This window comes from Spiroplasma endosymbiont of Polydrusus pterygomalis (assembly GCF_964030635.1).
Lineage (GTDB): Bacteria > Bacillota_I > Bacilli_A > Mycoplasmatales > Mycoplasmataceae > Spiroplasma.
This window is the reverse complement of sequence record NZ_OZ034909.1, coordinates 1,268,771-1,326,441: the sequence shown is the minus strand read 5'-3', so window position 1 is coordinate 1,326,441 and position 57,671 is coordinate 1,268,771. Positions and strand designations below refer to the sequence as shown.

At 24.4% G+C, this 57,671-nt stretch carries 59 protein-coding genes and 4 pseudogenes (1 of these 63 cut by a window edge); 32 read left to right on the top strand and 31 right to left on the bottom strand.

Translation table 4 applies throughout. From position 1 onward, the window contains the following. Positions 1-89 precede the first annotated feature (89 nt). On the bottom strand, positions 90-1,088 hold the full coding sequence (locus ACQH23_RS08500) for a hypothetical protein (RefSeq protein ID WP_425378001.1): 999 nt from the start codon (positions 1,086-1,088) through the stop codon (positions 90-92). Between the two features lie 663 nt (positions 1,089-1,751). Here ACQH23_RS08500 and ACQH23_RS08495 point away from each other — a divergent pair. After that, entirely contained in the window at positions 1,752-1,988 is a 237-nt protein-coding gene (locus ACQH23_RS08495) for a hypothetical protein (protein WP_425378000.1), read from the top strand. A gap of 440 nt (positions 1,989-2,428) precedes the next feature. Next, entirely contained in the window at positions 2,429-2,668 is a 240-nt protein-coding gene (locus ACQH23_RS08490) for a hypothetical protein (protein WP_425377999.1), read from the top strand. Positions 2,669-2,942: 274 nt separating this feature from the next. Here ACQH23_RS08490 and trmFO read toward each other — a convergent pair whose 3' ends face one another. Next, positions 2,943-3,707 carry a methylenetetrahydrofolate--tRNA-(uracil(54)-C(5))-methyltransferase (FADH(2)-oxidizing) TrmFO gene (gene trmFO / locus ACQH23_RS08485; protein WP_425377998.1) on the bottom strand — a complete coding sequence of 255 codons (765 nt, stop codon included), beginning with the start codon at positions 3,705-3,707 and terminating at the stop codon, positions 2,943-2,945. Continuing rightward, a complete protein-coding gene (locus tag ACQH23_RS08480; RefSeq protein ID WP_425377997.1) occupies positions 3,688-6,351 on the bottom strand; it encodes a valine--tRNA ligase in 2,664 nt (887 codons plus the stop codon). Before ACQH23_RS08480 ends, trmFO begins: the two co-directional genes overlap by 20 nt. A 1,393-nt stretch (positions 6,352-7,744) precedes the next feature. Between ACQH23_RS08480 and ACQH23_RS08475 the strand changes: the two genes are divergently transcribed. From ACQH23_RS08475 to ACQH23_RS08445, 7 genes are all read left to right on the top strand, one after another. Further along, positions 7,745-8,029 (top strand): hypothetical protein, encoded by a 285-nt coding sequence (locus ACQH23_RS08475; protein ID WP_425377996.1) that lies wholly within the window; start codon positions 7,745-7,747, stop codon positions 8,027-8,029. A 9-nt stretch (positions 8,030-8,038) separates the two neighbouring features. Beyond that, positions 8,039-8,206 carry a hypothetical protein gene (locus ACQH23_RS08470; RefSeq protein WP_425377995.1) on the top strand — a complete coding sequence of 56 codons (168 nt, stop codon included), beginning with the start codon at positions 8,039-8,041 and terminating at the stop codon, positions 8,204-8,206. A 13-nt stretch (positions 8,207-8,219) separates the two neighbouring features. Next, positions 8,220-8,510 (top strand): hypothetical protein, encoded by a 291-nt coding sequence (locus ACQH23_RS08465; RefSeq protein ID WP_425377994.1) that lies wholly within the window; start codon positions 8,220-8,222, stop codon positions 8,508-8,510. Further along, entirely contained in the window at positions 8,503-8,649 is a 147-nt protein-coding gene (locus ACQH23_RS08460) for a hypothetical protein (RefSeq protein ID WP_425377993.1), read from the top strand. The genes ACQH23_RS08465 and ACQH23_RS08460 overlap by 8 nt, the downstream gene beginning before the upstream one ends. 590 nt (positions 8,650-9,239) lie before the next feature. Continuing rightward, on the top strand, positions 9,240-9,428 hold the full coding sequence (locus ACQH23_RS08455) for a hypothetical protein (RefSeq protein ID WP_425377992.1): 189 nt from the start codon (positions 9,240-9,242) through the stop codon (positions 9,426-9,428). A 137-nt stretch (positions 9,429-9,565) separates the two neighbouring features. After that, positions 9,566-10,300, top strand: coding sequence for a recombinase RecT (locus tag ACQH23_RS08450; RefSeq protein WP_425377991.1), 735 nt, complete (start codon positions 9,566-9,568; stop codon positions 10,298-10,300). Further along, the gene (locus ACQH23_RS08445; protein WP_425377990.1) at positions 10,282-10,572 is read left to right on the top strand and encodes a hypothetical protein; all 291 of its coding nucleotides are present in this window, start codon (positions 10,282-10,284) and stop codon (positions 10,570-10,572) included. Before ACQH23_RS08450 ends, ACQH23_RS08445 begins: the two co-directional genes overlap by 19 nt. 71 nt (positions 10,573-10,643) lie before the next feature. Here the strand turns inward: ACQH23_RS08445 and ACQH23_RS08440 are convergent, their stop codons facing one another. The 3 genes from ACQH23_RS08440 to ACQH23_RS08430 form a co-directional block, all read right to left on the bottom strand. Next, a complete protein-coding gene (locus tag ACQH23_RS08440) occupies positions 10,644-11,240 on the bottom strand; it encodes a DDE-type integrase/transposase/recombinase (protein WP_425377989.1) in 597 nt (198 codons plus the stop codon). A 260-nt stretch (positions 11,241-11,500) separates the two neighbouring features. After that, positions 11,501-11,764, bottom strand: a complete 264-nt coding sequence (locus ACQH23_RS08435) for a transposase family protein (protein ID WP_425377767.1) — start codon at positions 11,762-11,764, stop codon at positions 11,501-11,503. Positions 11,765-11,812: 48 nt separating this feature from the next. After that, positions 11,813-12,076, bottom strand: a complete 264-nt coding sequence (locus ACQH23_RS08430; protein WP_425377988.1) for a helix-turn-helix domain-containing protein — start codon at positions 12,074-12,076, stop codon at positions 11,813-11,815. Positions 12,077-12,133: 57 nt separating this feature from the next. On the opposite strand from ACQH23_RS08430, the gene ACQH23_RS08425 reads away from it, so the two are divergent. Both ACQH23_RS08425 and ACQH23_RS08420 read left to right on the top strand, forming a co-directional pair. Continuing rightward, positions 12,134-12,703, top strand: a complete 570-nt coding sequence (locus ACQH23_RS08425; protein WP_425377987.1) for a DDE-type integrase/transposase/recombinase — start codon at positions 12,134-12,136, stop codon at positions 12,701-12,703. 54 nt (positions 12,704-12,757) lie between these two features. Further along, positions 12,758-13,453: an IS30 family transposase gene (locus ACQH23_RS08420; RefSeq protein ID WP_425379332.1), complete on the top strand. Its 696-nt coding sequence runs from the start codon at positions 12,758-12,760 to the stop codon at positions 13,451-13,453. 129 nt (positions 13,454-13,582) lie between these two features. On the opposite strand, the pseudogene ACQH23_RS08415 reads toward ACQH23_RS08420, so the two are convergent. The 3 genes and pseudogenes from ACQH23_RS08415 to lepA all read right to left on the bottom strand — a co-directional run. Then, positions 13,583-13,645: pseudogene (locus ACQH23_RS08415) on the bottom strand (hypothetical protein); the annotation flags it as partial. A gap of 173 nt (positions 13,646-13,818) precedes the next feature. Beyond that, positions 13,819-14,082 (bottom strand): transposase family protein, encoded by a 264-nt coding sequence (locus tag ACQH23_RS08410; protein ID WP_425377986.1) that lies wholly within the window; start codon positions 14,080-14,082, stop codon positions 13,819-13,821. 234 nt (positions 14,083-14,316) lie between these two features. Beyond that, complete coding sequence (gene lepA, locus ACQH23_RS08405) at positions 14,317-16,119, bottom strand: translation elongation factor 4 (RefSeq protein WP_425377985.1); 1,803 nt, start codon at positions 16,117-16,119, stop codon at positions 14,317-14,319. 542 nt (positions 16,120-16,661) lie between these two features. Here lepA and ACQH23_RS08400 point away from each other — a divergent pair. Next, positions 16,662-17,510 carry an IS3 family transposase gene (locus ACQH23_RS08400; RefSeq protein WP_425377984.1) on the top strand — a complete coding sequence of 283 codons (849 nt, stop codon included), beginning with the start codon at positions 16,662-16,664 and terminating at the stop codon, positions 17,508-17,510. Between the two features lie 369 nt (positions 17,511-17,879). On the opposite strand, the gene ACQH23_RS08395 is transcribed toward ACQH23_RS08400, so the two are convergent. Then, on the bottom strand, positions 17,880-18,386 hold the full coding sequence (locus ACQH23_RS08395) for a hypothetical protein (RefSeq protein WP_425377983.1): 507 nt from the start codon (positions 18,384-18,386) through the stop codon (positions 17,880-17,882). 83 nt (positions 18,387-18,469) lie between these two features. Here ACQH23_RS08395 and ACQH23_RS08390 point away from each other — a divergent pair, with 83 nt between their 5' ends. Then, positions 18,470-19,072 (top strand): FMN-dependent NADH-azoreductase, encoded by a 603-nt coding sequence (locus tag ACQH23_RS08390; protein ID WP_425377982.1) that lies wholly within the window; start codon positions 18,470-18,472, stop codon positions 19,070-19,072. Positions 19,073-19,397: 325 nt separating this feature from the next. Here ACQH23_RS08390 and ACQH23_RS08385 read toward each other — a convergent pair. The 4 genes and pseudogenes from ACQH23_RS08385 to ACQH23_RS08370 all read right to left on the bottom strand — a co-directional run. Further along, positions 19,398-20,204 (bottom strand): annotated as a pseudogene (locus tag ACQH23_RS08385) (IS30 family transposase); the annotation flags it as partial. Between the two features lie 39 nt (positions 20,205-20,243). Next, entirely contained in the window at positions 20,244-20,927 is a 684-nt protein-coding gene (locus tag ACQH23_RS08380) for a DDE-type integrase/transposase/recombinase (protein ID WP_425377981.1), read from the bottom strand. Positions 20,928-21,100: 173 nt separating this feature from the next. Next, positions 21,101-21,364, bottom strand: a complete 264-nt coding sequence (locus ACQH23_RS08375) for a transposase family protein (RefSeq protein WP_425377767.1) — start codon at positions 21,362-21,364, stop codon at positions 21,101-21,103. Positions 21,365-21,434: 70 nt separating this feature from the next. Next, positions 21,435-21,614: pseudogene (locus tag ACQH23_RS08370) on the bottom strand (helix-turn-helix domain-containing protein); the annotation flags it as partial. Positions 21,615-22,002: 388 nt separating this feature from the next. On the opposite strand from ACQH23_RS08370, the gene ACQH23_RS08365 reads away from it, so the two are divergent. From ACQH23_RS08365 to ACQH23_RS08335, 7 genes are all read left to right on the top strand, one after another. Then, a complete protein-coding gene (locus ACQH23_RS08365; RefSeq protein ID WP_425377980.1) occupies positions 22,003-22,401 on the top strand; it encodes a hypothetical protein in 399 nt (132 codons plus the stop codon). After that, positions 22,394-23,854: a PBSX family phage terminase large subunit gene (locus tag ACQH23_RS08360; protein ID WP_425377979.1), complete on the top strand. Its 1,461-nt coding sequence runs from the start codon at positions 22,394-22,396 to the stop codon at positions 23,852-23,854. The genes ACQH23_RS08365 and ACQH23_RS08360 overlap by 8 nt, the downstream gene beginning before the upstream one ends. Beyond that, on the top strand, positions 23,827-23,958 hold the full coding sequence (locus tag ACQH23_RS08355) for a hypothetical protein (protein WP_425377978.1): 132 nt from the start codon (positions 23,827-23,829) through the stop codon (positions 23,956-23,958). The genes ACQH23_RS08360 and ACQH23_RS08355 overlap by 28 nt, the downstream gene beginning before the upstream one ends. A gap of 165 nt (positions 23,959-24,123) precedes the next feature. After that, positions 24,124-25,029, top strand: a complete 906-nt coding sequence (locus tag ACQH23_RS08350) for a hypothetical protein (RefSeq protein WP_425377977.1) — start codon at positions 24,124-24,126, stop codon at positions 25,027-25,029. A gap of 147 nt (positions 25,030-25,176) precedes the next feature. Next, positions 25,177-25,515, top strand: a complete 339-nt coding sequence (locus tag ACQH23_RS08345; protein WP_425377976.1) for a hypothetical protein — start codon at positions 25,177-25,179, stop codon at positions 25,513-25,515. 3 nt (positions 25,516-25,518) lie between these two features. Then, positions 25,519-25,836, top strand: coding sequence for a hypothetical protein (locus tag ACQH23_RS08340; protein WP_425377975.1), 318 nt, complete (start codon positions 25,519-25,521; stop codon positions 25,834-25,836). 117 nt (positions 25,837-25,953) lie between these two features. Beyond that, positions 25,954-28,707 carry a hypothetical protein gene (locus ACQH23_RS08335; protein WP_425377974.1) on the top strand — a complete coding sequence of 918 codons (2,754 nt, stop codon included), beginning with the start codon at positions 25,954-25,956 and terminating at the stop codon, positions 28,705-28,707. Between the two features lie 20 nt (positions 28,708-28,727). Here the strand turns inward: ACQH23_RS08335 and ACQH23_RS08330 are convergent, their stop codons facing one another. Together ACQH23_RS08330 and ACQH23_RS08325 are read right to left on the bottom strand one after the other, a co-directional pair. Further along, entirely contained in the window at positions 28,728-29,084 is a 357-nt protein-coding gene (locus ACQH23_RS08330) for a lipoprotein (protein WP_425377973.1), read from the bottom strand. Positions 29,085-29,107: 23 nt separating this feature from the next. Beyond that, entirely contained in the window at positions 29,108-30,046 is a 939-nt protein-coding gene (locus ACQH23_RS08325; RefSeq protein WP_425377972.1) for a hypothetical protein, read from the bottom strand. A gap of 314 nt (positions 30,047-30,360) precedes the next feature. Between ACQH23_RS08325 and ACQH23_RS08320 the strand changes: the two genes are divergently transcribed. Genes ACQH23_RS08320 through ACQH23_RS08310 form a run of 3 tightly spaced genes read left to right on the top strand, consistent with a single transcriptional unit; the run spans position 30,361 to position 32,813 of the window. Then, entirely contained in the window at positions 30,361-30,822 is a 462-nt protein-coding gene (locus ACQH23_RS08320) for a hypothetical protein (protein WP_425377971.1), read from the top strand. 17 nt (positions 30,823-30,839) lie between these two features. Continuing rightward, the gene (locus ACQH23_RS08315; protein WP_425377970.1) at positions 30,840-32,246 is read left to right on the top strand and encodes a hypothetical protein; all 1,407 of its coding nucleotides are present in this window, start codon (positions 30,840-30,842) and stop codon (positions 32,244-32,246) included. A gap of 6 nt (positions 32,247-32,252) precedes the next feature. Further along, the gene (locus ACQH23_RS08310; protein WP_425377969.1) at positions 32,253-32,813 is read left to right on the top strand and encodes a hypothetical protein; all 561 of its coding nucleotides are present in this window, start codon (positions 32,253-32,255) and stop codon (positions 32,811-32,813) included. A gap of 225 nt (positions 32,814-33,038) precedes the next feature. Here ACQH23_RS08310 and ACQH23_RS08305 read toward each other — a convergent pair whose 3' ends face one another. After that, on the bottom strand, positions 33,039-34,379 hold the full coding sequence (locus tag ACQH23_RS08305; protein ID WP_425377968.1) for an Mbov_0401 family ICE element transposase-like protein: 1,341 nt from the start codon (positions 34,377-34,379) through the stop codon (positions 33,039-33,041). A 375-nt stretch (positions 34,380-34,754) separates the two neighbouring features. Here ACQH23_RS08305 and ACQH23_RS08300 point away from each other — a divergent pair, with 375 nt between their 5' ends. The 5 genes from ACQH23_RS08300 to ACQH23_RS08280 all read left to right on the top strand — a co-directional run bounded on the left by ACQH23_RS08300 (position 34,755) and on the right by ACQH23_RS08280 (position 39,188). After that, complete coding sequence (locus tag ACQH23_RS08300; protein ID WP_425377967.1) at positions 34,755-37,121, top strand: ankyrin repeat domain-containing protein; 2,367 nt, start codon at positions 34,755-34,757, stop codon at positions 37,119-37,121. A 30-nt stretch (positions 37,122-37,151) separates the two neighbouring features. Beyond that, positions 37,152-37,292 (top strand): hypothetical protein, encoded by a 141-nt coding sequence (locus tag ACQH23_RS08295; protein ID WP_425377962.1) that lies wholly within the window; start codon positions 37,152-37,154, stop codon positions 37,290-37,292. 140 nt (positions 37,293-37,432) lie between these two features. Then, positions 37,433-38,323, top strand: a complete 891-nt coding sequence (locus tag ACQH23_RS08290) for an OTU domain-containing protein (protein ID WP_425377963.1) — start codon at positions 37,433-37,435, stop codon at positions 38,321-38,323. 126 nt (positions 38,324-38,449) lie between these two features. After that, a complete protein-coding gene (locus tag ACQH23_RS08285; RefSeq protein WP_425377964.1) occupies positions 38,450-38,881 on the top strand; it encodes a hypothetical protein in 432 nt (143 codons plus the stop codon). Between the two features lie 4 nt (positions 38,882-38,885). Beyond that, a complete protein-coding gene (locus ACQH23_RS08280) occupies positions 38,886-39,188 on the top strand; it encodes a lipoprotein (protein WP_425377966.1) in 303 nt (100 codons plus the stop codon). Between the two features lie 349 nt (positions 39,189-39,537). Here the strand turns inward: ACQH23_RS08280 and ACQH23_RS08275 are convergent, their stop codons facing one another. The 6 genes from ACQH23_RS08275 to ACQH23_RS08250 all read right to left on the bottom strand — a co-directional run bounded on the left by ACQH23_RS08275 (position 39,538) and on the right by ACQH23_RS08250 (position 43,994). Continuing rightward, positions 39,538-39,864, bottom strand: a complete 327-nt coding sequence (locus ACQH23_RS08275) for a lipoprotein (protein ID WP_425377965.1) — start codon at positions 39,862-39,864, stop codon at positions 39,538-39,540. Positions 39,865-39,868: 4 nt separating this feature from the next. Next, on the bottom strand, positions 39,869-40,300 hold the full coding sequence (locus tag ACQH23_RS08270; RefSeq protein WP_425377964.1) for a hypothetical protein: 432 nt from the start codon (positions 40,298-40,300) through the stop codon (positions 39,869-39,871). A gap of 126 nt (positions 40,301-40,426) precedes the next feature. Further along, the gene (locus ACQH23_RS08265) at positions 40,427-41,317 is read right to left on the bottom strand and encodes an OTU domain-containing protein (protein ID WP_425377963.1); all 891 of its coding nucleotides are present in this window, start codon (positions 41,315-41,317) and stop codon (positions 40,427-40,429) included. 140 nt (positions 41,318-41,457) lie between these two features. After that, entirely contained in the window at positions 41,458-41,598 is a 141-nt protein-coding gene (locus ACQH23_RS08260; RefSeq protein ID WP_425377962.1) for a hypothetical protein, read from the bottom strand. Between the two features lie 30 nt (positions 41,599-41,628). Continuing rightward, positions 41,629-42,375 carry an ankyrin repeat domain-containing protein gene (locus ACQH23_RS08255; RefSeq protein WP_425377961.1) on the bottom strand — a complete coding sequence of 249 codons (747 nt, stop codon included), beginning with the start codon at positions 42,373-42,375 and terminating at the stop codon, positions 41,629-41,631. A 326-nt stretch (positions 42,376-42,701) separates the two neighbouring features. Continuing rightward, the gene (locus tag ACQH23_RS08250; RefSeq protein ID WP_425377960.1) at positions 42,702-43,994 is read right to left on the bottom strand and encodes a ribosome-inactivating family protein; all 1,293 of its coding nucleotides are present in this window, start codon (positions 43,992-43,994) and stop codon (positions 42,702-42,704) included. Positions 43,995-44,369: 375 nt separating this feature from the next. On the opposite strand from ACQH23_RS08250, the gene ACQH23_RS08245 reads away from it, so the two are divergent. Further along, positions 44,370-45,710, top strand: a complete 1,341-nt coding sequence (locus ACQH23_RS08245) for an Mbov_0401 family ICE element transposase-like protein (protein WP_425377959.1) — start codon at positions 44,370-44,372, stop codon at positions 45,708-45,710. A gap of 222 nt (positions 45,711-45,932) precedes the next feature. Here ACQH23_RS08245 and ACQH23_RS08240 read toward each other — a convergent pair whose 3' ends face one another. Genes ACQH23_RS08240 through ACQH23_RS08230 form a run of 3 tightly spaced genes read right to left on the bottom strand, consistent with a single transcriptional unit; the run spans position 45,933 to position 48,385 of the window. Continuing rightward, on the bottom strand, positions 45,933-46,493 hold the full coding sequence (locus ACQH23_RS08240) for a hypothetical protein (protein WP_425377958.1): 561 nt from the start codon (positions 46,491-46,493) through the stop codon (positions 45,933-45,935). 6 nt (positions 46,494-46,499) lie between these two features. Then, the gene (locus ACQH23_RS08235; RefSeq protein ID WP_425377957.1) at positions 46,500-47,906 is read right to left on the bottom strand and encodes a hypothetical protein; all 1,407 of its coding nucleotides are present in this window, start codon (positions 47,904-47,906) and stop codon (positions 46,500-46,502) included. A gap of 17 nt (positions 47,907-47,923) precedes the next feature. Beyond that, positions 47,924-48,385 (bottom strand): hypothetical protein, encoded by a 462-nt coding sequence (locus tag ACQH23_RS08230; protein WP_425377956.1) that lies wholly within the window; start codon positions 48,383-48,385, stop codon positions 47,924-47,926. A gap of 310 nt (positions 48,386-48,695) precedes the next feature. Here ACQH23_RS08230 and ACQH23_RS08225 point away from each other — a divergent pair, with 310 nt between their 5' ends. Together ACQH23_RS08225 and ACQH23_RS08220 are read left to right on the top strand one after the other, a co-directional pair. After that, positions 48,696-49,991, top strand: a complete 1,296-nt coding sequence (locus ACQH23_RS08225; protein WP_425377955.1) for a hypothetical protein — start codon at positions 48,696-48,698, stop codon at positions 49,989-49,991. 81 nt (positions 49,992-50,072) lie between these two features. Next, positions 50,073-50,477: a lipoprotein gene (locus ACQH23_RS08220; RefSeq protein WP_425377954.1), complete on the top strand. Its 405-nt coding sequence runs from the start codon at positions 50,073-50,075 to the stop codon at positions 50,475-50,477. Positions 50,478-50,505: 28 nt separating this feature from the next. Here the strand turns inward: ACQH23_RS08220 and ACQH23_RS08215 are convergent, their stop codons facing one another. From ACQH23_RS08215 to ACQH23_RS08195, 5 genes are all read right to left on the bottom strand, one after another. Then, positions 50,506-53,760, bottom strand: a complete 3,255-nt coding sequence (locus ACQH23_RS08215; RefSeq protein ID WP_425377953.1) for a hypothetical protein — start codon at positions 53,758-53,760, stop codon at positions 50,506-50,508. Positions 53,761-53,763: 3 nt separating this feature from the next. After that, positions 53,764-55,155 (bottom strand): hypothetical protein, encoded by a 1,392-nt coding sequence (locus ACQH23_RS08210; protein WP_425377952.1) that lies wholly within the window; start codon positions 55,153-55,155, stop codon positions 53,764-53,766. Then, positions 55,148-55,426 carry a hypothetical protein gene (locus ACQH23_RS08205; protein WP_425377951.1) on the bottom strand — a complete coding sequence of 93 codons (279 nt, stop codon included), beginning with the start codon at positions 55,424-55,426 and terminating at the stop codon, positions 55,148-55,150. The genes ACQH23_RS08210 and ACQH23_RS08205 overlap by 8 nt, the downstream gene beginning before the upstream one ends. Continuing rightward, positions 55,426-56,727: a PBSX family phage terminase large subunit gene (locus ACQH23_RS08200; protein ID WP_425377950.1), complete on the bottom strand. Its 1,302-nt coding sequence runs from the start codon at positions 56,725-56,727 to the stop codon at positions 55,426-55,428. Before ACQH23_RS08200 ends, ACQH23_RS08205 begins: the two co-directional genes overlap by 1 nt. A 151-nt stretch (positions 56,728-56,878) precedes the next feature. Beyond that, the gene (locus tag ACQH23_RS08195; RefSeq protein ID WP_425377949.1) at positions 56,879-57,277 is read right to left on the bottom strand and encodes a hypothetical protein; all 399 of its coding nucleotides are present in this window, start codon (positions 57,275-57,277) and stop codon (positions 56,879-56,881) included. A gap of 388 nt (positions 57,278-57,665) precedes the next feature. Here ACQH23_RS08195 and ACQH23_RS08190 point away from each other — a divergent pair. Beyond that, positions 57,666-57,671: pseudogene (locus ACQH23_RS08190) on the top strand (IS30 family transposase) (it continues 979 nt past the right edge of the window).

Genomic DNA, 57,671 nt, shown 5'->3' with positions numbered 1-57,671 from the left:
ATTAGAAATGAAATATAATAATATTAATAATTTTGTTGTTGCTGTGTTTATTGTTTGTAATTGTTTAGTGGTAGCGTGTAAAATGTAAATTATTCTAACTCTAATAGATCAGCAACAACAAAGTTCCCAATTAAATAATTCGATACGGTTCCATACTTATCAGAAACAACTAATTTAACACCAATGGTTTGTTCAATTGGTAAAATTGGTAAGTTTTCAAAAAGATTATCATTACTCTTAACAACGGGACGGTCATCAACAAAATGCTTTGTTCACTTTTCTGAATCTCATACAGTGAAAGCTAATGTAATTTTTGCATTGGCACTAATATCTTGGTCAATTTTTTCATTTCAAATTTTTTGCAATTCAACATTATAATTGGTTTTTACTTTGTCTAAATAAGCATTAAGTAAAACATGATAAAAGATTCCTTGTTCAAATTTTGTGTCTTCATTATAATTTGAACTTTTTATATTTAAACTTCATGCATGTGCATCTTTAAATCAATTTGCAGCTTTTTCAGTACGAAGTTGATCAACATATAATCACCGTTTTTTATCATATAAATCCGTTCTTTCATTAACTTCACCATCAAAATATTTGACTAAAACATCTAAATCACGAACTGTTTTATTTTGACTTTTTTGGGATAAATATCAATTATATTTGTCAACATCAGTAGGTCAAGGGCTATGAATCAAATCACGCGATGATAATAAACTTTTTTGAATATATGCTAAACTTTTTTTAGGTAATTTTTCTTTATTATTGATTTTTTCTAACCGGACAAAAATTTGTTTCATTTGTTCATAATCATCTTTTCGTTCAACATTAATACTCATAATATTTTCAACAGGGATAAAATTTGGTTTTAACCATTCATCAAGATTATAAGCAAATAATGTTTTAATTTTACTATTTGGGGTAATTTCACCCAAAACAGCTTTATTAATAACTTTTTTAGTATTTTCTGAAATTTTATTATCTGGAATATAAGGTAAATCAGGGATTGGATTACATCCAGCAACTCAAGTTACCGGAGTAGCTAATATTATAATTGCAGCAAAGACACTGAACAATTTTTTCATTCCTATTTATCTCCTTTACCAAGAATTTCACGTATGGTATCATATAATTGCTTTAATTTTGTCAAAAACTCTTGATAAAGTCAAAAAACCTTATAAAATATAGAGATTTGCAAGAAATACATTTTATTAAAAACCCAATAAAATAAAGGTTTTATTAAAATATCAATATTTTTCTACAAAATTAAATCATAATCGCATATAATAATATATTATTTTTAACAAAAAAACAATACTAAGTTATCTTTTTTGTCCTTATCTTGTGATAATTTCGTAATAGTTATCTAGCAAAAATTTCGCAACCATTTAAAATTAAAAATGGTGATAACAATGGAAAGAAAACTAACAATGAAATAACAACATAAATACAAAACAATTGAAAAAATTATTAACAATAAAATATCAAAGCAAAGAGCTGCAAATATTTTACACTTATCAATTCGTCGCATTGAACAAATTATAAAACTTTATGATCCACAAAATAGTCAATCATTTGCTCACCATTCTCGTGGAAGGATAGCTCACAATAAAACAAATCCACAAATTTGTGAAAAGATTATAAATTTATATAAAACTAAATATATTGGCTTTAATTTTACTCATTTCAAAGAAAAATTAATCGAAAATGAAGGAATAAACATTTCATATTCAGTTTTATACAAATTAATGTCCTTAAATCAAATTAAAACACCTCGAAAGCAAAAAATAAAGAAAAAAGATAAAACCCACCCTTTAAGAGAACGTCGAAAATGTTTCGGCGAACTATTACAAGCTGATGCTAGTGAACATCATTGATTAGGAAAATGGTTCAAAATGATTTTTACATGGCGCAATTGATGATACAACAAATACGGTTGTTGGATTATATTTTGCTTATCAAGAAACATTACAAGGTTATTATAATGTTTTACATCAAATTTTACGAAATTATGGAATTCCCATTACATTTTATACCGATAAACGAACAATCTTTACATACCAAAAAAATAGTGATAAAACCGAAGAAAAAGACACCTTTACTCAATTCAGACGATGCTGTGATGAATTAGGTGTCGAAATCATAACTTCTTCAAAAGGGACGAATTGAACGTTTATGAGGCACTCTACAAGATCGCTTGAAAAATTAATTAATTCTCGCAGGAGTAACCACTATTGAAGAAGCAAATACATTCTTAAAAGAATTTATAACCAAATTCAATAAACAATTTGCCATTCTTATTGATTATAACAATTCTGTCTTTGTTGACGCTCCTAATAATGACAAAATTAATTTATTTTTATCAATTACTTCAACGCGACAAACAGACAATGGTTCATCAATTAGTTATAACAATAAAAAATATATGGCTTATAATAATAAAAAGTTAAAAGTCTTTAATTCAAAAACAAAAATTACAGTAATTAAAGCATTTGATGAAACATTATATTTTAAATATAACAATCAAATATATAATTTATTAGAATACATTCCGGTTCCTATTAAAAATATTGAAAACAAAGTTCCCAAATCTAAAGCACATAAACCAAAACCAAATCATCCTTGAAATAATCAATATACATTACAAACATCATCAATTAAATAATTTTGCGAAATTTTTGCTAGATATTGACATACTAAGTTATCTTTTTTCTCAAATTGGGTGAACTTCATTAACTTTCATCATTATACTTCTTGCGATACTAACAAAAATAAAAAAATTACAAATAAAAAAAATTAAATTAAACTTTAAAATAATTATTTTTAAAAATTTTAATTGCTTTTTAAGCATAAATAATCAGGTATCGCAAGAAGTCTATTGTAGTTTTAATAATTTTTGTATAAACCACATACATTTTGTATTTTTGGTATTTACATTTTTAAAATATTAATAAAATCAATTTTTTAAAAATGTAAATACCAAAAATACAAAATGTATGTGGTTTATACACAATTGGCATACATCCTTCAAAATAAATTTCTTTTTCAAAATCATGTAAAGTTACTGTCTCCGCAGTAATTAATGGTTGAACTCATAAGTCAAACTCATCTTTTGTCATTGGACAATTAATATAATCTTTACTATCGCCTTGGTCATAACGTGACTTATAATATACCTTCGTAAAATAAATACTTTCTTTGGTAATAATTGGGGCAGCAGCAGCATAAAAATAAAAATATTCTTGCCCTAATAATTCTTGCATTGTAGCCTGCAATTTTGGAGTTGTTAATGGACTAGAAGCAAATAAGGTAATGGCATTCGGATCAATTGTTGTTACTTCTTGGTCAATTAAAGTTACATTTGAATTATTTGTTAACCATGTTGTAATATAGACTAAAAATTGGTGGCGATCAACAGCTAATGATCCTCCCGCTGAAACACGACTTGTATATGCTGCCTTAATAATTAAGGAATCAAAGGCTAACATTTCATGTTTCAACAAGCCAACTCCATTCGTTAAACTATAACTGCGCAAGAAATTAGAACAAACTAACTCATCAAATGAATCTTGTTTTTGCACCGGATTCTTAATTAACCGTTTACTCTCATATAAGTTAACTTTAAAACCTCTTTGTGATAATTGATACGCTGTTTCTGTTCCTACCAATCCGGCCCCAATAATATTAATTGTTAGAGTTTTCATTAGTTATTTTCTCTTTTAACTGTTGATATTGCTCTAAATACTGGGCATATTTTTCTTGCTCAATCTTAATCTTTTCCGCGCTAGCTTTTGCTAAAAAGTTTTGATTTTCCAAAATGTTTTTACTTCGTTTTATTTCTTGCTCTAGCCGATTTAATTTGATTGTTATTTTTTCTTGTTCAGTGGTTTCATCAATAATATCATTTGCTACAACTTCTAAAATAACATTGGATAATGGAATTGTTAAATATTTTTGATGCTCATCTTTTTGTTCCAAAACACCAATAATTTTACTATTTACCATTTTTAAAATAAATTCATTAATTAAAGTAATTAATGCTGTATTAATTTTATTTTTGCTACTTGTTTGATCAACTCAAATTTCAATTTCCTGTTGTTTTTTAACTTGATAATCACTACGCACTTCTCGTATAGCAGCAACAATTTCGGTCACTACATTTAAATAATCAACATCATAATTAAAATTAGTTGTTGGATAATTTTCTAACATAATTGATTGTTTTAAATTTAGTTTCTGATAAATCTCTTCTGTTACAAATGGAATAAAAGGATGCAACATAATTAAAATTTGTTTTAGCACATAAAATAATGTTTGTAACGATGCCATTTGAATGGTGACATTATCGATTTGCAAATTAACTTTTGTTAATTCAATATATCATGAACAAAACTTATTTCACACAAAAACATACAAATCTTTACCGACTAACACAAACTCATATTTCTCCATATTAGTTTGAACTTTTACAATTGTTTTTGTTAATTCCGTTAAAATTCATTGATCAATCGCATTCGCTTGATGTGCTAATAATTTATTAATCTCTTGGTCAAAATTAGCTAATGGCTTGAAATTACTTGGTAAATTCATTTCAACATATCGAGCAGCATTTCATAATTTATTAATAAAATTTCATGCCCTTTTTACCTTCTCTAAAGAAAAACGTAAGTCTTGACCGGGCGCACTATTTGTAACTAAAAAATAACGTAAGGTATCAGCCCCATATTCTTTAATAACATCCATTGGGTCAATCCCATTTCCTAAGGATTTACTCATTTTACGTCCTTCTTCATCCCGAATTAATCCATGAATTAAAACATCATTAAACGGTTTTTTATTGGTAAATTCTAATGATTCAAACATCATTCTCGAAACCCAAAAGAAAATAATATCATAACCAGTAACTAAAACAATGGTTGGAAAATAACGTTGAAATAATGTTTCATCTCAAGTTCATCCTAAAGTTGTCATTGGTCATAATGCCGACGAAAATCAAGTGTCTAAGACATCTTCATCTTGCACTCAATTTTTACTATTATCTGGTGCTGTTAAACCAACATGAATCTTCATTAAATCATCTTTATGATATCAAGCAGGAATTTGGTGCCCTCATCATAATTGACGTGAAATACATCAGTCTTGCACATTTTCCATTCAATTAATTAATGTTGTATTAAAACGAGACGGGTAAAACTTAATTTGGTCATTTGTTGCTTGAAATTTAATAATTTTTTCAGCAAAATAAGGCATTTTAACAAATCATTGATCGGATAAATATGGTTCAACAATAACCCCACTTCGTTCTGAAAAACCGACTTGATGAAAATGATCTTTAATTTCAACGACTAATTTCTGTTTATTTAAATCATTAACTAAATTCTGACGAGCGGTAAAACGATCTTGGTTATTATATTCCCCAGCTAGTTCATTCATTGTCCCATCTAAATTAATACAAATTGGCATTGCTAAATGATGACGCAAAGCAATTTCAAAATCATTAGCATCATGGGCTGGTGTACATTTCATTGCCCCCGTCCCAAAATCTTGATCAACATAATCATCACAAATAACAGGAATTAATTCACCATTCGCTGGATTTACGACTTTCTTATTTCAATATTGTCGATAGCACTTATCATTTGGATTAACGACAACACATTGATCAGCAAACATTGTTTCTGGACGAGTTGTTGCAATTGTTATAAAATCGCTTGTACTATTTTCTAAAAAATATTTAAAATAATACATTTTTCCTTGTTGCTTTTGATAAATAACTTCAATATTTGATAAAGCAGTTTTTTGCATTGGGTCTCATGAAATAATTCGTTTGCCACGATAAATTAATCCTTTTTGATATAAATCAATAAATACTTTTTGCACTGCTGCTGATAAATTTTCATTTAAAGTAAATTGTTCGCGAGAATAATCCAATGCTAATCCTAACTTAGCTCATTGTTCTCGAATAACTTCGGCATATTCTTCTTTTCATGCTCAAACTTGTTCAATAAACTTTTCACGCCCTAAATCATGACGTAACATCTTTTTTGTTACGCGTAAGCACTCTTCAACTTTTGTTTGGGTAGCAATTCCGGCATGATCCATTCCTGGTAAATATAATGTATCAAATCCCATTAATTTTTTATAACGAATAATTAAATCTTGTAATGTTGTATCCCAAGCATGTCCTAAATGTAGTTTTCCAGTTACGTTTGGGGGTGGGATGACAATACTAAAACTTGGTTGTTTACTTTTCACATCCGCTGTAAAATAACCCACTGTTTTCCAAAATTGATACTTTCCTTTTTCGACCAAGTCATGATTATATTTCTTTGTTAATTCTTTTTCCATACGCTATCCTTTCTAAATAAAAACTCCTATTATTTAAACAAAATAATAGGAGCAATTATTATGCAATAATTACGGTACCATCCTTCTTTAATAAGTATTACTTACTACCTTAATTAAAATATCAAGTTAAAATATTTAGCAACCTTCATTAAAACAATAGATTAATTTCACACCGCCAATTAACTCTCTGAACTATGTTATTAATTACTCCTCTAATATTTATGGTTTTATTATAATTCTTTTTTAATTAATTGCAACTATTTCTTTAATTTTGTTGAAAACTCTTGATATGGCATCGTGTACGATGAACCTCCAAAAAACAATTCTTGTTAAATAAAAGGGGTTGTTTTTTTATTTGTAAACCCATAATTATTAATTAATTCAGAGAAAGGGCAGCATCTTAAATTCTTAAAATATAAACTTTTTATCACAACTTTAAGTTAACGAAAAAAGTTGTATTACACATTTATTAAATATCTTATAAATCTTTACAAAGTGTACCTGTTTTTTTCTCCTAATTTAAGGTGTTGTCCTTTCTCTGTTTTAGTTAATTAATTTGGCTAATAAATAAAAAAACTTAATGTCAAAGAAAGGAGTAAGTAATGGAAATTAATACGCAACGAACAATATGTGATGTTGATAATTGCTATAAATCAATATCATTCATTACCGAATAATTTTTATCAAATAAAGTTTTATGAACTTGTGATAAACACAAAGATTTATTAAATCGTACAAAAGATAAGAAACAAAAGCGATTTTATCAAAAAATAGAAAATTCAAAAATTATCTTTGATTGAGAAACTGGTTATTTTAAACTTTGATTTTATAAAACAACTTAATGCAGTGTGGGACGGTTATTTTAAATAACTAAGTGCTTCCATAAGAACATGAGTTTAATCTAATTTCCACAGCCAGCCGAGGCAAGTACTGAAATAGTGTATGAGGAAATATGTAAATCGGCGCTGGTTATATTTAAACTAAGCGATAGTCGTGATAAGTGCAAGGTCAACATCAAACGACAATAAAAATAGAGATGGCCACTTTATAAATAAATTTGCGATATATATTGTCCCATCGAGGATGGCAGCGGTTTAAAAACCACAAAGCCAGCATTAGGATCTTCAAGGTGCAAGTGAATTTATTTTAAAAACTGAACGTTTTGACCTGAAATAGTGCGGATGAAGAGAGAGAATTCTCTGGCGTAAACAATAAAAAACAACTGTCTATTATCTAATAATAAATAAATATTAAATATATTATCGCCACCGCTCACCCCCAGTGAAGCGGATGGCGTAGTAAATAAATAGATAAATACTTATATAACTAATTATCGCTTTGGCACTCACTCCCAAGTGAAAGTGCCAGCGAATTAAAAATAGGAGGAAATATAATGACAGAATATAAAAGTTTGTATATTAATAAAACTTGAAATGAAATAACAACATTATTTGATTGAGTGAATTGTCAACCTGTTAATTGTCGTATTTCTCATCATAAAAATCATTATGATTTGCAATGTTTAGAATGGGCAAAAATGTATTTAAATTTATTTGAAGATAAATGAGACGTTATTGCTTCTTATATGCAACATTACAAAATTAACGATATTTTAGATTTAGCATCAGATGGTTGAAAAATATTACAAATTGAGAAAAAAATCAATCAAATAATTTAGGAGGTTTATATGAAAAAGTTAAATAAAATTTGTCTTAAACAAAGATATTGAGGTTATTGTTTTCATAAAGAATGCAATAAAGAAAATAAATTGAATGAATTAATGCTTAAAAGTTATTCAGTATCACAAGAAGATATTACTGATGAACATTGAGCATTAAACAATAAAAATAATTAGGAGGAATAAGAAAATGTCATATTGTATTAGTGATTACTTAAATGAAAAATGAATTAATAATAACGCATTAAAAATTAGTAATAAAGATATTATTTATGCACAAATTGATAGTGACTATGATATGAGTTGAGAATTAAATTTATATCTTAAATTTGGTAATGAAGAGCGACATGTAGGTAATATTTCATTGCCAAAAGATTTTGATTTAAATTTAAAATGATATGAAATTGATGAGGTTAAAAGTTTAATAGATGATTATTTAGAAGATGAAGAAGCAGACTACGAAGTGATAAATTATGAATAATATGTGAAAAGATGAAAGTGGTTATGTTTATAGCGAAGAAGATTTATTTAATATCGCATTAGAAGAATGTTATTCAGAAGAGACTGCTTACGAATATATTGATAATTTAATAAGTGAAATGGATTTGGAGGAAATTTAATTATGGTAGATTTAAAGTTGAATAATCAAATTAAAAATATTACCTATCCATTTTATTTAAAAGGTAATGATTTTAAATAATTAAGTTTAAAAGCATTACCAATTAAAAATTGAATTGATAATCATGGTCAAGAATTAGCAGAGTTTATCTATCGTCATCTTAATCATTATGCATTAAATGGTTATCAAGATATACATTTAAAAGATATACCCAGTGCTATTAGTAAAATTTATTTTGTTTTTAGAGAACCATTAGAATTAATAAAAGATTTTAAAGATGAAGTAAATCGAATTAGAGTTAATATTATTAATTTATAAAAAGTACTTCAAAATAATAAAATTGAAATTAAAAATAGCCTAATACAAGTTCAATACTTAAAACAACAACAGTTTATTCAAACTAAAAAACAAGAACAAGAAAATAGGGTTGAATATGCTAATAACTTAACGCCTGATATGGGGTTAGACATGGACCAAATTGAAGATGAACAAGTTCGTGTTATGGAAGATGTAGCAAAAATAGAACAAGATTTATAAAAAACTACTAGTAAATTTCGGAAATAAAAAATATTAATTAAAGATATTGATATTTTGAGTGTTAATGATGATTTTTTACAAAATGCTGATAAATTAGAACTTATTAATTTAATTAAAAATTATTTAATTGTTGATGAACAAATTGTTAAAAACGAAATTAAAAAACAATGAGATAGTAATAAAAACATTAATACTATTGGTGTTAATGGAATTAAATTCAAAATAAATAAAGGAGAGAAATAATTATGAATAATCAAATGGGAATAAAATAATTAGTAGAAACAGCAATTAAAGCATATGAATTAAATGTTAATGCTAAATATTTACAAGAAAATTTAATTGCTTTACAAGAACTAAAATTAAAAAATAATCAAAGTTATATGAATTTAGTGGGTAATGCTGATAATGGAAAAATTACAGCCTTAGGAATTATTAATTTAAGTAATAAAGGTTTAATTTTTGGCAAAGATTTTAATATTATTCCATTTAAAAATAAATTAACAACTATTATTGATAGTAGTGTGTTTCAAAAAAGAATGGAACAAGAAAATTGAATGTTAAAACGAGGAATTATTTATAAAAGTGAAAAATTTGTATGAGATACTGATTTACAAAAAACCAAATTACATGAAATAGATTTTATGACAAATACCAGTCAATATGAAAATATTATTGGTGCTTATGCTTTTGGAATTAATCGATTAACTGGTGAAACAAAAGGAATTTTATTAAGAAAAGCCGATATTGACCGTTTAAAAAATAGTAGTCCAAGTGGAAATAGTGAATATTCGCCTTGAAATAAATGACCAAAAGAAATGGTTGAAGCAAAATTATATCGTAAATTAGCCCAAGAATTAGGTGTAGATATTACTGACATTGATTTAGATGAAAAAGAAATAAAAGAAGATGGTAATTTTGATTATATACCTTTTAATGATATTACTGTCGCCAAAAATAAGGGGCAGATGAGCGATAAACCCTTATCAAATAATATAAATACCCTATCTTATGAAGAAATAGCGGACACTAATGATAATGTAGTTAAAGAAGAAGATATTTCTAATGTAGTACCAACAGTTAATAATAATGATGAAGAATGAGCAAGATGGGAATAAAAATAGGTATTGACTCATCAGGAACTGGTACTACGGCTATTGTTGCTTTTAAAGATAATATGTTATTAGATAAACAAGAATTTATAAACAAAGATTGAAAAGAACACTCTAAATTTATTATAAATTATTTGAAAAATGAAAAACCATTTGAGGAAATATTATCAAATAATAATAAACTAAAATATTTAATTTTTATAGAAAATTGTTTATATACAAATGCCAATGGCTCAAAAGATAGAGATAATTTATTAAGACTATTGGATTCATTATAAACACAAGGATATATTGCTATTGTTTCACCAAAATAGACTGCACCCCGTTTAGTAAGTATTAATAAAAAGGTTTACAAACTTTCATTTATTATATCTTTTTCTTTTTGGTTTGAATATCATTTATTTCATTTTTTAACATCATTAATATATTCATTATGAGATTTATAATTTTTATTATGGATTGTTCCTTTTTTAAGTAATGAATGAAAACTTTCAATAATAATGTTGTCTGCACAATGATAATTTTTACCCATTGAAATTATAATTTTGTTATCTAAACATTTACTATTATAATCTTTAGATGTATATTGATATCCGTGATCTGAATGAATTATTGTTTTATTTAGATCTTTTTTTATTTTTTTAATTTTATTAATTGCAGCATTTAAATTATCAATTACAAGTTTGTTATTATTAAATTTTGATCATTTTACATCAATAATTTCTTTAGTATATCCATCAATTATTGTTGATTGATAATGTTTTTTACCATTTCAAATTAAATAAGTTACATCAGTAAATAAAATTAAAAATCTTTCTTTAATATCATTAAAATTACGATTTACTAAATCAGGATATTTAATTATATTTTTATTTCTATTTTGTTTTATTAATATTTTTCTACGCATACGCTTTACATATTCAGCTTGAATATTATTTTCTTTCATAATTCGTAATACTTTCTTAGCATTATAAACAATGCCATAATCTTCTTTTAAATATTTGGTAATTCGACGATAACCAAATTGTTTTAAATTTTCTTCATAGACTTTTACAATATTTTTTAATGGTTCACTATCCTTACCATTACTTGAATAATTTTTATATTTATCTCAATAACTACGCTTTAAATCTGTTATATCAAGTAATAAATTTAGTGGATATTTATTAAGGTTTTCTTTGATAAAAAATACAATTTTTCTTTTATTTAATTGTAAAAGTCATGAAGCTTTTTTAATAATTCATACCTAACTTTGTAATAGTTTAAATCTCTTTTTTCAAATGATTCTTTTGGACCTTTATTGGTGTTTAAAATCCCTTTCTTAAAATTTTCATACCATGAAGCAACAGTTTTTTTATTAATTGCATATTTTTTTGCAATAAAACTTATACTATTATTTTTAACCTCTTGTCCTATCATTTTTCGAAAATCTGCTGTATATTTATTAAATTTTTGTCCTTTTCTTGCCATATAAAAATGCACCTCCTTTAAAGTTTAGCAAAGACTTTTTTTCTTTACTTACTTTTTTGGGTGCAGTCTATATTTTACTAATTCTCTATTTTTAAACTTATGAAAATAAATATGTGATTGTTTTCTATTTTCTGCTTTATTTTGTGCAATTAATGAAAAATAATGATTATTATCTTTATTTCTATTAACTTCTCGAATAATAGTACTAATACTTCGATTAAGATTTTTAGCTATTTCACTAATTTTTATTTTAAACTTCAATTGATTCTCAATATAAATTCTTTCATCTATGCCAAGATGTTTATATCTCATATAAAAACTCCTTGCTTTATTTTTTCTAAAATAAACTTAGCATCATAAAATTTTTATATGAGATTTTTTGCAATTTTATTTACTTGCACTTACAAGTATAATTCAGCAAATATAATTAAATATCCTGATTTAGTAAATCGTAATTTTAATGATATTAAAGAAAGATTTTCAATTTTATTTACTGATGTAACTTATTTAATTTGAAATGGTAAAAAACATTATCAATCAACAATAATTGATGGATATACTAAAGAAATTATTGATGTAAAATGATCAAAATTTAATAATAACAAACTTGTAATTGATAATTTAAATGCTGCAATTAATAAAATTAAAAAAATAAAAAAAGATCTAAATAAAACAATAATTCATTCAGATCACGGATATCAATATACATCTAAAGATTATAATAGTAAATGTTTAGATAACAAAATTATAATTTCAATGGGTAAAAATTATCATTGTGCAGACAACATTATTATTGAAAGTTTTCATTCATTACTTAAAAAAGGAACAATCCATAATAAAAATTATAAATCTCATAATGAATATATTAATGATGTTAAAAAATTAAATAAATGATATTCAAACCAAAAAGAAAAAGATATAATAAATAAAAGTTTGTAAACCTTTTTATTAATACTTACTAAACGGGGTGCAGTCTAATATGTACAACAAAAATTATTATTAGGTTGATCACCCGAACAAATTTATGGCAGAATTAAAAATTTTCATAAAGAATGAATTATTAGTTTTAAAACAATTTACAATTGAATTTATTCTGGATTACTTGAAAAAGTTACTAATAAAAATTTAAGAAGAAAAGGTAAGAAACGAAAATATCAAGAAAATCGGGGTAAATTTAATGGTAAATCAATTAAAGAACGAAATGCTAATGTTAATAATAGCGTAACTCTTGGTCATTGAGAAGGTGATACCGTAGTATCATCACGAGGTAAAAGTAAATCATGTTTAATAACTTTAGTTGAAAGAACATCAAGATTTACTTTAGCAATATTAGTTGAAAATAGAACTACTAAAGTTATTAACGAAAATATTAGCCATTATTTATCAATTCTTCCAAATAATCTTGTTAAGACTATAACATTTGATTGTGGTAAAGAATTTGCTAATTGACAACAACTTGAAAAAAATTTAAATGTGAAAATTTATTTTGCTAATGCATATTCACCCTGACAAAGAGGTACTAATGAAAATACTAATGGTTTAATTAGAGAAAAATTTCCTAAAAAATTTAATTTTTCAAATACTACTAAAAATGCAGTTCATAAATTTATATTGTCTTTAAACCAAAGACCAAGAAAAATACTAAATTATCTTTCGCCAATCGAATATTTGGTTAGAAAAATAATTTAGTTGCACTTAACTTTACAATTTGGCATTTTTATTTCTATTTTGTTTTATTAATATTTTTCTACGCATACGATTTACATATTCAGCTTGAATATTATTTTCTTTCATAATTCGTAATACTTTCTTAGCATTATAAACAATGCCATAATCTTCTTTTAAATATTTGGTAATTCGACGATAACCAAATTGTTTTAAATTTTCTTCATAGACTTTTACAATATTTTTTAATGATTCGCTATCCTTACCATTACTTGAATAATTTTTATATTTATCTCAATAACTACGCTTTAAATCTGTTATATCAAGTAATAAATTTAGTGGATATTTATTAATGTTTTCTTTGATAAAAAATACAATTTTTCTTTTATTTAATTGTAAAAGTCATGAAGCTTTTTTAATAATTCATACCTAACTTTGTAATAGTTTAAATCTCTTTTTTCAAATGATTCTTTTGGACCTTTATTGGTGCTTAAAATTCCTTTCTTAAAATTTTCATACCATGAAGCAACAGTTTTTTTATTAATTGCATATTTTTTTGCAATAAAACTTATACTATTATTTTTAACCTCTTGTCCTATCATTTTTCGAAAATCTGCTGTATATTTATTAAATTTTTGTCCTTTTCTTGCCATATAAAAACGCACCTCCTTTAAAGTTTAGCAAAGACTTTTTTTCTTTACTTACTTTTTGGGGTGCAGTCTAATATTTATTTGAAAGTCCACATAAATATGGTCCAACTTATTGTAACCTATCCACCCATTTAATTTTACAATTCAGGAAAAATAAAAAAAACAATCTCACAATAATTTTTTTACCGGTTCATCGTACAGGACGCCATTTAATAAAAAATTGCTATATATTAGCAATTAATCATCTAATTTTAATACCGCCATAAAAGCTTCTTGTGGCACTTCAACTGACCCAATTGCTTTCATCCGTTTTTTTCCTTCTTTTTGTTTTTCTAATAATTTCTTTTTCCGGGTAATATCTCCACCATAACATTTTGCTAAAACATTTTTTCGCATTGCTTTAATATCTTCTCGGGCAATCACCTTATGATTAATTGATGCTTGAATTGGGACTTCAAAATTTTGGCGTGGAATAATTTCTTTTAATTTAGCACATATTGCTTTCCCGCGCCCGTAAGCAAAATCACGGTGAACAATAATTGATAAAGCATCAATAATTTCATTGTTTAATAAAATATCCATTTTAACTAATTTATTTGGACGATAACCAATAAAATCATAATCTAATGATGCATAACCTTTACTAATTGATTTTAACCGATCAAAAAAATCAAAGACAATTTCATTTAATGGCATTTCATAAGTTAAAATTCGACGGGTATCATCAATATATTCTAAGTTAACATATGTTCCCCGCTTATTTTGACATAATTTCATTAAAGCGCCGATATGTTGTTCGGGGGTTATAATTGTTGCTTTAACAAAAGGTTCTTCAATCCGGTCAATTTTTTGCACGGCGGGTAATTTACTTGGATTATCAATACTATTCATTTCTTTATTTGTTAAATAAACATGGTAAATTACCGAGGGAGCTGTTGCAATTAATTCTAAGTTATATTCCCGTTCTAATCGTTCTTGAATTACATCCATGTGTAGTAATCCTAAAAAACCACAGCGAAAACCAAAACATAAGGCTTGTGATGTTTCGGGTTCATAAACAAGGGACGCATCGGATAATTTAATTTTTTCTAACGCTTCTTTTAAGTCCTTATAATTAGTTGAATCAATTGGATATAAACCACAAAAAACCATTGGATTCATTTTTTTATAACCTGGTAATGGATGCTGTGCTGGTTTTGCAACACTTATAATCGTATCTCCCACCCGAACATCGCGAACCATTTTAATGCTTGCTGCTAATCAACCAACTTCGCCGGCTACCAACTGGTCTTTTTTTACTTCTTTTGGCGTTTTAACGCCTAATTCCGTGACTTCATAAATAGCCCCTGTATTCATTAATTTAATTTTTTCACCAACGTGAACAGTTCCTTGCTTAACACGAATTAAAACCATTACTCCACGATATTTATCATAATGTGAATCAAAAATTAAAGCTTGTAACGGATTATTATCATCAGCATCTAATGGCGCCGGAATTTCTTTCACAATTGTCTCTAAGACTTGTTCAATATTTAAACCAGTCTTGGCACTAATTAAAGGAGCATTTGTTGCTGGAATCCCAATTAAATTTTCAATCTCTTCCTTAATTCGTTCTGGATCAGCTGATGGTAAATCAATTTTATTAATAACCGGAATAATTGTTAAATTATTATCAATTGCTAAATAAACATTAGCTAATGTTTGCGCTTCGATTCCTTGTACCGCATCAACAACTAAAATGGCTCCCTCACAAGCTGCTAAACTACGCGACACTTCATAAGTAAAATCAACATGCCCGGGAGTATCAATTAAATGAAAAATATACTCTTGTTGATCTTGCGCATGATATTTTAACTGGATTGAATTTAATTTAATCGTAATACCGCGCTCACGTTCTAAGTCCATTGAATCTAATAATTGTTCTTGCATTTCACGTTTTTCAACTGTTCCTGTTAACTCTAAAATCCGGTCTGCTAACGTTGACTTTCCATGATCAATATGGGCAATAATTGAAAAATTACGAATTAATTTTTTATCCATATTAAAATTAAGACCCTTTCTATTTAAAAAGTTACTTATTTATTCCTATTAATTATACATAATTTTAACAAAATAACTTGAAACTTTAATTTTGTCGAAAACTCTTTATATTAAAAATATACCTAATTTTAGATATATTTTATAAATATTAAGAGTTTTCGACAAAATTAAAGAAAATTTCTATATTTTATAGGGGTTTTTGACTTTATCAAGAGTTTTCTACAAAATTAAAAAATAAGTAAAGTTTTTACGCGATTTATAAAAACAAGAAAAAATACCCTTAATTTATTAGACTTCTTGCGATACCTTGTTATTTATGATTAAAAAGCAATTAAAATTTTTAAAAATGATTATTTTAAAGTTTAATTTAATTTTTTTTATTTGCTGAATTATACTTGCACTTACAAGTATAATTCAGCAAATAAAAAAAGAAAATGAAAGAATAAAAGCTGAGAATGAGGTTTTAAAAAAAGCTTGAAGCTCTTCCAAAGATAAAAACAAAAACAAACATTAGAAAACAAATTGCTTTTATTAAATCAGAATTGCAAGTTTCAAAAATTACTTTATCATGATATTTAAAAGAATTAAGAATTTCATATGATACTTGAAATAAATATTCAAAAAATTGTGATGAATATCAACCAAATATTGATTATTCAATATATGAAATAATTAAAGCAATTCATAGAGAAAATAGTATTAAAGGACACAGACAAATTAAATTATCTTTGGAAGAGCAAAAAATTAATGTGTCGAATTCAACAGTTTATCGTTATATTAAATTAGCTAATAGAATTTCTAGTGTAAGAATTAAAACAAGAAAAAAAATTAATCATTTCTTAAAAATGACAAATGAACATATTCGACATAAATATCTATTAAAACGTAATTTTAAAGCTGAAAAAACTAATCAAAAGTGATCAATTGATATTACGTATGTTAAAACAATCACAGAATGAGTATATTTATTTGCAATCAAGGATTTATTTAGTAATTTAATAGTAAATTATTCTTTAACAACAACTCCAACAGTAAATTGAGTAAATAATTGTATCAAAGAAGCAATTATTAAAAGAAAAATAATCAAAGGTGAATTAACTATTAATTCTGATCAAGGTATTCATTTCACTTCAAAAGCTTATGAAAAATTATTAAAAAAACACGGTATAAATATAAGTATGTCAAGAAGAGGCAATTGTTTAGATAATTCACCGATTGAAAATCAATTTTCAATTCTTAAAACCGAGAACTCAGAATTATCACACTGTAAAAATATTTTAGAAGTAAAAAATATTGTAGATAATTATATAATTCATTATAATGAAAAAAGAAAAAATTTAAATTTAAAAATGCCACCACTTCAATATGAAATGAAAGCATTTTTTAATTAAAATTCTCAGTTATCTGAAACTGTCCACTTTTAATAAAATGTTAGATATTTTAAAAGAAGCCGAGTTAAAAAAATTCTTTAATTTTGTAGAAAAATCTTGATAAAGTCAAAAAACCCTTATAAAATAGACTTCTTGCGGTATCTTATTATTTATGCTTAAAAAGCAATTAAAATTTTTAAAAATGCTTATTTTAAAGTTTAATTTAATTTTTTTATTTGTAATTTTTTTTATTTTTGTTAGTATCGCAAGAAGTCTAATATAGATATTTGATTTAATTCTGTCGAAAACTCTTGATAAAGTCAAAAAAATCATCAATATGACAATTTGAAAACGAATTTGGTGGAAGATTATTATTGTTCTTTAACTTTTTTAGATGTTAAAATATAATACCGTTGCTTGTTGGTTTGGTGTTAAACCTTTGTGTTGGTATTTTCATTTTCAGAGATTTAAATAATTTTGAATGTTAGTGAACCCTAAATCATGATAATGAATTAAGGCTTCTTTAAGACTTGCTTGTAATTTACTAATTTTATTTAATTTTCGATAACTGGCATCAGGATTTGTCCTAGTTTTAGTGGCATATAAAGTAGAACTTGTTTGTTTTGCTACTAATAAATATAATGGTTGCATATCAGAAATAATAATGGAATTTTTGTTAATTAATTTTGTATTCATATTTTCAATAATTCACTGTTTTTGTAATCGTTTGGTATTAGTGGATTGAACAAAAATATTATTATTAGTATCAACTGCCATTTGAATACAACATTTAGTGTTAGTGGAAAATGGATCAAGATGAATTTTTTTATGAATTAATTTGCAATGATTATCATAGTATCGCAAGAAGTCTATTGATGATTTTTTTGACTTTATCAAGAGTTTTCGACAAAATTAAAGTAAAGTGTTGCATTTGGTTTACAATATACATGATAAAATAAAACTAGAAAGGAAAGATAATTATGGCAAATAAAGTATTAGTAATTTATGGAACCGTTAGCCCAAATAAGAAATCATATTCAAAGGCTTTAGCAGCCCGTTTTATTAAATATTATCAAGTTGACAACCCAAAAGATGAAATTATTCATTTAGATCTAAATGAGGCCCCAATGGCTGTTAAAACAATTACACGAGATAACTTTGGAACTTTTTTTAATACAGAGGATGCTGATTTTTATATTAACCAATTAAAAGAAGTCCAAAAAGTTATTGTTGTATGTCCAATGAATAATTTTAATGTTTCAGGCTTAATGAAAAATTATTTAGATCATGTGTTAGTTGCTGATAAAACATTTTCTTATAAATATTCCAAAAAATGGGGTGCAATTGGGTTATTACCCCATTTAAAAGTTCAAATTTTAACAACCCAAGGGGCACTTTTTGGATGATACTCTTGAGGAAATCACACTGAATATTTAAAAGGAACATGAGAATTTGTTGGCGCAAGTGTTAATCAACCAATTCTTGTGGCAGGAACAAAAGTGGCCCCAACAAGCTTTCTAACACCAGATGAATTAATTGACCAATATGATGAAGAAATTCAAAAAGTTGTTAAAACTTTTTAATAAGTCGTTGTGTAGATACAAACGGCAAATTTATATCTTGTTAAATTAATAATAAAATATTTTTAATAAATTGCAACTTTAATTTTGCCGAAAAATCTTGATATTTTAATATTTTAACAAAACCCTGATTTTATTTGGTTTTTAATAAAATGTATTTCTTGCAAATATCTATATTTTATAAGGGTTTTTGACTTTATCAAGATTTTTCTACAAAATTAAAGAATTGCAACCATTTTTTCAAAAAAAATATTTTTTTGTTATCTAATTTCATTTTAAGTACATTTAAGCACACTGAAAAATAATTTATTAAATTTTTAAAATAAACTTATCTAAAATTATTTAAAAATACTTCTTTAGATGTTCTTCAATTCAAACAAGGCCTTAATTTTTCATTCATAACATTAACTACTCAATCTATTTCTTGTTGAGTAACATTATTAAAATCCGTTCCCTTAATATACCGTTTTCTAAATTCACGGTTCATTCTTTCAATTAATGGTTTTTGTTTTGGTGAACCCGGATCACAAAAATAAATATTAGAACCAGTAATATTTTCTATTTCTTCAAACTTACTAAATTCTTTTCCTCTATCAGTTATTATTCCTTTAATTTTTCCAACCAAACCATTAATTTTAACTAATTCTTCAAGTTTTTCTAAAACCTCATTAGCAGTATGTTCTCCTAATTTAATTGCAAAATAATTTTTACTATTTTGTTCAACTAATACCAAACAACTAGATTGATGGTCTTTTCCAACTACGGTATCCATTTCAAAAAAACCAACATTAGATTTTTTATTTTCAATATCTCATATTGATTTGAATTTATCATCTAATTTTCCGCGATTATCAGGTCTTTTCTTTGTTATATTTCTTCTGCCACCATTTAATAAATTTTTATTTAACAAACCCAAAAGACCTAAATAAATTCATTTATAAAAAGTTTTAAGACAGGAAGGAAATTTGACACCAAACTTTATTAAAAATCGATGAATAATTTCCGCTGGCGAATCACCAAAAATATTAAATCGTAAATTTAAAAATTCTTGCTGCTCTTATGTAAATGTAGGTAGTTTTTTAATAGACCTTTTTCGCTTTTGTTTATAATCTTTTTGTGCTTCAACTGGCATATAATAGACTGCACCCTGTTTAGTAAGTGTTAATAAAAAGGTTTACAAACTTTCATTTATTATATCTTTTTCTTTTTGGTTTGAATATCATTTATTTCATTTTTTAACATCATTAATATATTCATTATGAGATTTATAATTTTTATTATGGATTGTTCCTTTTTTAAGTAATGAATGAAAACTTTCAATAATAATGTTGTCTGCACAATGATAATTTTTACCCATTGAAATTATAATTTTGTTATCTAAACATTTACTATTATAATCTTTAGATGTATATTGATATCCGTGATCTGAATGAATTATTGTTTTATTTAGATCTTTTTTTATTTTTTTAATTTTATTAATTACAGCATTTAAATTATCAATTACAAGTTTGTTATTATTAAATTTTGATCATTTTACATCAATAATTTCTTTAGTATATCCATCAATTATTGTTGATTGATAATGTTTTTTACCATTTCAAATTAAATAAGTTACATCAGTAAATAAAATTGAAAATCTTTCTTTAATATCATTAAAATTACGATTTACTAAATCAGGATATTTAATTATATTTTTATTTCTATTTTGTTTTATTAATATTTTTCTACGCATACGCTTTACATATTCAGCTTGAATATTATTTTCTTTCATAATTCGTAATACTTTCTTAGCATTATAAACAATGCCATAATCTTCTTTTAAATATTTGGTAATTCGACGATAACCAAATTGTTTCAAATTTTCTTCATAGACTTTTACAATATTTTTTAATGGTTCACTATCCTTACCATTACTTGAATAATTTTTATATTTATCTCAATAACTACGCTTTAAATCTGTTATATCAAGTAATAAATTTAGTGGATATTTATTAAGGTTTTCTTTGATAAAAAATACAATTTTTCTTTTATTTAATTGTAAAAGTCATGAAGCTTTTTTAATAATTCATACCTAACTTTGTAATAGTTTAAATCTCTTTTTTCAAATGATTCTTTTGGACCTTTATTGGTGTTTAAAATCCCTTTCTTAAAATTTTCATACCATGAAGCAACAGTTTTTTTATTAATTGCATATTTTTTTGCAATAAAACTTATACTATTATTTTTAACCTCTTGTCCTATCATTTTTCGAAAATCTGCTGTATATTTATTAAATTTTTGTCCTTTTCTTGCCATATAAAAATGCACCTCCTTTAAAAGTTTAGCAAAGACTTTTTTTCTTTACTTACTTTTTTGGGTGCAGCCTATAATCTTCTACCTTTTTAAATCGCTTTATTTCTCTTTTAACAGTATTAATTCCACGATTCATTTGCCGTGCTATTTCTGATAAATTAATTGAATCATTTTTCTTTTTACAAATATCAGAAAATAATAAATCTTTAAATAAATTTCGTTCATCAAATTTTACATGTGTATATTTTTGCATTTTTCTGTCTCCAATTCTTTTTAAAATATTTATAACATTAAATTAAAAATTATTGACAATTATTTTTATAAGTATATAATCTAAGTGATAAACAGTAAGTAAATTCTGTCTCTTAAAGATGTTTATAAAAAATAAAGTAATTAAGTTTACTGCAATGTTTCTTTTAACTGAGATATATAAATAAAAATTTTTCTAGATTATTATTAATATATAAAATTAGGAGAAACATTGCGGTAATTAAGTTTACTTTTTTTTATTTTGATGTAAAATATAAATGATAAAAAAAGAACCGCGATGGTTCTTTGTTATATTTTCAGATATAGTTTACTCTTTTATTTAATCATATTCATTAAATAATAGCAATTTTAGTATGCAAAAAGGAGTAAAAATGAAAGAATTTAATCCAAAAACAGCAAGTTTACGAACATTTTATCGTAAAATAGAGCAGTTTTGACGTGATAAATCACCTAATATCCCCTATACTTTGAATGATTTAACCAATAAATTAAATCTTTCTCGCCATTGAAGACAAGAAATTTATCGGAGCGAAAAGATAGTTGCTTTACTTGAAAAACAAGTTGATAAAATAGAAAGTGAACTTATTAAACAAATGGTTAAAACGCCAGAAGGTACTAGGTTATATTGACAGCGTGCATTTAATTATAAATATTCACTGCAAGAAAAAGAACTTGAAAAAGAATTAAACTTAAATAATCAACAACCAATAATTGTTAATTTACAAACGGATATTAGAGATATTAAAAAAGAAAGTGATAATAATGCTTAATCATTTTACTTATTTGTTAGAAACGCCTTATTGGTTATTACAAAATAGTAATATTGGTAATAAATATCCATTTGTTAAGAAATATGAATTAGTTAATGAAATTAATCAAATTGGGACACGATATAGCGGTAAGACTATATCAAATATTAAAATGTTTGGTGAATTATTAAAAATTAGTTTATTAATTAAAGAGCCAATTTGTATAATTGCTAGTATGTATTGGAGTAAAGATTTAAAAGATAGTGTATTTCAAAATATATGAAATATGTTAGATGAAAATAATATTCCTTATACTATTAATTTATCAAATTTTACTTTTACTTTATCAAATGGTAGCAAAATATATTGTAAAGGTTTACATTCACCAAGTCGAAAAGAAAAATTAAAAGCCTTTGCTGATTTGAATAAGTATAAATTAGTAATTGATTGAAGAGAAGAATGTGACCAATTTCAACAAAAAGATTTAAGTGATTTAGAGTTTGCTATTCGTGGTTATCAAAATAAAATAACAATTAATACGTGTAATCCTGAAAGTTTAAAAAGATATATTGTTGGTTATTGTAATGAATTATTAGCTTTTAATGAAGAAATAATGCGTAGTAAATATGAACAAATTAAATATATTGAAAAATGAAATATGAAAATTATTATTCATTATTCTAGTTGAAGACTTAATTATAAATTACCACAAGATAAAGTTAATGAACAATTAAGATTAGAACAATTAGATATTGAAAGAGCAAGAGTGTGGAGTTGAGGATTGCCCGGTAATACTAGTGGTTCAATCTTTGCGAGATATATTGATATTATGCAAGCAATAGATATTATTCAACCAACGAAATTATTAGGTGGTGTTGATATTGCTAATGCTACTAGTCCAAAAGGACATACAACAGCAGCTAGTTTTTGATTATATAATTCATTTGATAAAAAAGCATATAAAGTCGCAGAATATACTCATTCAAATGCTACACAGCAATTTAAAACAGAATTAGAACAAGTAAAAGATATTTTAGAGTTTTATAACAATCAATTAAATCAATATTTTAATTTAATACAACAAGGTATATCAATAAATGTTGATGATAGTGCATATTCAACATTACAAAGTTTAAATAGAGAAAAATATAATTATACTTTTGGGAAATATATGACATTTAAACCAGCACAAAAACATAAATTTAAAATAAGACATCGGATTGAAGCATTTACAATGTTAATAAATACAAACCAATTAAAATGATTATGAGAAAAATGTCCTGTCAGTAAAACCCAATATGAATTAATTCAATGAGAAGATAAACCAGATGCCAGAGAAGAACGAATGTTAGACTTATATGATGATACATTTGATAGTGATTTTTATGCTTTACATTTTGAATTAATACCAATGGTTAAACATAATAATTCAGCAGATTATAAATTATGACAACAAAGGGAGTGAATAACTTAATGAAAAAAGATATTTATGTAATCCATGATGAACGTGTAATAAATGCAAAAAGACCTTATATGTCTGTTTGTGGACAAGTTAAAAAAGACTTTGTCAAGAATTAAAAAAAGATAATATCGCAATATGTAAATTAAATTTATATAACGAATATATTAAAAAATATCAAAAAGTTAAAGTATGTGTTCAAGTTTTAGCAAATGAGCCAAATTTATTAACAGTAAATATTATTAATTATGCACTTATCTTAAAATTAAAGGAGCAAAATAACCATGAATAATACTTTCCCTAGTTTACCAAACTTAAGTGATATTAATAGTGTTTTAAAATTTTATAATTATGATTGAACAATTAATTTAGCAAATATTATTGCTCGTCATCAAATGCGATTAATAAATGGTAAAGATATTTTATTTAAGTCTCATCGTAAAGACATTTTAGAAAAATTAAATTGATGATATGAAACTTATAAAATAAAAGAAAAATTAGATAAAAATGAATTAACAGCAAGTTTAATGGGTAAAACTATTTTCGGTTTATTAGAGACTAGTGATGGCAATATTGATTTATGAATTAATCCTTTTAACTTTACATCACGTGTAAGTAAAATAAATGAAATTGAACAAGGGGCCGACATTTGATTAAATTATCATCAATCAGATAGTGGTTTTATTTTAAATTTAATTTGTACCAAAGATAAAATAGTTATTAAAGGTTGACCAAAAAATAACGAGGTAGTTGTTGGACAAAGTAAAACACAAATTAAAGATGATGTTAGACCTATTTTAGTTCAAGAATTTAAAAATAAATTAGGTATAGTACCTTTTTGAGAAATGATTAATGAACCTAATCCGTTGTTCTTATCAACTTCAACTACATTAAATCCATGACCTACAATGGCAAATTGTTATAAATTACAATTTGATTTAGAAGATAGTTTTAATATTAAATCAAAAGAACGATGAGCTAATCGTACGCACTGATATGGGGTATTAGATGATGGTTTAATGAATGCTTACAATATGGGAAATAAAAAAGCATTACAAGATGTATTTGATGATATTTTCATTCAATCAGGTCAAACGGCAGCAGATGGGACATCATCACAATCTTTACAAGTAGTACAAGGTGCACCAACATTAGAAACATATACCGAAGATCAAAAATCAATTATTTAACAAGTATATTTAGCATGTCATTTTTCTAGTCCTTTTGGTGATAAATCAGATAATGACCATAATAAAACACAGTCATTATTAACTAAAACAAAAGACTTAGAAAAACAAGCATATTTACAAGCATATCGTAAGCAATATTATACTAAGATGTTTGATACTGTTTTAAAATATTATGGTTTATGAGATGGTATTGGTGAACGGCCTTATGGTTTTGATTTTATTAGTGCTAGTTTAGTTGACCAAATGCGACAAAATGAATTAATTACTGATAGATTAGATAATGGCACAATGGAACCAATAAGAGCTATAACTGAATATGACAATATTGATGAATTAGAAGCAACAAAATATTTTGAGAAAGTAGAAGAATGACAAGATAAAATGCAAGCCAAAGAAATCGAACATAATAATAAATTACTAGAATATGATGAAACTGGTAATAATCAAAACGCCTTACAAGGTAGAACGGAAATAAAGGAGAATTAAAAAATGAGTAGAATTAACCCAGGAGTTATCGAAGAACTAAGAAGACAAGCCCACGATACTTTAATAGATATAAGAGAAAATATAAAAGATAATAGACATTGAATGGTATTTCCTTTTAATGTTTATAGTTCATATATTCCTGATACTGAAACAGGTTGAAAAACTAATAACGCAAAGCCTAGTGATTATGGTAGATATTCAAGAATATTTGATAATATGGAAAGTACGATTGCACAATGACAAGATAGTTTAAAAATAGTTCAAAAACATAAAGGTGAAGAAATTAAGATATTAACAATTGATGATTTTAGTAAACAATAAATTAATTCAACTATATGAGCCAATAATGAAACACCTTTCGCGATAAAATTAAAAGATGAAAATAATAATGTTTATTGAAAATTAATTGATGGTGAAAACATTTATGATATTAATAGAATGTTAGCATACTTAAAGCAATATAAATTAAGTTATTTTATTAATAATGATAATAAAGCCGATAATTTTTATACAAAAGATGTTAAGGTTGGTAAATATTGAGATGCTTATATGATTGATGATAGAAGTTCAATTCAATTTGGAGAAGATAAATTTGAACAAGTATTTACCCAACAATCAACTGAAAGACAATATACTTTATTAATTTTAGATGAAGATGCAAGTAAATTAAATATTAATGATTATTATAATTTTTATACGGTTTTTAATGACCATGGATTAAATATTGGTGGAGGTAATATAAATATTGCTCCCCAAGATAGACAATGATTATATCCATCAAATGTTATTAATTATTATTCACCATGAGATGGTAGTTTTTTATGACAAGAAATTACCTTTTCAAGTATTAATGACAAAATTAGTAATAGTGGTTTATCAGTACGACAATTTATTCAAACATCAGCACCTGGGGAAGGATACTGCTTTCCTAAAATAACTTATAATGAGAAAACAAATACATCAACTATTGAATTAGATGATATGTTATTAAAAGACCCCGGTGTTAGAGCAATGGCAGTTAAATTTTATGGTAATCCGATCTTTTTTGATATGCCTGTTATTGGCCGGCCAATTATTAAAGGTCAATTTAATCCAAAAGTAATGAATTCACGAGATTTATTAATGTATAACATGTATCCGTGTCCGCCTGACAAAGTTAATACTTATGCATCACCTGAAGTAAGTTGATATAACATTCAAGGGATTCAACCAACAATGATAACTGGTTATGAAAACTGAAAAAAAGATATGGAAAGTAGATATGATTTTTGAAAGCAAAAAAATAGTGAGGGTATTGTTATAACTGACCAAGAAAGTTCGACAGCTACCAATCCTACTGTTGGAAAAACAATTAAAGAAGAAAATAATGACTCTAAATTTTATTGGTCTAAAAATTGAAAAATAATGCCACCAAGTCAAATAAAAGTAAATAGTGGTGACGTTAATAATATTATTAGTACCCAAGCATCATCATATTTTAGAAGAAAAGATGAATTTGGTAATACTGTTGGTAGTGTTCAAATTGAATACAATAAAATGGGTTCATGTAATGTTTGAGATATTTTAAATATGAATAATTTTATTAATCGCCAAATTACTGTCTTACCTTTAAACTATACTCAAAAGTTAGTTTTTAATCCTTTTACGATACCAGGCGGAGTTGGTAAATTCTTAAACTTTATTTCGTTTGGTATTCCTTGGGGCTGAGTTATTAATCAAGATGAAAAAACTTGACCTAATTTTCAATGACTTAATGGCTTTATGAGTGCTAATATTTATAGTTTTTATAATGATGCTTTTTGGTCTGAAAACTCAAAAGGTAAATGTTATTTACCTTTTGAAATATTTAGAGAACAAGGCAATGATAAAGTTGGTGCTATTTTTGGAGCAAATGCCACTAGCTTCGGATTTACTACTTTATTAACTGATAAAATACAAGGTACTGTTTTAACTAAGGGTGGTAAACCAACAAATAATATAGTTTATTCAACATATAATCTAAAACAATTAAATCAAAAAACTAACCGAATTTATTTAATTAATGAACTTACAACAGCAGTAGATGCTCAAACACCAGTTAGTGACGGTGAAGAAGATAATGATTGTGAATTCTTACAAACACCTGATGGGACAAATTGTAGTTATATAATTGATATGTTTTCAATCCAAGCATTATATAAAGGTAATTTTGAAATTATCTTTTATGCTGATAATCCTTATACCAATAATGAAGAAGATTATTTAAGATTATCAGTATGAAGTTTTCGTGGTAAAACAAAAAGTACATTAAATAATTATTTACGTGACATGACAACTAATTATAAAACTAGTTTCTTATTACCACATGATTATGAAATCCCAACATTTAATTACCCACAATATGTATTACCACCAGTGTCATATAGCTATAAAACTTATACAAAAGATATTATTCCTGCCAATGCAAAATTACCTATTAATTTTAGTTTTACAGCACAACCCCAATGTAAAACTGGATTAAGTAATTGGGTTGATTTATTTGATTATAAACTTGAATATAGTGGGTATTATGAAACTGAAATTGATTTAAAACAAATTGACCCAACAATTCAAAGTATCAGTAAATTCCAAGATGCTTATAAAACAATAGAAATAAGTAATCTTAATAATTTTTATATTATCAATAACGCGACTAAAATAGCGAATTATGGTTATAGTAATATAGAATTATTTGTAGGAAGAGGGCAGTGTAATATTAGTGTCGGTGAAATATTTGAATTTAATTTTGTAGAAGGTGGAAGCAAACAAGAAACAAATGCTAATTTTCCTCAAAATAAAATTATTAAAACAAATGAAATTTCAACAGAAATTAAAACATTTGTTATAAGTAAAGCAGATAAATTAAGGGATGTTTCTTTTTCAGAATATAAAACTAAATATCAAGACCAAATAATATCATTTTTAATACAAGTATCAGATACAAATTTAAAACCCATTAATAATGTTCAAAATGTATATTTACAAGCATATTATACTAATAATTTAAAATTAAAAATTAGATTTACAAAAGTTATATGGCCAAGGTTTATGGGGGCTGTTGGTTATCCCAGTTGAGGACATAATACTAATTTAACTTTTTGAAATAATTCTGATAATTTAAATTTTACTAATGAAAGCAATAATACAGTTAATATTATAATTAAGCCAAATTAAAAAAGTGCAATTAGCACTTTTTACTCATCAATTATTTCGCCATTTGTAATATTTATATTGGGTATAAATGGTGTTTTTGTTTCATTTGACCATCAATAAACTTTCCAATTAGGTTCTAACATTAATTTACTTAAATCTGTATTTTTATCAACAATACGCCCTTTTCAACTATTATTTGGATTTAAAACATTATTTAAAATTAATAAATATGTTTTTTTATCATAATCATTAATAAAAAAATCTTGTCTTACAGTTATTGATTTTCATTCTTTATAATCACTATTTTTTTCAGTATATTTTGTATTACAAGCAACTAAACTTGTTGTACTTGTTCCTATTAAAGTGATTGTTCCTAAAATAATTAATATTTTTTTCAAGTATATCCAATTTATTTTTTATATTAATTTAATTGTGATAAAGATTTTATAAATTTTCCCAATTCAACTAATGATAATCCAAAAGACTTTGTAGATTTATAACCTTGTTCTAATATTAACGAAACATTTTTTAGTTCTTCACCTAAATCTTCAATATTTTGTCCTAAATCTTCAATATTTTGATTAGATATTTTATTATTACTTATTTGAATATTTTGTATTTTAGTTCCTATTTCTTTTAAGTTATTCCCCAAAACATATCCATTCAATTCATTTGTTAATCATGGTTTTACAATCATTCTATAATCTTTTAATCCTGGTAATACGTCTGGATAATATTTAAGTTTTTCATTCATTGTTAATTTTATACCTATAGTATTAATATTTTTACCAATAATATTAATATTTTCTTTTATACTATCAGTAGTTAAAATTTCATTTTTATATAAATCAATAATTTCACCTAATTTTTCTAAAATTTCTCCTTGAGAAATAGAACCATTACCTAAATCTTCTACATTTATTAAACTTTTAATTAAACCATTAGTTATTTGTTTTACCAATTTTCCAACTGCTTTCAATTTTATTCCAAAAGTTTTTACATTTTGTCCTAAATTTTGAATACTTTGTTTTAGATTATTTTTATTTATAGTAATATTTTTAATATTTTTCGATAAATCTTCTTTAAGATAATTTCCTAATTCTTGTAATTTTAGCGTTAAATCACGCTCAAGTAATATCATTAATTGACATTCTTTAATTACTTTTTCACCCATATCTTTTACTTTTTCAGATAGGTTATTTTTGATATCTATTAAATTATTTAATTTTTGTGAATTAGTATCTCTTTTTATAATATTTAATTTATTATTTTCTTCTTGATAAGAACTAGCGGCTATTGTTGTTGGTACAGCAGTTCCACTAATTGTTAACACACTTAATAAGCTAAGTAATTTTTTCATACTTGTTTTTCTCCTTTTCTTAATCTTGAAACTTTTTTATCAAGATCTATCCTCATTGTATATATATATATATATATATACAAGCAAAATTGGTAATTATTTTAAAGGCTTTTATCTTGTTAAAAAGCTATTATTACGCGTTTTAAGACCTAAAATAGTAATAAAATATATTAAGTTTAGTATTTTATGTATAAAAAGTATTGTATTAGTAAAATAATAGTATATAATGAAGGCATAGGTTTAATCTTTTTCCGTAAAAAAGAGTTACGCTGACTTGTTAATCGGACAAGGATAAAAAAAGAGGAGTTTATAAAATGGCACTTACAAAAGAACAATTAATCGAACAAGGTTTAAGTGAAGAGATTGCAGAAAATATCTTAAATCAGTTTAATAATGAAGCAAAACAAATTAGAGAAAGTGTGCAAAAACGCGAAGATGTTATATCAAAAGAAGACTTTATTAAATTATCTAATGAATTAGATGAATTAAAAGCCTTTAAAGATGTTCCATCTACTAAAATTGAAGATATTAAAACTAATTTAGATAAAGTTAGTGGTAGTTCTTTATCTGAAAAAATGCAAACTTTAAAAGAATTAAAACCTGATTTGTTTATACAAGAACAACCATCAGTTTCACCAACTAATTTAATTAAAGATATGATTGAAAATTCGGTTGAAAATAAAAATGATGAAATTGAAACTATTAAAGAAAAAGGAACATATACTCCAGAAGAAATTAAGAAATTAACTGATTATACACTTAAAAACCTTAGATAATAAGGGAGTGAAATATTATGGCAACAATTAATTTGCCGCAAGTACATTTTACATTACAAGGTAATACAACAGGTCAAAAAGCCTATGTTGATATGGTTAACGCTATGCTAAGAGGACCATTAATGAATGAGCATGCAAGTATTATGCAATATGCAACTGCAACTGCTGAACAAGTTGCTTGATTACCTAATGCAGGACAAGCGTTATATAATTTAACTCATCGTGTGGTATGACAAGATGATTATGCATTTCCAAATGGTGGGGCAACTCAAACTATGGGATTAACAAGAATTCCGGTGCCTATTAATAAAAGATTTAATTTAAAATTAATGAATGAGGCTTTTGATTTAGCATTAATAGAACAAAATATTAAAAATGGTGTTATTGCTAACGCTATTGCTAGTATTGTACAGAATAAATTTGTTAATTTAGAATGTGAATTAATTCAGGGGATTTATGATTATTGTTTAGCAGATGGTCAATATGAAGTAATTCCATTTCGTGGTTATACAGCCGATAGTGCCGATGAAGCAAATAAAGCATTCTTTACATTAAATGAAACTTTGATTGAATTAACAAATCAAATTAGTAATTTATATTTTGGTTTACCAACCGATAAAATGTTTATGGTTTTAGGACGAAGAGCCTATTTAGGATTAACACCTGCTTATTTAAAAGTAATTGGTTCACAAGCTCAATTAAAAGCAATGGTTAACGGTGAATTATATGAAAATACCGCAATGGGTATTCCGGTATCAAAAAGTTTTCATTTAGAAAAAACATATACAAAAGGACAAGTTAACCGAGATAAAGGTTATAATTTTACTAATATAAATGGTTTACTTATTAATAAACAAGTATGAGCATATCCAATTAATATGGATACTATTCAACAAGTTTTAGATAATTATACTGCTAACCCTAAATGAATTGGTAAATTACAATATGCAACACCAACAATTTTATATCCAAAAACATGTAAGATTATTTTAGAAAAACAACCAACACAAGAAGAAATTGATACTGCTAAAAGTAATTTAAATAAAACATTTAGAGTGCCGGTTGATTATGAAATTTCTACACCAATAAATACAACAAAATCTAATGTAATTTTAACACCAGACGTTGCTAAAATAGATATTAGTAAAATAAATAAATTAGATAAACCAATCATTAATTTACCAGATCCCAAAGATGTTAGTGATGGATGATTAAAACCACAATTTAAAGATGTTGTTTTAAAAGCAGTTAAAACTGTAGATAGTTCTTTAACTGAAAATGATTTTGATTATTCTATTAATCCTAAAGGTGAAGACTGACCAATTGATATTACAAATGATAAAATTGTTGAAGTTTTAATTGAAGGTAAAAACAAAGCAACTGGTAAAACAAAGTCAATTGAAGTAGTAATTAAAAATTCTTAATAAACAATGAATTTATTAATATTACGAATTTTAACTTTATTAACAGAAAATTTAGGAAATAAACCTTTAATAAATAAGTTTGTTAATTTAATTAATAAGGTTAATAAGTTTGCTTCATATTATGCTAATCCTTTTCAAAAGATTACGAATAAAATTGAAGATATTTATCAGTGATTAGATCCTTATACTTATTTAAATTTAATTAAAAAAGGTCATAAAAAAGAAATACAGCAAATATTAAATAAATTAGAAAAAGATAACAATATTAAAAATAGAGAACAATTTAAAAAAGAAAATTATCTAAACACTAATTGACAACCTTTAAATAGTAGTTGACTTGATAGTGGTATGTTTAATATAACAAATAAATTAACTTTAACAGGCAATTTAACTATTTTAATATATACAAAAACAGCAAAACACCCGAAGTTTTATGGTCCATATGTTTATCCTAGTGTTCCATTTGAAATTTGAAAATTATTAAGTAATGCTGTATCTAATGCTGGAACTTTATTTTGGCGTTATTGATTAAGAAAATGATTACCTAGTCATTTTCTTAATCAATAACGCCAAAATAAAGTTCCAGCATTAGATACAGCATTACTTAATAATTGGTTGTATGTATTATTTAAGGGTTTTAATTAATACCTTAGAAATTATGGAATAATATACCACTTACTTATTTAGATTATATTACTTTTAATTTTATTGTCAATATATTTTTATATTTTTTTAAATTTTTCCACGACAAAAATACATGTTTATTAAAGTTATTTAATTTATTAGATAAAATTAATAAAAATATAAGTTTGATTGTAAACTATTATTTACAAAATTATTAACTGAATAATTAATTCTATTTTCTTCTAATGGTTCATTAGTATTAAATAAATTAATTTTATTTTTAAAATTTATCATACTAGTATTTAATTTATTTTTAAGAGTTTTTTCATTATAAGTTGCTTTTTTAACCGAAACACCTTTACAGTAATGTGATATATCACCCTCAATATGACAACCAATATTATTTCATAATGTTTGATTTCTTACGCCTTCTTCATTATTTTTAATTAATCTAATTGTATCTTTTAAGAATTTCATTTTTGATTCTTTTATAAAAGAAGCGCTGTTTTCTAAACATTCTAATAATTCTTCATATTTAGCATTAAAAAAATAATCAACTGCTTTATGATATGTTTCTTTATTTTTCTTGTTTTTACTTTGATAAGGATATAATTTTTTAAATCTACTTGCAAGATGAAATTTATCTATCGTGTAATGTACTTTATTTTTAGGGAAATATTCTTGAATAAATTTTGCAATATTTTTAATTAAAGGTGCACCATCACCCAATACCATAAATTCAATATTGTCATTAATATCATAATAACTTGTAATTAATGTAAGTAATTTACTAACAAAATTAGTTAATTTACTATTTTTTTTAATATATTCTGGAATATTATCTAGTTCTATAACACCTAATTTATTTGCAATTACAGGTCTTTTTTTAGTTGATTTTGCTTTATCAAATCCAGTATGAACAGTTGAAAATATACTATGTTTTTTTATTTTTTCTTTTAATTTTTTCTTTTCATTTCACATTTTTAAATAAGTTCCATCAATTTGAATATATAAAGTATGAGGTACCTTTATTTTTTTATCAGTTTTATTAATATAATATTCTTTATCAGTTTTTGCATTTTTCATAATATTTGAAATTGTTTTTATACAAATTTTTACATGTTCCATAGTATCTAAAATATCTTGATATGTTTTTTTATTGCCAATAAATGATAATATTTTTTCTTTAATAGTATTATCTATTCTTTGTCATTTTTCAATTCCTAAAAGCTTATCCAAAGGAAAAATATATTCTTCTTTGCCTGTTTCTGGATTAATTTTATAATATTTTCTTCTTTTAAAAGTTATTTTCCCATTTAAAATAGTTAATGTTCTTGGTTTTATTTCTTTTACTTTATAATCTTTAAATTCTTTTAAAGTTTCATCATTTTTATAATTTTTAAAAATTCATTCATCACAATCTTCTAAATTTTGTTGAATAATTTCAATACTTTGTTTATCAAAAAAATTAATAGAATTGTTAAAAAAATTATCATCAATATTTATCATTTATTTTGCCCTCTTTTCTTTTATAAAGTTAATATTGTTCACACACTAACTCTATTTTAAATATTTGTCAAATTTATTTTTAATAAAAAAAACAAGATTAATAATAATCTTGTAAAGGGGGTGGGTAATTAATATTATTAACTATCTTAATTTTTATTAAAACAAACAGCTATGGTTATCTCCCTATGCATGAGAAATAAAATAAATAGAAGTTAAAAAATAAATAATATTAATTATTTTAATAAGTAATGCAAAAAATATAATAATTACTCCAATTTTCCTACATTTCTAAAATAGTTCTAAAAGTGCTTGTATATATATAATGTCAATAGATCTTTAAAAATTTTTAAGATTGTAGATTGGAAATACACACATATGAAAAAACTTTTAGGATTATTAGGAACAATTATGATAACTGGAAATGCAATACCATCAGTTATTGCAACAGCACCTAACTGAAAACATAATATTAAAAAAAGACAAAATAACGAAAATACCCCAACTACTCCAAAAACGCAAGATGAGCAACAATCTCAATTTTCAATAACTTCAGATAGTAAAGTTGACATTATTGAAAAAGAAATTACTTTAAATGAAAATTATTCTCATAATATTCAAAAAATATTACAAGAACTTATTAAAAATAATCAACTTGATCCGTTAAGAATGATAAATAATGAAGGAATTGTTAGAACAGATTATTTTGAAACACAAGATAAAAGAAATGAACGAGAAAACAATATTAAAATTATTGAAAAATTAGATGAAATTTTAGAATTAAAAAAATTTGATGCAAATAAAATAAGAATTTTAGTTTTAACTTTAAAAAATAAAGAAAATAATAAAATAAAATTAATAATTAATTTAGATAATTTATATTTACAAGGATTTATTAATGAAAATAATGAATATTTTTATTTTGATGATGAACTTTTAGAAAAAATAAAACAAAATAATAAAGAAGAAATCATAAAACTTAATGATTTAAGAGATAAATTAAATAATTTAAAAGATAATAAACTTTTATTTAATGAAGAAAAAGTAAAAGAATATTTGCAGAAAAAAAATAAAATTATTCCACTTAAAGAAAAAGAAAAAAATAATAAAAAATTAAATTATAATAACGAACTAAATTATTTAAATAAAAAAATTATTATTTTATGTGGTGAAAGTTTAAAAACCGAGGAAATAAAAACTAAAACGTTAAATACAAAAGTAACGGAAAAATATAATTGTCAAAAAATTAATTTAAATTATACAGGAGCATATTCAGAAAATGGATTAGATGTTGTAATAAAAGAAAAAGGCAAACCAAATAGGGCAAAAGATATTATTATTTCAAGAGATACTTTAAATAATGCAATTGCAAATTTAGCAAAATTTAATAATGATAAAAATCAAAATCAAACAACAAAAGATGATTTAGTAAGAATGATTTTTATTACAAGTGAAGCAATGAGATTTGGTTCTTATCTTAAATACTTTAATTATGAAAAAGATAGTAAACAAGTTGAATTTAAAAATATTCAAGAAAATATTCAAAATATTATTAATTCTAAAAATGATGATAAAATTCAATGAAAAGACTATTCTGAACAATTAATAGGCGGGTGAATAACGTCAAGTAAATATTTAGAAGAAAAACGAAAAAAAATTTTTGAACAATTAAATAACCATATTATTGTTTTATTTTTTATAAGTGAAAATAATAAAGATTTAAACGAAATATTTAAAAAATCATCAATACAAAGTCAAAATTGAGAAAATGTTAAACCTAAAATTGAGACTATAATTAAAAATTCTAAAAATGAAGAATACATAAAATTATCAGATGTAATTTTAAAATATATTGAAAATTTATTTTTACAAAATGAAAACGAAATTAAATTTTTAAAAACATGAGATAAAAAAATTATTCCTAGTGTAATAAATTTTATAAATACAAATAATAATTATAATTTAATAAGATCAGTAATTGTAGAGGGCAATTTAGATTTGCTTAAATTAATAATTACAAAAAAACCAGAACTTATTAATATAAATAATAATGAATTAACATTTTTGCAAGTTTCAATAGCCAACAATAAAATTGACATAATAAAATTATTACTAGCCAATGGTATTAATGTTAATGAAAAAGGTAAATATAATTCATCAGCTTTATACACTGCAACATTTTATGGTGATATTGATATAGTAAAATTATTACTTTCTCATGGTGCTGATGTCAATGCAAGAAATAACAATGGTTTAACTCTTTTACATGTTGCAATAGATAGAGAATATTTAATCATTGTTAAATTATCGCTTGATAATGGCGCCGATGTTAATGCAAAAAATTATAATTTTGATTTAACACCATTAATTAGTGCATTAAGTAGTAATAATGTAGATATTTTTAATGAATTAGTTACAAATCAAAATAGTAAAGATAAAATTAATATTAATGAATCAAATAAAAAGATGAGTAATTTTACACCGTTACATTTTGCAGTACAAAAAAATCAAATTAATTTTATTAAATTATTACTTTCTTATGGCGCTAATGTCAAAGCAACAGATAAAGATGGTAATATACCTTTACATATTGCAGCACAAAATGGTAATCTTGATGCTGTAAAATTATTACTAGATAACGGTGCTAATCCAAATTATCAAAATAATAATGGAGATGACCCTTTAGATTTTGCAAAAAAAATGAAAAAAACAGAAATAATAAATCTTTTAAAAAACTTTAATTAATTAAATAAAAAAATAAGTATTTGTAAAAATATGCTATTAAAAGATAAAAAACAAGAAAAATTAAAGAAAGATTTAATAGATTTTCAAAATCAACTGCAAAAACTTTTAGAATTAAAAACAAATGACAAAGAAAAAGTTACAATCAATGTACAAAATAAAAAAATGAATTAGGTTTTGGTGGGTTTAAAAGTGGCTTTTTAAATCAATCTCCTAAATTTGGCAATAATAGTAATTCAAATGTTTCTTTTGGCGATCGCCAATGACCTAGTGTCGCACTAGGTCAAAATCCTAATCAAAGACAACAAAATACTATGTATGATGTTCCGGCGGATGGTAGTTGTTTATTTTGATCAGTAGCAACCGCTTATTTATTACCAGTTATAGATAATGATGAAGAATTTAGAGCAAGATTTATTCAATTATTTAATGAATCATGATTAGATAAGCTGCCACATATTCAAAAATTATTACAAAATTATAATTTAGAAAATAATTATAATAATCAATCATGATATCAAGATGAAACTGCCCAAAGATTAGTACAAACTTTATTTCGTAATCGCGTTGTTGATTATATGAGATCGCGTTTAGATACATTTACAACTCGTGATAGTGAATTAACATTTAGAGATCTTATTAGAATCGAAAGAAATGATGCTAATATTGATAATTATTTACAAGGAATGAGAGAGTTGTCAACATGGGGTGGCACACCAGAAATAGCAGCAATAAGTAATTTTTTAAATTCTAATATTATTGTAAACAACGGTGGTTCTTATCGGCCGGTTAATCAAAACGCAAGTAATAACATACAGATATTTAATGTTGACGGAAACCATTATAATTTTGCTTTGCCAAAAAACCCAAGTCAATCTACTACTGATACCAGTACATCTGTAAATAAAACAATAAATACAAATATTGAAAATTTACAAACAACAACTAAAAAAGCAATAAATAAATATAACGCTCTTTCAAAAGAAGAAAAACAGCAAAAATTAAACGAAATAAATAATCATTTTCAATCATTATCTGAAAATGACAAAAAGATTTTTAAAGATAAACTGAAAACAATTGGAACATCAGCTATTGGTGCTGCAATAATTCCAGCAGGGGCAAAAATAACTGTTAGTGGTTCAGTGAGTGGCGGCGCTATTGGGTCAACGGGCGAATCTATTGAAATGACACCTCTTTTATCATAAGGTTTAACGGCGGCCGAAACTATATCAGCGGCAGAAGGAACTGCAGTTATAGCGACCGAAGGAGCGGTTATTGGAGCAGAAGCTAGTGCTGCCACAGCTTTATCTCTCGAAACTTTAGGTTTATCATTGGTGATTGCGGGCTTAGCAATTGCTATAACAGGGATACTTTGATGAATTAATTCTGATCATACAACAGTTAAACATGAATCGCACAATCAATATAATGAAATTGAAAAATACTATAAATTTTTAGCTCGTGATCAATTAAAATTAGACATTAATATTAATGAATGAAATAAAATTAAACAAATTTATCAAGAAAATTCAAATAATTATCAAAAATTTAAAAATAAAATCAAATCAGAAATTACTAATTTTCACAGAGAAGATCATAGTGGTTGAGGCGGATCAATTACTAATCATGATATTGATTATTTAATCAATATTCTTTACAATCATTTTCAAGAAATAAATAATCATTTTTTATCTAATCCTAACCATGGTTGAAAAATTATTACAAATACTGTTGGTAGTTATTTTATAATTGAAGATGAATAGAAAAATGAAAAAAATATTAAGTATTTTAGGAACAATTAGTTTAATTACTAGCGGAAGTAGTAATTTAATTGCTTGTGATAATAGTAAAGCAGAAAAACCGTCACAAGGAAGTTATTTAAAATTAATATCAAGTGTTTTAGGAGAAGGAGATACTGAAAAATGATACTTTGGTATTTTTAAAAAAAATAATAAATGAAATATTATTAAGTGAAAGGGTAATCAAGAATTTTTTTCATATTATTATGATAAAGTTTATCGTTGAGAAGGTGATGGTGAGCCAAATAACAATATGATTAAAATCAATTAAAAAACAGGCGAAATTATAAAATGAAATTAGTTTTTGTTTGAATTTAAGACACTAATGAAATAGTTAATTAAATTTTTTAATTAACTATTTTTTTGTTTTTATGGAACTGTCCAGAATTCTCTGTATAAAGTTAATTAAATTAAATTCAGTCTGTAATCAAATTTTACTTCTAGAAAATAATTTGATTTTTTATAATTTTTTTGTTCTCTTTTTTATAAGGGGTGCTTAAAAATTATCTAGACATAATTAATTAGATAGCATCGATTTTATTAAGAAATTTAAAATAAATAACATTTAAAAACAAAAAATTGTATTTATTTAAAATAATAAATAACCATATAATATATATTTATTTTATAATTTCGCCTGTTTTTTCATTGATTTTAATCATATTGTTATTTGGCTCACCATCACCTTCTCAACGATAAACTTTATCATAATAATATGAAAAAAATTCTTGATTACCCTTTCACTTAATAATATTTCATTTATTATTTTTTTTAAAAATACCAAAGTATCATTTTTCAGTATCTCCTTCTCCTAAAACACTTGATATTAATTTTAAATAACTTCCTTGTGACGGTTTTTCTGCTTTACTATTATCACAAGCAATTAAATTACTACTTCCGCTAGTAATTAAACTAATTGTTCCTAAAATACTTAATATTTTTTTCATTTTTCTATTCATCTTCAATTATAAAATAACTACCAACAGTATTTGTAATAATTTTTCAACCATGGTTAGGATTAGATAAAAAATGATTATTTATTTCTTGAAAATGATTGTAAAGAATATTGATTAAATAATCAATATCATGATTAGTAATTGATCCGCCTCAACCACTATGATCTTCTCTGTGAAAATTAGTAATTTCTGATTTGATTTTATTTTTAAATTTTTGATAATTATTTGAATTTTCTTGATAAATTTGTTTAATTTTATTTCATTCATTAATATTAATGTCTAATTTTAATTGATCACGAGCTAAAAATTTATAGTATTTTTCAATTTCATTATATTGATTGTGCGATTCATGTTTAACTGTTGTATGATCAGAATTAATTCATCAAAGTATCCCTGTTATAGCAATTGCTAAGCCCGCAATCACCAATGATAAACCTAAAGTTTCGAGAGATAAAGCTGTGGCAGCACTAGCTTCTGCTCCAATAACCGCTCCTTCGGTCGCTATAACTGCAGTTCCTTCTGCCGCTGATATAGTTTCGGCCGCCGTTAAACCTTATGATAAAAGAGGTGTCATTTCAATAGATTCGCCCGTTGACCCAATAGCGCCGCCACTCACTGAACCACTAACAGTTATTTTTGCCCCTGCTGGAATTATTGCAGCACCAATAGCTGATGTTCCAATTGTTTTCAGTTTATCTTTAAAAATCTTTTTGTCATTTTCAGATAATGATTGAAAATGATTATTTATTTCGTTTAATTTTTGCTGTTTTTCTTCTTTTGAAAGAGCGTTATATTTATTTATTGCTTTTTTAGTTGTTGTTTGTAAATTTTCAATATTTGTATTTATTGTTTTATTTACAGATGTACTGGTATCAGTAGTAGATTGACTTGGGTTTTTTGGCAAAGCAAAATTATAATGGTTTCCGTCAACATTAAATATCTGTATGTTATTACTTGCGTTTTGATTAACCGGCCGATAAGAACCACCGTTGTTTACAATAATATTAGAATTTAAAAAATTACTTATTGCTGCTATTTCTGGTGTGCCACCCCATGTTGACAACTCTCTCATTCCTTGTAAATAATTATCAATATTAGCATCATTTCTTTCGATTCTAATAAGATCTCTAAATGTTAATTCACTATCACGAGTTGTAAATGTATCTAAACGCGATCTCATATAATCAACAACGCGATTACGAAATAAAGTTTGTACTAATCTTTGGGCAGTTTCATCTTGATATCATGATTGATTATTATAATTATTTTCTAAATTATAATTTTGTAATAATTTTTGAATATGTGGCAGCTTATCTAATCATGATTCATTAAATAATTGAATAAATCTTGCTCTAAATTCTTCATCATTATCTATAACTGGTAATAAATAAGCGGTTGCTACTGATCAAAATAAACAACTACCATCCGCCGGAACATCATACATAGTATTTTGTTGTCTTTGATTAGGATTTTGACCTAGTGCGACACTAGGTCATTGGCGATCGCCAAAAGAAACATTTGAATTACTATTATTGCCAAATTTAGGAGATTGATTTAAAAAGCCACTTTTAAACCCACCAAAACCTAATTCATTTTTTTATTTTGTACATTGATTGTAACTTTTTCTTTGTCATTTGTTTTTAATTCTAAAAGTTTTTGCAGTTGATTTTGAAAATCTATTAAATCTTTCTTTAATTTTTCTTGTTTTTTATCTTTTAATAGCATATTTTTACAAATACTTATTTTTTTATTTAATTAATTAAAGTTTTTTAAAAGATTTATTATTTCTGTTTTTTTCATTTTTTTTGCAAAATCTAAAGGGTCATCTCCATTATTATTTTGATAATTTGGATTAGCACCGTTATCTAGTAATAATTTTACAGCATCAAGATTACCATTTTGTGCTGCAATATGTAAAGGTATATTACCATCTTTATCTGTTGCTTTGACATTAGCGCCATAAGAAAGTAATAATTTAATAAAATTAATTTGATTTTTTTGTACTGCAAAATGTAACGGTGTAAAATCACTCATCTTTTTATTTGATTCATTAATATTAATTTTATCTTTACTATTTTGATTTGTAACTAATTCATTAAAAATATCTACATTATTACTACTTAATGCACTAATTAATGGTGTTAAATCAAAATTATAATTTTTTGCATTAACATCGGCGCCATGATCAAGCGATAATTTAACAATGATTAAATATTCTCTATCTATTGCAACATGTAAAAGAGTTAAACCATTGTTATTTCTTGCATTGACATCAGCACCATGAGAAAGTAATAATTTTACTATATCAATATCACCATAAAATGTTGCAGTGTATAAAGCTGATGAATTATATTTACCTTTTTCATTAACATTAATACCATTGGCTAGTAATAATTTTATTATGTCAATTTTATTGTTGGCTATTGAAACTTGCAAAAATGTTAATTCATTATTATTTATATTAATAAGTTCTGGTTTTTTTGTAATTATTAATTTAAGCAAATCTAAATTGCCCTCTACAATTACTGATCTTATTAAATTATAATTATTATTTGTATTTATAAAATTTATTACACTAGGAATAATTTTTTTATCTCATGTTTTTAAAAATTTAATTTCGTTTTCATTTTGTAAAAATAAATTTTCAATATATTTTAAAATTACATCTGATAATTTTATGTATTCTTCATTTTTAGAATTTTTAATTATAGTCTCAATTTTAGGTTTAACATTTTCTCAATTTTGACTTTGTATTGATGATTTTTTAAATATTTCGTTTAAATCTTTATTATTTTCACTTATAAAAAATAAAACAATAATATGGTTATTTAATTGTTCAAAAATTTTTTTCGTTTTTCTTCTAAATATTTACTTGACGTTATTCACCCGCCTATTAATTGTTCAGAATAGTCTTTTCATTGAATTTTATCATCATTTTTAGAATTAATAATATTTTGAATATTTTCTTGAATATTTTTAAATTCAACTTGTTTACTATCTTTTTCATAATTAAAGTATTTAAGATAAGAACCAAATCTCATTGCTTCACTTGTAATAAAAATCATTCTTACTAAATCATCTTTTGTTGTTTGATTTTGATTTTTATCATTATTAAATTTTGCTAAATTTGCAATTGCATTATTTAAAGTATCTCTTGAAATAATAATATCTTTTGCCCTATTTGGTTTGCCTTTTTCTTTTATTACAACATCTAATCCATTTTCTGAATATGCTCCTGTATAATTTAAATTAATTTTTTGACAATTATATTTTTCCGTTACTTTTGTATTTAACGTTTTAGTTTTTATTTCCTCGGTTTTTAAACTTTCACCACATAAAATAATAATTTTTTTATTTAAATAATTTAGTTCGTTATTATAATTTAATTTTTTATTATTTTTTTCTTTTTCTTTAAGTGGAATAATTTTATTTTTTTTCTGCAAATATTCTTTTACTTTTTCTTCATTAAATAAAAGTTTATTATCTTTTAAATTATTTAATTTATCTCTTAAATCATTAAGTTTTATGATTTCTTCTTTATTATTTTGTTTTATTTTTTCTAAAAGTTCATCATCAAAATAAAAATATTCATTATTTTCATTAATAAATCCTTGTAAATATAAATTATCTAAATTAATTATTAATTTTATTTTATTATTTTCTTTATTTTTTAAAGTTAAAACTAAAATTCTTATTTTATTTGCATCAAATTTTTTTAATTCTAAAATTTCATCTAATTTTTCAATAATTTTAATATTGTTTTCTCGTTCATTTCTTTTATCTTGTGTTTCAAAATAATCTGTTCTAACAATTCCTTCATTATTTATCATTCTTAACGGATCAAGTTGATTATTTTTAATAAGTTCTTGTAATATTTTTTGAATATTATGAGAATAATTTTCATTTAAAGTAATTTCTTTTTCAATAATGTCAACTTTACTATCTGAAGTTATTGAAAATTGAGATTGTTGCTCATCTTGCGTTTTTGGAGTAGTTGGGGTATTTTCGTTATTTTGTCTTTTTTTAATATTATGTTTTCGGTTAGGTGCTGTTGCAATAACTGATGGTATTGCATTTCCAGTTATCATAATTGTTCCTAATAATCCTAAAAGTTTTTTCATATGTGTGTATTTCCAATCTACAATCTTAAAAATTTTTAAAGATCTATTGACATTATATATATACAAGCACTTTTAGAACTATTTTAGAAATGTAGGAAAATTGGAGTAATTATTATATTTTTTGCATTACTTATTAAAATAATTAATATTATTTATTTTTTAACTTCTATTTATTTTATTTCTCATGCATAGGGAGATAACCATAGCTGTTTGTTTTAATAAAAATTAAGATAGTTAATAATATTAATTACCCACCCCCTTTACAAGATTATTATTAATCTTGTTTTTTTTATTAAAAATAAATTTGACAAATATTTAAAATAGAGTTAGTGTGTGAACAATATTAACTTTATAAAAGAAAAGAGGGCAAAATAAATGATAAATATTGATGATAATTTTTTTAACAATTCTATTAATTTTTTTGATAAACAAAGTATTGAAATTATTCAACAAAATTTAGAAGATTGTGATGAATGAATTTTTAAAAATTATAAAAATGATGAAACTTTAAAAGAATTTAAAGATTATAAAGTAAAAGAAATAAAACCAAGAACATTAACTATTTTAAATGGGAAAATAACTTTTAAAAGAAGAAAATATTATAAAATTAATCCAGAAACAGGCAAAGAAGAATATATTTTTCCTTTGGATAAGCTTTTAGGAATTGAAAAATGACAAAGAATAGATAATACTGTTAAAGAAAAAATATTATCATTTATTGGCAATAAAAAAACATATCAAGATATTTTAGATACTATGGAACATGTAAAAATTTGTATAAAAACAATTTCAAATATTATGAAAAATGCAAAAACTGATAAAGAATATTATATTAATAAAACTGATAAAAAAATAAAGGTACCTCATACTTTATATATTCAAATTGATGGAACTTATTTAAAAATGTGAAATGAAAAGAAAAAATTAAAAGAAAAAATAAAAAAACATAGTATATTTTCAACTGTTCATACTGGATTTGATAAAGCAAAATCAACTAAAAAAAGACCTGTAATTGCAAATAAATTAGGTGTTATAGAACTAGATAATATTCCAGAATATATTAAAAAAAATAGTAAATTAACTAATTTTGTTAGTAAATTACTTACATTAATTACAAGTTATTATGATATTAATGACAATATTGAATTTATGGTATTGGGTGATGGTGCACCTTGAATTAAAAATATTGCAAAATTTATTCAAGAATATTTCCCTAAAAATAAAGTACATTACACGATAGATAAATTTCATCTTGCAAGTAGATTTAAAAAATTATATCCTTATCAAAGTAAAAACAAGAAAAATAAAGAAACATATCATAAAGCAGTTGATTATTTTTTTAATGCTAAATATGAAGAATTATTAGAATGTTTAGAAAACAGCGCTTCTTTTATAAAAGAATCAAAAATGAAATTCTTAAAAGATACAATTAGATTAATTAAAAATAATGAAGAAGGCGTAAGAAATCAAACATTATGAAATAATATTGGTTGTCATATTGAGGGTGATATATCACATTACTGTAAAGGTGTTTCGGTTAAAAAAGCAACTTATAATGAAAAAACTCTTAAAAATAAATTAAATACTAGTATGATAAATTTTAAAAATAAAATTAATTTATTTAATACTAATGAACCATTAGAAGAAAATAGAATTAATTATTCAGTTAATAATTTTGTAAATAATAGTTTACAATCAAACTTATATTTTTATTAATTTTATCTAATAAATTAAATAACTTTAATAAACATGTATTTTTGTCGTGGAAAAATTTAAAAAAATATAAAAATATATTGACAATAAAATTAAAAGTAATATAATCTAAATAAGTAAGTGGTATATTATTCCATAATTTCTAAGGTATTAATTAAAACCCTTAAATAATACATACAACCAATTAAGTAATGCTGTATCTAATGCTGGAACTTTATTTTGGCGTTATTGATTAAGAAAATGACTAGGTAATCATTTTCTTAATCAATAACGCCAAAATAAAGTTCCAGCATTAGATACAGCATTACTTAATAATTTTCAAATTTCAAATGGAACACTAGGATAAACATATGGACAATAAAACTTCGGGTGTTTTGCTGTTTTTGTATATATTAAAATAGTTAAATTGCCTGTTAAAGTTAATTTATTTGTTATATTAAACATACCACTATCAAGTCAACTACTATTTAAAGGTTGTCAATTAGTGTTTAGATAATTTTCTTTTTTAAATTGTTCTCTATTTTTAATATTGTTATCTTTTTCTAATTTATTTAATATTTGCTGTATTTCTTTTTTATGACCTTTTTTAATTAAATTTAAATAAGTATAAGGATCTAATCACTGATAAATATCTTCAATTTTATTCGTAATCTTTTGAAAAGGATTAGCATAATATGAAGCAAACTTATTAACCTTATTAATTAAATTAACAAACTTATTTATTAAAGGTTTATTTCCTAAATTTTCTGTTAATAAAGTTAAAATTCGTAATATTAATAAATTCATTGTTTATTAAGAATTTTTAATTACTACTTCAATTGACTTTGTTTTACCAGTTGCTTTGTTTTTACCTTCAATTAAAACTTCAACAATTTTATCATTTGTAATATCAATTGGTCAGTCTTCACCTTTAGGATTAATAGAATAATCAAAATCATTTTCAGTTAAAGAACTATCTACAGTTTTAACTGCTTTTAAAACAACATCTTTAAATTGTGGTTTTAATCATCCATCACTAACATCTTTGGGATTTGGTAAATTAATGATTGGTTTATCTAATTTATTTATTTTACTAATATCTATTTTAGCAACGTCTGGTGTTAAAATTACATTAGATTTTGTTGTATTTATTGGTGTAGAAATTTCATAATCAACCGGCACTCTAAATGTTTTATTTAAATTACTTTTAGCAGTATCAATTTCTTCTTGTGTTGGTTGTTTTTCTAAAATAATCTTACATGTTTTTGGATATAAAATAGTTGGTGTTGCATATTGTACTTTACCAATTCATTTAGGGTTAGCAGTATCATTATCTAAAACTTGTTGAATAGTATCCATATTAATTGGATATGCTCATACTTGTTTATTAATAAGTAAACCATTTACATTAGTAAAATTATAACCCTTATCTCGGTTAACTTGTCCTTTTGTATATGTTTTTTCTAAATGAAAACTTTTCGATACCGGAATACCCATTGCGGTATTTTCATATAATTCACCATTAACCATTGCTTTTAATTGAGCTTGTGAACCAATTACTTTTAAATAAGCAGGTGTTAATCCTAAATAGGCTCTTCGTCCTAAAACCATAAACATTTTATCGGTTGGTAAACCAAAATATAAATTACTAATTTGATTTGTTAATTCAATCAAAGTTTCATTTAATGTAAAGAATGCTTTATTTGCTTCATCGGCACTATCGGCTGTATAACCACGAAATGGAATTACTTCATATTGACCATCTGCTAAACAATAATCATAAATCCCCTGAATTAATTCACATTCTAAATTAACAAATTTATTCTGTACAATACTAGCAATAGCGTTAGCAATAACACCATTTTTAATATTTTGTTCTATCATTGCTAAGTCAAATGCTTCATTCATTAATTTTAAATTAAATCTTTTATTAATAGGCACCGGAATTCTTGTTAATCCCATAGTTTGAGTTGCCCCACCATTTGGTAATGCATAATCATCTTGTCATACCACACGATGAGTTAAATTATATAATGCTTGTCCTGCATTAGGTAATCAAGCAACTTGTTCAGCAGTTGCAGTTGCATATTGCATAATACTTGCATGCTCATTCATTAATGGTCCTCTTAGCATAGCGTTAACCATATCAACATAGGCTTTTTGACCTGTTGTATTACCTTGTAATGTAAAATGTACTTGCGGCAAATTAATTGTTGCCATAATATTTCACTCCCTTATTATCTAAGGTTTTTAAGTGTATAATCAGTTAATTTCTTAATTTCTTCTGGAGTATATGCTCCTTTTTCTTTAATAGTTTCAATTTCATCATTTTTATTTTCAACCGAATTTTCAATCATTTCTTTAATAAAATTAGTGGGTGAAACTGATGGTTGTTCTTGTATAAACAAATCAGGTTTTAATTCTTTTAAAGTTTGCATTTTTTCAGATAAAGAACTACCACTAACTTTATCTAAATTAGTTTTAATATCTTCAGTTTTAGTAGATTGAACATCTTTAAAGGCTTTTAATTCATCTAATTCATTAGATAATTTAATAAAGTCTTCTTTTGATATAACATCTTCGCGTTTTTGCACACTTTCTCTAATTTGCTTTGCGTTATTATTAAACTGATTTAAGATATTTTCTGCAATTTCTTCACTTAAACCTTGTTCGATTAATTGTTCTTTTGTAAGTGCCATTTTATAAACTCCTCTTTTTTTATCCTTGTCCGATTAACAAGTCAGCGTAACTCTTTTTTACGGAAAAAGATTAAACCTATGCCTTCATTATATACTATTATTTTACTAATACAACACTTTATGTAAAAATAAATAAACTTAATATATTTCATTGCTAATTTACCCCTTAAAACGTGTATTAATAGCTTTTTAACAAGATAAAAGTTTTTAAAATAATTACTAATTTTGCTTGTATATATATATATATATATATATATTGGGAGTAGAACTTGATAAAAAGTTTCAAGATTAAAAAAGGAGAAAAACAAGTATGAAAAAATTACTTAGTTTATTAAGTGTATTAACTATTACCGGAACTGCTGTACCAACAACAATTGCTGCTATTTCTTATAAAAAAGAAGAAACTATCAAAAATGGTGATATTAATTATTTACAAAACAATAATTTAGAAAGTTTAAATAGAAGTAAAAGAGGAATTAATGATGGAAATCAAATTGAATATAATGAACGAAACAATAATATTTATGCTTCATTTAAACCAGATACTTGAGAAGATATAGTTTTTTTATATCAAAATAATAATAAAAGCAGTTTTACAAAAAAATTTATAAATAAAATGTTTGATGGTGTTTGAATGGATAAAAGAATTGAAAATTGGGCTATAGGAAATTTGGGCAGAACAATATATGAAAATTTTTCAACTATTAATAATAAATATATAAGCAGTAGTAGAAGAGAAAGAATAAGAATTATTATTTTATGTAAGTTTACCGGGTGAGAAATTTGAAATCATGATGTAAATATAAGAACTGATGATAGTAATTATTATCCAAATTGACGTCTTGATAATGAACTTGCTAATAATTGAAATAGGGATTTTAATAATAAAACTGATTTAGGAATGATTGATAATGTTAAAGATGAAACAATTTTAAATGCCGTTAAAAAACAAAATCCTAATTTAGATATTTCAGAACTTAATATTTTTAGTAAAACTAATTTTTCTTTTTTAAATAAAGAATTTTCTGTAGAAATTACTGCAAAAGTAAATAGTAAAAAATATCCTACTACAAAAAAAACTAAATTTAGTTTTATCAGCAAAGATTTTTTAATGAATGAATTGCCAAACATTATTGGACAAGAAAATTTAATTGAAAATTGAAATTCAAATTTTAATGAATGAAAACTTGAAATTAACCGTCAAAAAATGCAAGATGTACCTAAATATGGAAACGATGAACGTGGTCAAGCTTTAAAAAGAACTTGAAAAGGAAATCATTTTATTGAACTTAAAAATAAATTATTATCTTTAAATCATATTTTAGAAACAATTGATAATAAATTCAAAATAAATGAATTGTATAAAAATGTTCAAGGATTACAAAAAGATATTAATGATTTAAAGCAAGAAGTCAATAGGTTAAGTCAAGAAATAAATGAAATAAAAACTATTTTAGAAAGTAATAAAAATAACGAAGGATTAGAAATTTGCACAAAAGCTGGCAGTTTTATTTCAGCTACTACATGGTGGATCCCTTTTGTCGGCACTTTAGTTTCAATGGTTTCAGGAGCATCTTCGGCAATTTGTAATATAGTTAATACATAATAAAAATTAAAAATGAAAATAAATTTGAATTTTATTTCCATTTTTAATTAAATTAAGAACAAAATAAAAAGATTTGTAAATATGAAAAAAATATTAAGTCTTTTAGGAACAATCACTTTAATTGGAACAAGTACAACAAGTTTAGTTGCTTGTAATACAGCAGAATATACACCCGAAGAATTAGCAAAAATAAAAGAAGAAAACAAAATAAATACAAAAAATCAAACTATTAGAGATAATTTAGAATGAATAGCACCACAAGAAAAACCATTTAGTGAAATTGATAATAAATGATATTACATAATATATAAGGATAATTCTAATAATATAAAATTATCAAAAAGAATAAATAATAATCCAGATGTTAATATTAAATTACCATGGTCTAATTCATGAATAAAAGTTTATCGTTGAAATTTAGTAGGTATTAAGGAACCTTATTTAATTTTAGATGAAAACGTTAATATAAAAATTAAAGGTGAGTAAAAGGGATTTAGATCTCTTTTTTGTTTTTTTATCTTGGTTTAATTGTGATTTTAATTGGATTATCACTTTTATTTCTAATACCTAAAATATTTGGATTTTCAACATCTAATATAATGTTTTTATCATTACCTCAATATTTAAAATATTCTTGATGTGGGAATTTTTCAATACCAACACATGATAAATTAATAAATAATACTTTTGAAAATCTAATTTTTAATTTTAAATCATTATTATAATATGCCTGTAAATATGTTTCTTTAATTTTATTACTAATTAAATCATTATAATCTTCGTTGGGAAGATTTGTTATTTGAAGCAAAAAATTAATACCACAATTTCTATCATTTATATTGCTATTATAAGTATTTTTATAACCTTTTTCAGATAATCCATTAGTATATGCAGTAGAAGATGTTTTAATATTATTTATTTCTATATTATCTGTATATAAAGTTATTATATTATCAAAATTAATATTATCAGTTTGTGATAAGCCTTCTTTTTTTAAAGTTATTTTAGATAATGAACCAAAATCAATATTACAACTATTGTTTCCAGCAGATAAATTAACATCTCTATCATAAATAAATTTTTCTATATCAGGTTTGAAACAATTAACTTCTAAATTAGATAGATTACTTATTTCTATGGTTTTATAAGCATCTTGAAATTTACTAATACTTTGAATTGTTGGGTCAATTTGTTTTAAATCAATTTCTATTTCATAATAAGCAGAATTAAATTCATTATTAAATAAATTAATTAAATTATTATCATTTACATAACCGCTATTAGTACATTGAATAGGTGCTGTAATTTTAGTTTTTAATGGTTTGATTGTATTAGCATCTCAGATATCTTTGGTATAAGTTTTATAATTATATGGCACTGGTGGTAATACATATTCGGGGTAATTAAAAGTTGGTATTTCATAATCATGCGGTAATAAGAAGCTAGTTTTATAATTAGTTGTCATATCTCGTAAATAATTATTTAATACACTTTTTGTTTTTCCACGAAAACTTCATACTGATAAGCGTAAATAATCTTCTTCATTATTTGTATATGGGTTATCAGCATAAAATATAATTTCAAAATTACCTTTATATAAAGCTTGGATTGAAAACATATCAATTATATAACTACAATTTGTCCCATCTGGTGTTTGTAAGAATTCACAATCATTATCTTCTTCACCGTCACTAACTGGTGTTTGAGCATCTACTGCTGTTGTAAGTTCATTAATTAAATAAATTCGGTTAGTTTTTTGATTTAATTGTTTTAGATTATATGTTGAATAAACTATATTATTTGTTGGTTTACCATCCTTAGTTAAAACAGTACCTACTAATTTATCAGTTAATAAAGTAGTAAACCCGAAACTAGTGGCATTTGCTCCAAAAATAGCACCAACTTTATCATTACCTTGTTCTCTAAATATTTCAAATGGTAAATAACCATTACCTTTTGCATTACCACTTCAAAAAGCATGTTTATAAAAACTATAAACATTAGCACTCATAAAGCCATTAAGTCATTGAAAATTAGGTCAAGTTTTTTCATCTTGATTAATAACTCAGCCTCATGGAATACCAAATGAAATAAAGTTTAGGAATTTACCAACACCACCCGGTATCGTAAAAGGATTAAACACTAATTTTTGTGTATAGTTTAAAGGTAAGACAGTAACTTGGCGATTAATAAAATTATTCATATTTAAAATATCTCAAACATTACATGCACCCATTTTATTATATTCAAATTGAACTTGTCCTACAGTATTGTCAAATTCATCTTTTCTTCTAAAATATGATGATGATTGGGTACTAATAATATTATTAACGTCACCACTATTTACTTTTACTTTATCTGGTGGAATAATCATTCATTTTTTAGACCAATAAAATTTAGAGTCATTATTTTCTTCTTTAATTGTTTTTCCAACAGTAGGATTAGTAGCTGTCGAACTTTCTTGGTCAGTTATAACAATACCCTCACTATTTTTTTTCTTTCAAAAATCATATCTACTTTCCATATCTTTTTTTCAATCTTCATAACCATTTATCATAGTTGGTTGAATGCCTTGAATGTTATATCAACTTACCTCAGGTGATGCATAAGTATTAACTTTGTCAGGCGGACACGGATACATGTTATACATTAATAAATCTCGTGAATTCATTACTTTTGGATTAAATTGACCTTTAATAATTGGCCGGCCAATAACGGGCATATCAAAAAATATCGGATTACCATAAAATTTAACTGCCATTGCTCTAACACCGGGGTCTTTTAATAACATATCATCTAATTCAATAGTTGATGTATTTGTTTTCTCATTATAAGTTATTTTAGGAAAACAATAACCTTCCCCAGGTGCTGATGTTTGAATAAATTGTCGTACTGATAAACCACTATTACTAATTTTGTCATTAATACTTGAAAAGGTAATTTCTTGTCATAAAAAACTACCATCTCATGGTGAATAATAATTAATAACATTTGATGGATATAATCATTGTCTATCTTGGGGAGCAATATTTATATTACCCCCACCAATATTTAAACCATGGTCATTAAATACAGTATAAAAATTATAATAATCATTAATATTTAATTTACTTGCATCTTCATCTAAAATTAATAAAGTATATTGTCTTTCAGTTGATTGCTGAGTAAATACTTGTTCAAATTTAGCTTCACCAAATTGAATCGAACTTCTATCATCAATCATATAAGCATCTCAATGTTTACCAACTTTAACTTCTTTTGTATAAAAATTATCAGCTTTATTATCATTATTAATAAAATAACTTAATTTATATTGCTTTAAGTATGCTAACATTCTATTAATATCATAAATATTTTCCCCATCAATTAATTTTCAATAAACATTATTATTTTCATCTTTTAATTTTATCGCGAAAGGTGTTTCGTTATTGGCTCATATAGTTGAATTAATTGATTGTTTACTAAAATCATCAATTGTTAAGATATTAATTTCTTCACCTTTATGTTTTTGAACTATTTTTAAACTATCTTGTCATTGAGCAATCGTACTTTCCATATTATCAAATATTCTTGAATAACTACCATAATCACTAGGCTTTGCGTTATTGGGTTTTCAACCTGTTTCAGTATCAGGAATATATGAACTATAAACATTAAAAGGAAATACCATTCAATGTCTATTATCTTTTATATTTTCTCTTATATCTATTAAAGTATCGTGGGCTTGTCTTCTTAGTTCTTCGATAACTCCTGGGTTAATTCTACTCATTTTTTAATTCTCCTTTATTTCTGTTCTACCTTGCAAGGTATTTTGATTATTACCAGTTTCATCATATTCTAGTAATTTATTATTATGTTCAATTTCTTTGGCTTGCATTTTATTTTGTCATGCTTCTACTTTCTCAAAATATTTTGTTGCTTCTAATTCATCAATATTGTCATATTCAGTTATAGCTCTTATTGGTTCCATTGTGCCATTATCTAATCTAGCAGTAATTAATTCATTTTGTCGCATTTGGTCAACTAAACTAGCACTAATAAAATCAAAACCATAAGGTCGTTCACCAATACCATCTCATAAACCATAATATTTTAAAACAGTATCAAACATCTTAGTATAATATTGCTTACGATATGCTTGTAAATATGCTTGTTTTTCTAAGTCTTTTGTTTTAGTTAATAATGACTGTGTTTTATTCTGGTCATTATCTGATTTATCACCAAATGGACTAGAAAAATGACATGCTAAATATACTTGCTCAATAATTGATTTTTGATCTTCGGTATATGTTTCTAATGTTGGTGCACCTTGTACTACTTGTAAAGATTGTGATGATGTCCCATCTGCTGCCGTTTGACCTGATTGAATGAAAATATCATCAAATACATCTTGTAATGCTTTTTTATTTCCCATATTGTAAGCATTCATTAAACCATCATCTAATACCCCATATCAGTGCGTACGATTAGCTCATCGTTCTTTTGATTTAATATTAAAACTATCTTCTAAATCAAATTGTAATTTATAACAATTTGCCATTGTAGGTCATGGATTTAATGTAGTTGAAGTTGATAAGAACAACGGATTAGGTTCATTAATCATTTCTCAAAAAGGTACTATACCTAATTTATTTTTAAATTCTTGAACTAAAATAGGTCTAACATCATCTTTAATTTGTGTTTTACTTTGTCCAACAACTACCTCATTATTTTTTGGTCAACCTTTAATAACTATTTTATCTTTGGTACAAATTAAATTTAAAATAAAACCACTGTCTGATTGATGATAATTTAATCAAATGTCGGCCCCTTGTTCAATTTCATTTATTTTACTTACACGTGATGTAAAGTTAAAAGGATTAATTCATAAATCAATATTACCATCACTAGTTTCTAATAAACCAAAAATAGTTTTACCCATTAAACTTGCTGTTAATTCGTTTTTATCTAACTTTTCTTTTATTTTATAATTTTCATATCATCAATTTAATTTTTCTAAAATGTCTTTACGATGAGACTTAAATAAAATATCTTTACCATTTATTAATCGCATTTGATGACGAGCAATAATATTTGCTAAATTAATTGTTCAATCATAATTATAAAATTTTAAAACACTATTAATATCACTTAAGTTTGGTAAACTAGGGAAAGTATTATTCATGGTTATTTTGCTCCTTTAATTTTAAGATAAGTGCATAATTAATAATATTTACTGTTAATAAATTTGGCTCATTTGCTAAAACTTGAACACATACTTTAACTTTTTGATATTTTTTAATATATTCGTTATATAAATTTAATTTACATATTGCGATATTATCTTTTTTTAATTCTTGACAAAGTCTTTTTTTAACTTGTCCACAAACAGACATATAAGGTATTTTTGCATTTATTACACGTTCATCATGGATTACATAAATATCTTTTTTCATTAAGTTATTCACTCCCTTTGTTGTCATAATTTATAATCTGCTGAATTATTATGTTTAACCATTGGTATTAATTCAAAATGTAAAGCATAAAAATCACTATCAAATGTATCATCATATAAGTCTAACATTCGTTCTTCTCTGGCATCTGGTTTATCTTCTCATTGAATTAATTCATATTGGGTTTTACTGACAGGACATTTTTCTCATAATCATTTTAATTGGTTTGTATTTATTAACATTGTAGATGCTTCAATCCGATGTCTTATTTTAAATTTCTGTTTTTGTGCTGGTTTAAATGTCATATATTGCCCAAAAGTATAATTATATTTTTCTCTATTTAAACTTTGTAATGTTGAATATGCACTATCATCAACATTTATACTAATACCCTGCTGTATTAAATTAAAGTATTGATTTAATTGATTATTATAAAACTCTAAAATATCTTTTACTTGTTCTAATTCTGTTTTAAATTGCTGTGTAGCATTTGAATGCGTATACTCAGAAGATTTATAAGCTTTTTTATCAAATGAATTATATAGTCAAAAACTAGCGGCAGTAGTATGTCCCTTAGGACTGGTCGCGTTAGCAATATCAACACCACCTAATAATTTCGTTGGTTGAATAATATCTGTTGCTTGCATAATATCAATATATCTTGCAAAAATTGAACCACTAGTATTACCGGGCAATCCTCAACTCCATACTCTTGCTCTTTCAATATCTAATTGTTCTAATCTTAATTGTTCATTAACTTTATCTTGTGGTAATTTATAATTAAGTCTTCAACTAGAATAATGAATAATAATTTTCATATTTCATTTTTCAATATATTTAATTTGTTCATATTTACTACGCATTATTTCTTCATTAAAAGATAATAATTCATTACAATAACCAACAATATATCTTTTTAAACTTTCAGGATTACACGTATTAATTGTTATTTTATTTTGATAACCACGAATAGCAAACTCTAAATCACTTAAATCTTTTTGTTGAAATTGGTCACATTCTTCTCTTCAATCAATTACTAATTTATACTTATTCAAATCAGCAAAGGCTTTTAATTTTTCTTTTCGACTTGGTGAATGTAAACCTTTACAATATATTTTGCTATCATTTGATAAAGTAAAAGTAAAATTTGATAAATTAATACTATAAGGTATATTATTTTCATCTAACATATTTCATATATTTTGAAAGACACTATCTTTTAAATCTTTACTCCAATACATACTAGCAATTATACAAATTGGTTCTTTAATTAATAAACTAATTTTTAATAATTCACCAAACATTTTAATATTTGATATAGTCTTACCACTATATCGTGTTCCAATTTGATTAATTTCATTAACTAATTCATATTTCTTAGCAAATGGATATTTATTACCAATAATACTATTTTGTAATAACCAATAAGGCGTTTATAACAAATAAGTAAAATGATTAAGCATTATTATCACTTTCTTTTTTAATATCTCTAATATCCGTTTGTAAATTAACAATTATTGGTTGTTGATTATTTAAGTTTAATTCTTTTTCAAATTCTTTTTCTTGTAGTGAATACTTATGATTAAATGCACGCTGTCAATATAACCTAGTACCTTCTGGCGTTTTAACCATTTGTTTAATAAGTTCACTTTCTATTTTATCAACTTGTTTTTCAAGTAAAGGAACTATCTTTTCGCTCCGATAAATTTCTTGTCTTCAATGGCGAGAAAGATTTAATTTATTGGTTAAATCATTTAAAGTATAGGGGATATTAGGTGATTTATCACGTCAAAACTGCTCTATTTTACGATAAAATGTTCGTAAACTTGCTGTTTTTGGATTAAATTCTTTCATTTTTACTCCTTTTTGCATACTAAAATTGCTATTATTTAATGAATATGATTAAATAAAAGAGTAAACTATATCTGAAAATATAACAAAGAACCATCGCGGTTCTTTTTTTATCATTTATATTTTACATCAAAATAAAAAAAAGTAAACTTAATTACCGCAATGTTTCTCCTAACTTTATATATTAATAATAATCTAGAAAAATTTTTATTTATATATCTCAGTTAAAAGAAACATTGCAGTAAACTTAATTACTTTATTTTTTATAAACAGCTTTAAGAGACAGAATTTACTTACTGTTTATCACTTAGATTATATACTTATAAAAATAATTGTCAATAATTTTTAATTTAATGTTATAAATATTTTAAAAAGAATTGGAGACAGAAAAATGCAA